This window comes from [Borrelia] tanukii (assembly GCF_030439725.2).
In the GTDB taxonomy this organism is placed as follows: Bacteria; Spirochaetota; Spirochaetia; order Borreliales; family Borreliaceae; genus Borreliella; species Borreliella tanukii.
This window is the reverse complement of sequence record NZ_CP124034.1, coordinates 749,483-807,153: the sequence shown is the minus strand read 5'-3', so window position 1 is coordinate 807,153 and position 57,671 is coordinate 749,483. Positions and strand designations below refer to the sequence as shown.

Annotated in this window: 51 protein-coding genes, 3 tRNA genes, 1 other RNA gene and 1 pseudogene (2 of these 56 running past the window's edge); 27 read left to right on the top strand and 29 right to left on the bottom strand. The window is 28.4% G+C overall.

Annotated features, from left to right (window positions below; all coding sequences use genetic code 11):
• The 3 genes in view from QIA27_RS04385 to QIA27_RS04375 are tightly spaced (at most 2 nt apart) and all read left to right on the top strand, a layout consistent with a single transcriptional unit that may run on beyond the window.
• A protein-coding gene (locus QIA27_RS04385; RefSeq protein WP_301403666.1) for a hypothetical protein crosses the window boundary here: on the top strand, positions 1 to 775 show its 3' portion. The gene continues 272 nt to the left of window position 1, outside the view; only the last 775 of its 1,047 coding nucleotides appear in the window; its start codon lies off the left edge, out of view; its stop codon occupies positions 773 to 775.
• The gene (locus QIA27_RS04380) at positions 772 to 1,920 is read left to right on the top strand and encodes a two-component system sensor histidine kinase NtrB (RefSeq protein WP_301403665.1); all 1,149 of its coding nucleotides are present in this window, start codon (positions 772 to 774) and stop codon (positions 1,918 to 1,920) included. Before QIA27_RS04385 ends, QIA27_RS04380 begins: the two co-directional genes overlap by 4 nt.
• 2 nt (positions 1,921 to 1,922) lie before the next feature.
• A complete protein-coding gene (locus QIA27_RS04375) occupies positions 1,923 to 3,281 on the top strand; it encodes a sigma-54-dependent transcriptional regulator (RefSeq protein WP_301403664.1) in 1,359 nt (452 codons plus the stop codon).
• 256 nt (positions 3,282 to 3,537) lie between these two features.
• Here QIA27_RS04375 and QIA27_RS04370 read toward each other — a convergent pair whose 3' ends face one another.
• Positions 3,538 to 4,425 carry a LysM peptidoglycan-binding domain-containing M23 family metallopeptidase gene (locus QIA27_RS04370; RefSeq protein ID WP_301354169.1) on the bottom strand — a complete coding sequence of 296 codons (888 nt, stop codon included), beginning with the start codon at positions 4,423 to 4,425 and terminating at the stop codon, positions 3,538 to 3,540.
• Between the two features lie 110 nt (positions 4,426 to 4,535).
• Here QIA27_RS04370 and QIA27_RS04365 point away from each other — a divergent pair, with 110 nt between their 5' ends.
• Entirely contained in the window at positions 4,536 to 4,865 is a 330-nt protein-coding gene (locus QIA27_RS04365; RefSeq protein WP_006068843.1) for a nucleoside triphosphate pyrophosphohydrolase family protein, read from the top strand.
• A gap of 39 nt (positions 4,866 to 4,904) precedes the next feature.
• The gene (locus tag QIA27_RS04360; RefSeq protein ID WP_301354167.1) at positions 4,905 to 5,759 is read left to right on the top strand and encodes a DUF368 domain-containing protein; all 855 of its coding nucleotides are present in this window, start codon (positions 4,905 to 4,907) and stop codon (positions 5,757 to 5,759) included.
• Positions 5,760 to 5,775: 16 nt separating this feature from the next.
• On the opposite strand, the gene QIA27_RS04355 is transcribed toward QIA27_RS04360, so the two are convergent.
• The 3 genes from QIA27_RS04355 to QIA27_RS04345 form a co-directional block, all read right to left on the bottom strand.
• Positions 5,776 to 5,859 (bottom strand) — tRNA-Leu (locus tag QIA27_RS04355).
• Between the two features lie 67 nt (positions 5,860 to 5,926).
• Positions 5,927 to 6,586 carry a hypothetical protein gene (locus QIA27_RS04350; protein ID WP_301403716.1) on the bottom strand — a complete coding sequence of 220 codons (660 nt, stop codon included), beginning with the start codon at positions 6,584 to 6,586 and terminating at the stop codon, positions 5,927 to 5,929.
• A 46-nt stretch (positions 6,587 to 6,632) separates the two neighbouring features.
• Positions 6,633 to 7,229 (bottom strand): ATP-dependent Clp protease proteolytic subunit, encoded by a 597-nt coding sequence (locus tag QIA27_RS04345; RefSeq protein WP_301354165.1) that lies wholly within the window; start codon positions 7,227 to 7,229, stop codon positions 6,633 to 6,635.
• A gap of 205 nt (positions 7,230 to 7,434) precedes the next feature.
• On the opposite strand from QIA27_RS04345, the gene QIA27_RS04340 reads away from it, so the two are divergent.
• The 6 genes from QIA27_RS04340 (at position 7,435) to QIA27_RS04315 (ending at position 13,864) form a co-directional block, all read left to right on the top strand.
• Positions 7,435 to 8,502, top strand: coding sequence for an NAD(P)/FAD-dependent oxidoreductase (locus QIA27_RS04340; protein WP_301403663.1), 1,068 nt, complete (start codon positions 7,435 to 7,437; stop codon positions 8,500 to 8,502).
• A 190-nt stretch (positions 8,503 to 8,692) separates the two neighbouring features.
• Positions 8,693 to 9,652, top strand: coding sequence for a ribonuclease Z (locus QIA27_RS04335; protein WP_301354160.1), 960 nt, complete (start codon positions 8,693 to 8,695; stop codon positions 9,650 to 9,652).
• 8 nt (positions 9,653 to 9,660) lie between these two features.
• Complete coding sequence (locus QIA27_RS04330) at positions 9,661 to 10,590, top strand: ABC transporter ATP-binding protein (protein WP_301354157.1); 930 nt, start codon at positions 9,661 to 9,663, stop codon at positions 10,588 to 10,590.
• Positions 10,587 to 11,321 carry an ABC transporter permease gene (locus QIA27_RS04325; protein WP_301386535.1) on the top strand — a complete coding sequence of 245 codons (735 nt, stop codon included), beginning with the start codon at positions 10,587 to 10,589 and terminating at the stop codon, positions 11,319 to 11,321. Before QIA27_RS04330 ends, QIA27_RS04325 begins: the two co-directional genes overlap by 4 nt.
• Positions 11,322 to 11,325: 4 nt before the next feature.
• The gene (locus QIA27_RS04320; protein ID WP_301403662.1) at positions 11,326 to 12,834 is read left to right on the top strand and encodes a GldG family protein; all 1,509 of its coding nucleotides are present in this window, start codon (positions 11,326 to 11,328) and stop codon (positions 12,832 to 12,834) included.
• A gap of 16 nt (positions 12,835 to 12,850) precedes the next feature.
• Entirely contained in the window at positions 12,851 to 13,864 is a 1,014-nt protein-coding gene (locus QIA27_RS04315; RefSeq protein ID WP_301354152.1) for a DUF4340 domain-containing protein, read from the top strand.
• A gap of 234 nt (positions 13,865 to 14,098) precedes the next feature.
• Here QIA27_RS04315 and QIA27_RS04310 read toward each other — a convergent pair whose 3' ends face one another.
• Entirely contained in the window at positions 14,099 to 15,232 is a 1,134-nt protein-coding gene (locus QIA27_RS04310; protein ID WP_301386533.1) for a hypothetical protein, read from the bottom strand.
• Positions 15,233 to 15,334: 102 nt separating this feature from the next.
• Here QIA27_RS04310 and QIA27_RS04305 point away from each other — a divergent pair, with 102 nt between their 5' ends.
• From QIA27_RS04305 to QIA27_RS04295, 3 genes are read left to right on the top strand one after another with little or no spacing between them, the layout of a single operon-like run.
• Positions 15,335 to 15,793, top strand: a complete 459-nt coding sequence (locus QIA27_RS04305) for a septum formation initiator family protein (RefSeq protein WP_301354148.1) — start codon at positions 15,335 to 15,337, stop codon at positions 15,791 to 15,793.
• A 6-nt stretch (positions 15,794 to 15,799) separates the two neighbouring features.
• The gene (locus tag QIA27_RS04300; protein ID WP_301403661.1) at positions 15,800 to 16,780 is read left to right on the top strand and encodes an ABC transporter permease subunit; all 981 of its coding nucleotides are present in this window, start codon (positions 15,800 to 15,802) and stop codon (positions 16,778 to 16,780) included.
• The gene (locus QIA27_RS04295) at positions 16,780 to 17,640 is read left to right on the top strand and encodes an ABC transporter permease subunit (RefSeq protein WP_301403660.1); all 861 of its coding nucleotides are present in this window, start codon (positions 16,780 to 16,782) and stop codon (positions 17,638 to 17,640) included. The genes QIA27_RS04300 and QIA27_RS04295 overlap by 1 nt, the downstream gene beginning before the upstream one ends.
• A gap of 9 nt (positions 17,641 to 17,649) precedes the next feature.
• Here QIA27_RS04295 and QIA27_RS04290 read toward each other — a convergent pair whose 3' ends face one another.
• Positions 17,650 to 18,285, bottom strand: coding sequence for an endonuclease III domain-containing protein (locus tag QIA27_RS04290; protein WP_301354141.1), 636 nt, complete (start codon positions 18,283 to 18,285; stop codon positions 17,650 to 17,652).
• Positions 18,286 to 18,387: 102 nt separating this feature from the next.
• Between QIA27_RS04290 and QIA27_RS04285 the strand changes: the two genes are divergently transcribed.
• Positions 18,388 to 18,461, top strand: a tRNA-Arg gene (locus QIA27_RS04285).
• A gap of 6 nt (positions 18,462 to 18,467) precedes the next feature.
• Positions 18,468 to 18,540 (top strand) — tRNA-Pro (locus QIA27_RS04280).
• 75 nt (positions 18,541 to 18,615) lie between these two features.
• On the opposite strand, the gene QIA27_RS04275 is transcribed toward QIA27_RS04280, so the two are convergent.
• The 3 genes from QIA27_RS04275 to QIA27_RS04265 all read right to left on the bottom strand — a co-directional run bounded on the left by QIA27_RS04275 (position 18,616) and on the right by QIA27_RS04265 (position 24,143).
• On the bottom strand, positions 18,616 to 20,691 hold the full coding sequence (locus tag QIA27_RS04275; protein ID WP_301403659.1) for a P83/100 family protein: 2,076 nt from the start codon (positions 20,689 to 20,691) through the stop codon (positions 18,616 to 18,618).
• A 105-nt stretch (positions 20,692 to 20,796) separates the two neighbouring features.
• Complete coding sequence (locus tag QIA27_RS04270) at positions 20,797 to 22,476, bottom strand: PQQ-binding-like beta-propeller repeat protein (RefSeq protein WP_301403658.1); 1,680 nt, start codon at positions 22,474 to 22,476, stop codon at positions 20,797 to 20,799.
• A gap of 35 nt (positions 22,477 to 22,511) precedes the next feature.
• Positions 22,512 to 24,143, bottom strand: a complete 1,632-nt coding sequence (locus QIA27_RS04265) for an ABC-F family ATP-binding cassette domain-containing protein (protein WP_301354136.1) — start codon at positions 24,141 to 24,143, stop codon at positions 22,512 to 22,514.
• A gap of 143 nt (positions 24,144 to 24,286) precedes the next feature.
• On the opposite strand from QIA27_RS04265, the gene groES reads away from it, so the two are divergent.
• The 4 genes from groES (at position 24,287) to QIA27_RS04245 (ending at position 26,230) form a co-directional block, all read left to right on the top strand.
• Positions 24,287 to 24,559: a co-chaperone GroES gene (gene groES / locus QIA27_RS04260; protein WP_006433722.1), complete on the top strand. Its 273-nt coding sequence runs from the start codon at positions 24,287 to 24,289 to the stop codon at positions 24,557 to 24,559.
• Positions 24,560 to 24,642: 83 nt separating this feature from the next.
• On the top strand, positions 24,643 to 24,813 hold the full coding sequence (locus tag QIA27_RS04255) for a hypothetical protein (protein WP_301354134.1): 171 nt from the start codon (positions 24,643 to 24,645) through the stop codon (positions 24,811 to 24,813).
• Positions 24,814 to 24,871: 58 nt separating this feature from the next.
• On the top strand, positions 24,872 to 25,549 hold the full coding sequence (gene mnmC2, locus QIA27_RS04250; RefSeq protein WP_301403657.1) for a tRNA (5-methylaminomethyl-2-thiouridine)(34)-methyltransferase MnmC2: 678 nt from the start codon (positions 24,872 to 24,874) through the stop codon (positions 25,547 to 25,549).
• 84 nt (positions 25,550 to 25,633) lie between these two features.
• Positions 25,634 to 26,230: a hypothetical protein gene (locus tag QIA27_RS04245; RefSeq protein ID WP_301354131.1), complete on the top strand. Its 597-nt coding sequence runs from the start codon at positions 25,634 to 25,636 to the stop codon at positions 26,228 to 26,230.
• Positions 26,231 to 26,321: 91 nt separating this feature from the next.
• On the opposite strand, the gene valS is transcribed toward QIA27_RS04245, so the two are convergent.
• The 3 genes from valS to QIA27_RS04230 all read right to left on the bottom strand — a co-directional run bounded on the left by valS (position 26,322) and on the right by QIA27_RS04230 (position 30,917).
• Entirely contained in the window at positions 26,322 to 28,949 is a 2,628-nt protein-coding gene (valS, locus tag QIA27_RS04240; protein WP_301403656.1) for a valine--tRNA ligase, read from the bottom strand.
• 4 nt (positions 28,950 to 28,953) lie between these two features.
• Positions 28,954 to 29,943, bottom strand: a complete 990-nt coding sequence (locus QIA27_RS04235) for a tRNA dihydrouridine synthase (protein WP_301386525.1) — start codon at positions 29,941 to 29,943, stop codon at positions 28,954 to 28,956.
• 185 nt (positions 29,944 to 30,128) lie between these two features.
• Positions 30,129 to 30,917 carry a septal ring lytic transglycosylase RlpA family protein gene (locus QIA27_RS04230; protein WP_301354125.1) on the bottom strand — a complete coding sequence of 263 codons (789 nt, stop codon included), beginning with the start codon at positions 30,915 to 30,917 and terminating at the stop codon, positions 30,129 to 30,131.
• A 105-nt stretch (positions 30,918 to 31,022) separates the two neighbouring features.
• Between QIA27_RS04230 and QIA27_RS04225 the strand changes: the two genes are divergently transcribed.
• Entirely contained in the window at positions 31,023 to 32,030 is a 1,008-nt protein-coding gene (locus QIA27_RS04225; protein ID WP_301403655.1) for an L-threonylcarbamoyladenylate synthase, read from the top strand.
• On the opposite strand, the gene plzA is transcribed toward QIA27_RS04225, so the two are convergent.
• Positions 32,023 to 32,808: a c-di-GMP-binding receptor PlzA gene (gene plzA / locus QIA27_RS04220; RefSeq protein ID WP_301354123.1), complete on the bottom strand. Its 786-nt coding sequence runs from the start codon at positions 32,806 to 32,808 to the stop codon at positions 32,023 to 32,025. The two genes, QIA27_RS04225 and plzA, sit on opposite strands and share 8 nt — an antisense overlap.
• Positions 32,809 to 33,121: 313 nt before the next feature.
• Here plzA and QIA27_RS04215 point away from each other — a divergent pair, with 313 nt between their 5' ends.
• The 5 genes from QIA27_RS04215 to QIA27_RS04195 all read left to right on the top strand — a co-directional run bounded on the left by QIA27_RS04215 (position 33,122) and on the right by QIA27_RS04195 (position 40,715).
• The gene (locus QIA27_RS04215) at positions 33,122 to 35,890 is read left to right on the top strand and encodes a penicillin-binding protein 1A (RefSeq protein ID WP_301403654.1); all 2,769 of its coding nucleotides are present in this window, start codon (positions 33,122 to 33,124) and stop codon (positions 35,888 to 35,890) included.
• 6 nt (positions 35,891 to 35,896) lie between these two features.
• Positions 35,897 to 36,289, top strand: a complete 393-nt coding sequence (locus tag QIA27_RS04210; protein WP_301354120.1) for a ParB N-terminal domain-containing protein — start codon at positions 35,897 to 35,899, stop codon at positions 36,287 to 36,289.
• Positions 36,290 to 36,320: 31 nt separating this feature from the next.
• Positions 36,321 to 37,913, top strand: a complete 1,593-nt coding sequence (locus QIA27_RS04205; protein WP_301403653.1) for a glucose-6-phosphate isomerase — start codon at positions 36,321 to 36,323, stop codon at positions 37,911 to 37,913.
• A 64-nt stretch (positions 37,914 to 37,977) separates the two neighbouring features.
• Positions 37,978 to 39,369: a cation:dicarboxylate symporter family transporter gene (locus tag QIA27_RS04200; protein WP_301386521.1), complete on the top strand. Its 1,392-nt coding sequence runs from the start codon at positions 37,978 to 37,980 to the stop codon at positions 39,367 to 39,369.
• 14 nt (positions 39,370 to 39,383) lie between these two features.
• Positions 39,384 to 40,715 carry a CoA-disulfide reductase gene (locus QIA27_RS04195; RefSeq protein ID WP_301354115.1) on the top strand — a complete coding sequence of 444 codons (1,332 nt, stop codon included), beginning with the start codon at positions 39,384 to 39,386 and terminating at the stop codon, positions 40,713 to 40,715.
• 16 nt (positions 40,716 to 40,731) lie between these two features.
• On the opposite strand, the gene QIA27_RS04190 is transcribed toward QIA27_RS04195, so the two are convergent.
• Genes QIA27_RS04190 through QIA27_RS04175 form a run of 4 tightly spaced genes read right to left on the bottom strand, consistent with a single transcriptional unit; the run spans position 40,732 to position 45,197 of the window.
• Complete coding sequence (locus QIA27_RS04190) at positions 40,732 to 42,075, bottom strand: ATP-dependent 6-phosphofructokinase (RefSeq protein ID WP_301354113.1); 1,344 nt, start codon at positions 42,073 to 42,075, stop codon at positions 40,732 to 40,734.
• 30 nt (positions 42,076 to 42,105) lie between these two features.
• Positions 42,106 to 43,077, bottom strand: a complete 972-nt coding sequence (locus tag QIA27_RS04185) for a MinD/ParA family protein (RefSeq protein ID WP_301386520.1) — start codon at positions 43,075 to 43,077, stop codon at positions 42,106 to 42,108.
• A 9-nt stretch (positions 43,078 to 43,086) separates the two neighbouring features.
• Positions 43,087 to 43,869, bottom strand: a complete 783-nt coding sequence (locus tag QIA27_RS04180; RefSeq protein ID WP_301354110.1) for a potassium channel family protein — start codon at positions 43,867 to 43,869, stop codon at positions 43,087 to 43,089.
• A 5-nt stretch (positions 43,870 to 43,874) separates the two neighbouring features.
• Positions 43,875 to 45,197 (bottom strand): TrkH family potassium uptake protein, encoded by a 1,323-nt coding sequence (locus QIA27_RS04175; RefSeq protein ID WP_301403652.1) that lies wholly within the window; start codon positions 45,195 to 45,197, stop codon positions 43,875 to 43,877.
• A gap of 96 nt (positions 45,198 to 45,293) precedes the next feature.
• Here QIA27_RS04175 and cyaB point away from each other — a divergent pair, with 96 nt between their 5' ends.
• Positions 45,294 to 45,827, top strand: a complete 534-nt coding sequence (gene cyaB / locus QIA27_RS04170; RefSeq protein WP_301386519.1) for a class IV adenylate cyclase — start codon at positions 45,294 to 45,296, stop codon at positions 45,825 to 45,827.
• On the opposite strand, the gene QIA27_RS04165 is transcribed toward cyaB, so the two are convergent.
• The 12 genes and pseudogenes from QIA27_RS04165 to rpoD form a co-directional block, all read right to left on the bottom strand.
• Positions 45,801 to 47,246 (bottom strand): hypothetical protein, encoded by a 1,446-nt coding sequence (locus tag QIA27_RS04165; RefSeq protein ID WP_301386518.1) that lies wholly within the window; start codon positions 47,244 to 47,246, stop codon positions 45,801 to 45,803. The genes cyaB and QIA27_RS04165 overlap by 27 nt on opposite strands.
• Positions 47,233 to 47,863: pseudogene (pgsA, locus tag QIA27_RS04160) on the bottom strand (CDP-diacylglycerol--glycerol-3-phosphate 3-phosphatidyltransferase). Before pgsA ends, QIA27_RS04165 begins: the two are co-directional and overlap by 14 nt.
• A 4-nt stretch (positions 47,864 to 47,867) precedes the next feature.
• Positions 47,868 to 49,613, bottom strand: coding sequence for a threonine--tRNA ligase (gene thrS / locus QIA27_RS04155; RefSeq protein WP_301403651.1), 1,746 nt, complete (start codon positions 49,611 to 49,613; stop codon positions 47,868 to 47,870).
• A gap of 165 nt (positions 49,614 to 49,778) precedes the next feature.
• Positions 49,779 to 51,095 (bottom strand): rod shape-determining protein RodA, encoded by a 1,317-nt coding sequence (rodA, locus tag QIA27_RS04150; protein ID WP_301386619.1) that lies wholly within the window; start codon positions 51,093 to 51,095, stop codon positions 49,779 to 49,781.
• A 4-nt stretch (positions 51,096 to 51,099) separates the two neighbouring features.
• Complete coding sequence (gene mrdA / locus QIA27_RS04145; RefSeq protein ID WP_301354100.1) at positions 51,100 to 52,899, bottom strand: penicillin-binding protein 2; 1,800 nt, start codon at positions 52,897 to 52,899, stop codon at positions 51,100 to 51,102.
• Positions 52,899 to 53,381, bottom strand: coding sequence for a rod shape-determining protein MreD (locus QIA27_RS04140; RefSeq protein ID WP_301403650.1), 483 nt, complete (start codon positions 53,379 to 53,381; stop codon positions 52,899 to 52,901). Before QIA27_RS04140 ends, mrdA begins: the two co-directional genes overlap by 1 nt.
• Positions 53,381 to 54,226, bottom strand: coding sequence for a rod shape-determining protein MreC (mreC, locus tag QIA27_RS04135; RefSeq protein ID WP_301354098.1), 846 nt, complete (start codon positions 54,224 to 54,226; stop codon positions 53,381 to 53,383). Before mreC ends, QIA27_RS04140 begins: the two co-directional genes overlap by 1 nt.
• A gap of 3 nt (positions 54,227 to 54,229) precedes the next feature.
• A complete protein-coding gene (locus QIA27_RS04130; RefSeq protein ID WP_002557301.1) occupies positions 54,230 to 55,279 on the bottom strand; it encodes a rod shape-determining protein in 1,050 nt (349 codons plus the stop codon).
• Positions 55,280 to 55,289: 10 nt separating this feature from the next.
• Positions 55,290 to 56,258, bottom strand: coding sequence for a tetratricopeptide repeat protein (locus tag QIA27_RS04125; protein ID WP_301354095.1), 969 nt, complete (start codon positions 56,256 to 56,258; stop codon positions 55,290 to 55,292).
• A gap of 24 nt (positions 56,259 to 56,282) precedes the next feature.
• Positions 56,283 to 56,638: RNase P RNA component class A (gene rnpB / locus QIA27_RS04120), an RNA gene on the bottom strand.
• A gap of 26 nt (positions 56,639 to 56,664) precedes the next feature.
• Positions 56,665 to 57,423, bottom strand: coding sequence for a zinc ribbon domain-containing protein (locus QIA27_RS04115; protein WP_301354093.1), 759 nt, complete (start codon positions 57,421 to 57,423; stop codon positions 56,665 to 56,667).
• Positions 57,424 to 57,437: 14 nt separating this feature from the next.
• Positions 57,438 to 57,671, bottom strand: the 3' end of a protein-coding gene (rpoD, locus tag QIA27_RS04110) for an RNA polymerase sigma factor RpoD (RefSeq protein WP_301403649.1). It continues 1,662 nt past the right edge of the window; only the last 234 of its 1,896 coding nucleotides appear in the window; its start codon lies off the right edge, out of view; the stop codon is at positions 57,438 to 57,440.

Genomic DNA, 57,671 nt, shown 5'->3' with positions numbered 1-57,671 from the left:
TACCAAATGCTATTTCAGTAATGAAAAAAATTTGAAAAAAATAGAGAAAAATATTAACTACATTAATTCTGTTTATTATAAAAAAGAATATAATATAAACATAATAAATGAGATTATAAAAAATATAGAAAACATAAACAAAGAACTAAATCATAGTATCACTGTTTCTGATGTAAAAAAAATTCAAACGTGGATTTTTTCTGAAAAAGAAAAACCAAAGGTAATCTACATAAACGAAATCGAAAATTTATCATTTAATGTACATAACTCACTTTTAAAAATACTAGAAGAGCCTCCTTCAAACATTTACTTTATCTTAGCAGCAAGAAATAAAAACAAAATACCAAAAACAATACTTTCAAGACTTAGAATCTACAATTTCACAAAACCAGATAAAAACTTAGGAATTCAAAGATTCAAAGAAAGCTTTCTAATAGACAAAAATATAACAATTGAGGAATATTTTGCCTCATTTTACAAAGAAGAAAGTAAAAAAATAAAAAAAGAATTGGCAAAAATTTTAAATATAATAAAAGAAAAAAAATCCATATTTAATCTTGAAAAAGTTGATTTTATAAAAGATGATCAAAGCTTTAAAATATTTTTAAACGAACTTACAATTAACATTAGAAAAGATTTTTTAGAAAACAAGATGAATATTAATCAATATCTCAAATATACAGAACATTTGAAAAATATTTACAAATATCGCCCTTATAATCAAAATAAAAAATTAATAATAGAAAATTTGATGCTAAATTACGAGGAGATATGAATAATTTTTTTAAAAAAGCTTTAACAAAACTAAACAAATTGTCTAATGAGCAAAAAACTAAATTTATTGAACAAATTTACAAAAAAATAGAAATATATGACGGAATATTTGCATCAATTAATGAAGGCATAATTGTGCTTGACAAACAAAACAACATAATCTATTCAAACAAGATTTTATACCAAATTTTAGCTTTAACATCTAAATCAAAAATAGAAATTCTTGATGACATTCAAATTCCAATCTTAATAAATTTAATAAAAGAACTAGTTAGAACAGAAGATAGAATAATCGGATTAGAAGTTCCAATCTCAAACAACATATATATTAAAATTTCATTTATGCCTTATGTTAAAGAGAAAAAACTTGAAGGCAACATTATTTTAATAGAAGACATTAAAGAAAAAAAGAAACAAGAAGAACTGTTTAGAAGAGTTGAGGCTTTAGCCTCTTTTACAAGGCATGCAAGAAATATTGCTCATGAAATCAAAAACCCGCTTGGAGCAATCGATATAAATTTACAACTTCTGAAAAAGGAAATTAAAAAACAAAAAATAAAAAACGGTAAAGCTGAAAATTATTTTAAAGTCATAAAAGAAGAAATAAACAGAGTAGATAAAATAGTAACAGAATTTTTATTAACTGTCAGACCAATAAAAATTAATTTACAAGAAAAAGACATTAAACAAGTAATAAACAGTGTATGCGAATTGTTAAATCCTGAATTAGAAAACAAAAACATAAAATTATTGCTTAATTTAAACAAAACAAGCGATATCCTCATTGATGAGAAACTATTAAAACAAGTTATTATAAACATCGTCAAAAACGCAGAAGAAGCACTACTTGAAACAAAAAAAGAAATCAAAAAAATAGAAATTTGCCTTTTTGAAAAAGACAATAAAATACATATCAACATAAAAGATAATGGAAACGGGATAAAAGATGAAGTAAAAGAAGAAATATTTAAACCTCAATTTAGCACAAAAGAAAAAGGAAGTGGAATAGGTCTTACCATCTCTTATAAAATAATAAAAGAGCTTGGGGGTGAAATTTTTATGGAAAGCAAAGAGAATAAAGATACTATTTTTACAATTACACTTCCTAAACTAAATAAAAAAAATATTTTAATTGAAGGGTATTGAAAATGAGCAAAATACTTGTAGCTGATGATGAAAAGAATATTAGAGAAGGAATTGCCACTTATCTTGAAGATGAGGGATATTTTGTTTTCACTGCTAGCGACGGAGAAGAAGCTCTTGAAACAATTGAAAATGAAAATCTTGATGTAATAATATCTGACCTGAGAATGCCTCAGATATCTGGAGAAAAATTGCTCAAAATAGTTAAAGAAAAAAACTTAGAAATACCTTTTATTATTTTAACGGCCCATGGAACAGTTGATTCTGCTGTAGATGCTATGAGAGAAGGTGCTTACGATTTTTTAACAAAACCCTTAGACCTTGAAAGACTTTTGCTAATAATAAAAAGATCATTAAATAAAAAAGAAAATAACGAAGATGAAAATGGCAATTTAGAAAATATACTGATAAAAAAAGATTTAAAATACTATGAAAAAATCATGGGAAAATCGCTACTAATGCAAAAAATTTTTGAACTTGTAATAAAAATAGCAAACTCAAATGCATCTGTTCTTATAACAGGAGAAAGCGGTGTTGGTAAGGAAATAATAGCAGATGCTATTTTTGATCTTTCAAATAGGAATGACAAACCATTTATAAAAGTAAATTGCGCTGCACTTTCTGAAAGCATACTTGAAAGCGAACTTTTCGGCCATGAAAAAGGAGCATTCACTGGTGCAATTTCCCAAAAAAAAGGTAGATTTGAACTTGCAAACAAAGGTACAATTTTTCTTGACGAGATAGCAGAAATTTCACCTGAAATTCAAGTTAAACTTTTAAGAGTACTTCAAAACAAAACCTTTGAACGTGTTGGGGGAGAAACCACAATTAAAGTGGACATTAGACTTTTGGCTGCAACAAACAAAAATATTGAGGAAGAAATTAAAAAGGAAAAATTTAGAGAAGATTTATTTTATAGATTAAATATCATTAATATAAACATACCGCCTTTAAGAGAAAGGAAAGATGACATATCCTATTTAACAAACATTCTAATAAAAGATGTCGCAAAAGAAAACAATAGAGAAGAAAAAACTCTTTCTAATGATGCAATGAAAGCTCTCTATTATTACGATTGGCCAGGAAATATTAGAGAATTAAAAAATGTACTTGAAAGCGCATTAATATTATCAAAAGGTAAGCAAATCACTAAAGAAGATTTACCGGCAAAAATCAAGAATAATGAAAATCTTACATTTAAAATAACACTACCAATAGGAATAAGTCTAAAAGAGGCTGAAAAAGAAATAATAAAACAAACACTTTTTCATTCCAAAAACAATAAAAGCAAATGCGCCGAAATATTAAAAATAGGAAGAAAAACTTTACATAATAAAATAATCGAATATCACATTGATCAATAAGATTTATTTCAAATTATTAAATTATAATCAATACAAAAAAATAATATTGCCTTAAGTTAAATGTATAGTTTTGAAACCAAAAAATTTTTTAATATCAATAATTATATTAAAATGAAACACTTTCTTTAAAAACTTGAGCACAAAAGTGTAAAAATATTTTTATTAGACAAATAATTATACATCATTATTTATTAATAATCAATACAATTTAATAATATTGTATTTAGCTAACTGTAACTTAGCCTTACTTTTAAAATTACTTTAAAACCCTTAAAGGATTAATAGGAATATTTTTTTTTAATATTTCAAAGTGCAAATGAGGCCCTGTTGAACGTCCCGTTTGCCCCACCCTTCCAATAAATTCACCTGATTTAATTAAATCTCCTGTCTTTACAGAATATGAATTTAAATGTCCATAAAGAGATTTGATATTATTTTTGTGACCAACTACAACAAAATTACCATAAAGATCATTGTATCCAACTTCAATAACTATTCCAGAAGAAGAGGAATACACTTCCGTATTCATTGGAGCTGCAAGATCTATTCCCGTATGAAAACTTTTATTACCAGTGAAAGGATCATTTCTAAATCCAAAATCAGAACTAACAATAAATTTTTTTAAAGGAAAAATAAAATTGGAATTCAAAAAAAAAAGTAACTCTGTACCTGAAAAAAGTCCAAAATCTGGATTCTTGGCAAAATCAAAAAAATAAAACTCATAAACTCTGTCGTTTCTTTTGATTTTTACTTTTTCGGCTTTAGTAAGATCTCTTGTTGCTAAAAGCAAATTATTAAACCTATAATCTTTGCTATCAAAAACAAAAACTCCTTTTTTACTAGGAATAAGAATCTCTTGCCCAACACTCACAAAAGGAGAATCCAATAAATTAACAGTAGCAATGCCAGACTGCCATCCATTTATTTTATTAGCAATTTTAAAAAAAGTATCTCCTTTTTTAACTTTATATAAGTAAAAAAACAAAGGAATATGTTCTTTTTTATTATATTTAAAAACTTTACTTTTAAGATCAGAAAAAACAGGATCTTTTCTTGAAAAATTTTTTATTTCTGGATAAGAAAAAACACAAATTATTTTCAAAAAAAAGAAAACTACTTTAAATAACAAAAAAATTTTACTCATACTGCAAATTCTTTTACGCTTAATGAATCAAATATAATAAAAAACATAAAAATAATAAATCATGTTTGGACTTGCAAATAATAACAAACTGTAATAAACTGTCTCTCAACATGGAACTAAACGAATACCAAGAAAAAGCAAAAAAAACTGCTAAGTACAAAAATAAAAAAGAAGAATTAATTTTAACAACACTTGGCCTTGCTGGTGAAACTGGAGAAGTTGTTGAAAAAATAAAAAAATTGGGAAGAGACAAAAATTACATTATTGATGATGAGTATTTGATGTCAATTAAAAAAGAGCTCGGGGACGTTTTATGGTACTTGTCAACTTTAAGCAATAATTTAGGCATTACACTTGAAGATGTTGCCCTTACAAACCTAAAAAAAATAAAAAAGCGACATGAAAATGGAACAATAAATGGTGAAGGTGATGACAGATAAAACATTCAAATCAAAAATACTTAAAGTCTAAGAATAAAAATGCTTAATATTTATATCAAGGGAATTTTACTTGGAATTGCAAACATAATCCCAGGGGTTTCTGGGGCAACGCTGGCTTTAATACTAAAAATTTACTACAAAATAATAAACTCTATTTCAGAAATCTTAAAACTCACAGAAATTAAAAAGAATTTAATGTTTTTAACTATTTTGGCAACAGGAATGTTAACCTCAATATTATTGGCTGCAAAAATATTTAAAGCTTACATCTTTGACAATGGAATAATAGAAGCATTGCTAATAGCGTTTTTTATAGGATTAACATTTGGAAATATGTTGACACTAAAACCAAAAATATACATAAAAGAAATAAATAGTAATACAAAAATATTAAAGCATTTGTTGTTTTTTATTGGCATGGCCATTATTGTACTTTTCTTAATTATCAAAGAATCTAATATACAATTACAAAGCACAATACCTAAAGACAAAAACTCAATAAAATATTACCTATTATTAATATCCTCTGGAACAATTAGCGGAGCATCAATGATCTTGCCAGGAATCTCAGGATCAGCAATGCTTTTGCTGCTTGGTTTTTATAAAGAAATAATACTCATTATATCCGAATTTAACATTGCTCTTATTACAATATTTGCAACAGCTGTAACAATAGGAATAGTTACATCAATATTAATAATAAAGAAAATAATAGATAATCACTTAAATGATTTTATTTATTTATCAAGAGGTCTAATTTTTGGATCAATTTTACAAATGATATTAATAGTATTGAAATTAAATTTTAAAATCAGATTCACATCTTTTGCATCTTTAGGAATATCATTTATGTTAGGAATGCTTATAAGCAAAAAAATAGCTGAAAAATGTTAATGAAAAACTTTGGGAATACCGAAGACCGGACTTGAACCGGTACGGAGTTTCCTCCTCAGGATTTTAAGTCCTGTGTGTCTACCACTTCCACCACTTCGGCATAGAATAATATAATAAATAATAATATATTATGATGTCAAGCTAAACAAGAAAATAAATCCAAAAACTCAATTGATAACTATTTTTTGAGGAAAATTCTCAATAGTATAATTGCTGTGCAAATAATCTGCAATTGCAAACATAAATGAATACAAAGAAACTCTAGCAAAAAAATTAGAAAAAACTCTAAAATCAATTTTATTCGCCAACATTGAAATATTGTTTGAATCATTTATTAAACTAAAAAATCCATTTTTGATTAATAAATCAAAAATAACAAATTCAGATTCATCTAAAATAAACATTAATTTATCTACTTTGGCTTTTAAATATAAAATTTGCTCACTAATTTGCAAACTAATAGTATTGTTAATAAAATTATTGCTTAAATTATAAACAACAATACCATGGCGCTTATCCTTAAATTTAAAATCAACAAGCAATCCTAATTTTAAATCTTCACAATCTTGCATTACACTTAAAACTTTAATATTTATTTTACGTTTAGAAAGAATACTAACAGAAAGTCCTTTCCCTTGATCAATAAAATAAGCATTCTTAAAAGTTCCAAATAAAACTCTATTATTAATTAGATCAAGAACATTTTTATTCTCAAGATTCTTAATAATTATTAAATCAAAACTTTGATCGAGAATATTATAAGCAGAATCCAATAATTCTTGAAAAGAATTATCATTTAAATTAAAATTTGCAACCTTAAGCTCCAAAACACTAAAATCTATATCTATAAAATTACAAGAAACAAATAAAACATTAAGCAGAAATAAACTCTTCAAGTTGACACTTTGTCTCAACAACTTCAAATACAAGTCCATATTTTTTTGCAGCACCACTGTCTAACCAAAAATCCCTATCAGTATCCTTTTCTATTTTAGAAATTTTTTGACCTGTTTCTTTTGAAATAATATTATTAAGCTCTTTTTTAACTTTATTTAACTCATTAGTATAAATCTCAATATCTGTGGCAACTCCTTTAAATCCACTCAAAGGTTGATGCAATAAATACCTGGCAAAAGGCAGTGAAAATCTATTTTCTAATTTTGCAGCCAAAAAAATTAAAGCAGCAGCGCTGGCAACAAGCCCTACTCCAACTGTAAAAACTTTGGGCTTAACAAAACGAATCATATTAAAAATAGCAAATCCAGCATCAATATCGCCTCCTTCTGAATCAATGTACACAAATATAGGCTTTTTAAAATCCAAGGTCTCTAACAATAATATTTTTTCCTGAAAAAGCCGAGAAACATCCTTAGTAATCTCGCCAGCAATCACTATTGATCTGCTCTTTAAAACTAATTTCAATGATTGATCATGCAAAAAACTAGCATTATCATCTTCTTTACCGGTCATAAAACATCCCTTATACAAAAACATAATGATATATTATAATTAAAAATAAAAGGTTTTTAAATGATAAGAAAGCATAAAAACTAAATAATTGCACCTAATTTCTGAAATCTGAAAAGCAAAAACCCAATAAATCTTTAATTAAACTTCATTATAATCAAAAAATACTCTAAATTTATAAATAAGTAAAATCAAAAAGGAGTTAATAATGCATTATGAATTTGCAGTTATTGGAGGAGGAATAGCAGGAAGCACCGTTACTTACGAACTGCTTAAAAGAAATAAAAAAGTAATTCTTTTTGATGATGAAAATACAAAAGCAACAATAGTAGCAGGTGGACTTATTAATCCTATTATGGGTAGAAAAATGAACATTGCCTGGAAAGAATCGCATATTTTTGAATTTGCAAAAAACTACTATCAAGAAATTGAAAAAACAATTAAATCTAATTTTTTTATAGAAAAAAATATCTTTAGACCATTTACTACCGAAAATCAAAAAAATGAACTGATTGATAAACTTGAAAATGATAAAAACATGACAAACTTTATTTTGAAAATAAAAAATGGAAAAATTTATGATTTCTCAAACGACTCTAACGGGGGAATGATAATAAAAGGCGCTAGGATTAATACAAAAATCTATATAAAAAATATTAAAAAATATTTAATCAAAAAAAAATCATACATAAAAAAAAATATCGATGAAAATAAAATTAAAATTGAAGAAAGTTTTTTCAAAATAGAAGATTTCAAATTTGAAAAATTAATATTTGCAAAAGGATATAAAGAAAAACTTAAAGGATTTTTTTCTTACCTCCCATTTGAGCCTGCAAAAGGCGAAATAATTATTCTAGAATGCAAGAAATTAAATTTTAAAGAAGTTTACAATAGACACGTATCTTTAATTCACTTAAAGGATAATAAATTTTACCTTGGGGGTACTTACGAATGGAACACCTGGAATACACTTACAAATGAATGGGCAAAATTAGAATTATTAGAAAAATTTAAAAAAATAACAAATCTAAAATGCAAAGTCATTGGCCAAAAAGCACACATAAGACCTTCAACTCTTGACAGAGAACCTTTCTTGGGAGAACACCCAAAGCATAAAAATATCTTCATATTAAATGGTTTTGGAACAAGGGGTATATCTATGGCACCATACTTATCCAATTTATTAGTTGACAATATTGAAAAAATTAACAAAATTCCAAATCATTATAATATTAAAAGATACGAAAAATATTACAATATTGTGCAACATTCTTAAAATCAAAATTTTTAAATCCATACTGACAAGCGATTTCATATCTTAATATTTCTAAATTCATAAAAAAATAATATAATGTTTAAGTTAAGCTAAAATAATTCTTATCCAAAGAGAAACTAAAAGTGAAGCAAAATTTATCAAAACAATTAAAATTAATTAACATTTTCAAAACAAACCAGGAGAATAATCTTTGGGATTCAACATTAACATTATAGGAACTGGGGGAACAAGACCTCTCCACAATAGATATTTGTCATCCGTACTAATTGAATACAATGGGGACAATTTTTTATTCGATTGTGGAGAAGGAACTCAAATGTCTTTAAGAAAACAAAAAATATCTTGGCAAAAAATAAAAATGATTTGTATTACACATTTACATGCTGATCACATTACAGGACTACTTGGAATAATAATGTTAATGTCACAAAGTGGAGAAACAAGAAAAGACCCATTAATAATAGCTGGACCTGTTGGAATAAAAAACTATGCAAAAACTAATATAGATATGCTTAAAATATATAAAAACTATGAAATAATTTATAAAGAAATAATCATAGATAAAACCGAAAAAATAATATATGAGGATAAAACAAAAAAAATTGAATACACTAGACTAAAACATTCAATAGAATGTGTTGGATATTTATTCATAGAAAAAGATAAACCTGGCAAATTCAACACAGAAAAAGCAGAAGAGTTAAATATCCCTAAAGGACCTATTAGAAAAACCCTGCAAGATGGAAAAGAAATACTAATAAACGGAAAAATTATAAAACCATCAGAAATACTTGGAAAATCTAAAAAAGGATTAAAAGTTGCGTACATTACAGATACTGGTTATTTTAAAGAGCTAATACAGCAAATCAAAAATTTTAACCTTGTAATAATTGAGAGCACATTTAAAAATGAGCTTAAAAAGGAAGCAGATAAAAAACTTCACTTAACAGCTGGTGGAGCTGCAAATATTGTCAAGCAAGCAAAAGTTTTACAAACAGGACTTATTCATTTTAGTGAAAGATATACATTAAGAAAAGATCTTGAAAACTTACTAAAGGAGGCAAAATTGGAATATCCAGATGGAGAAATTTTTTTAACAAAAGATGGGATGAGGCTTGAAGCAAGCAAAAATAATTTTATTATTAAATAGGAGGGTATATGATAAATGTAGAAAAAGTTAGCAAAATGTATGGCTCATTTACTGCGCTATTTAATGTTAGCTTTAAGGTTGAAGAAGGCGAAGTACTTGGCATACTTGGCCCAAACGGAGCCGGAAAGTCCACATTAATTAAAATCTTGACATCATTTCATTATCCAAGCAAAGGTAATGTAAAAATTTTTGAAAAAGATATTGTAGAGCATTCAAAAGAAATACTGCAACAAATAGGATATGTTCCTGAAAAGCTAGCTCTTTACCCAGAACTTTCTGTTAAAGAATATTTAAAGTTTATATCAGAAATAAAAGGTGTTAAAAAATTAAAAAAAGAAATTGACAAGGCAATAAGCATATTCAAATTAACAGAAGTTGAAGATAAACTGATTTCTCAACTTTCAAAAGGATTCAAACAAAGAGTAGGAATAGCTGGTGCTTTAATAAACAATCCTAAACTTGTAATACTTGATGAACCAACAAATGGTCTTGATCCAAATCAAATAATTGAATTTAAAGAATTCTTAAGAGAACTAGCAAAAGAAAGTACAATATTATTCTCTTCGCACATACTAAGCGAAGTAGAATCTATTTGTAAAAGAATAATCATTGTCAACAACGGAGTAATTGTTGCTGATGACACAAAAGAAAACATTATTAAAAATAAACTTAAAGAGATTGAAATAGAATTAATAGTTTCAAAAAACTCCGAAAATGAAAAAAAAATTTTCAATAGCAAAAATGATATTTTTACATTAATACAACTTGAAGAACACGAGAAAGACTTAAACATTTCATTAAAGCTATCTCAAGGCAAAACAGAAGAAGATCTTTTTAGCTACATAGTAAAAAATAATATAATCTTAAAAGCAATGATCCCAAAACATGAAAGCCTTGAAAAGATATTTAGCAAACTAACCAAGGAGAGAAAAAAATGAAAATAGATTTAAAGCAATCTTTATCGCTTTCTAAAAAAGAACTAAAAATATTATTTGGAACCCCAACTGCATACGTTGTGATGCTATTTTTTTTAATATTCATAAACTTTTCATTTATTTTTTTGTCAGGATTTTTCATTAAAGACAATGCATCTCTTACCTCTTATTTTTCTTCAATGCCTATTATTTTGATGTTAGTGCTGCCAGCGCTTAGCATGGGAGTATTCTCAGAAGAACATAAAACAGGGAGCATTGAACTTCTTTATGCCCTGCCGCTAAGCCCTCAAGAGATAGTCTTAGGTAAATTTATTACGCTTAAAATATTTACCTTAATACTATTCTCACTTACCCTACCTCTTACAATAATGACAATTTTCATGGGCGAATTTGATCTTGGAATAATATTGCTTCAATATCTAGGGATAATTCTTTATTCTCTCTCGGTACTAAGCATGGGAACATTTATTTCATCTATTACAAAAAGTCAAATAGTCTCTTACATTCTAACCGTATTTACACTGATATTAATACTATTTTCTGGGAAATTGGTCATGATCTTTGGAAAAGAAAATATAATAGGAGAAATGCTTAATTTTATTTCAATAACTAATCACTTTAGCTATTTTAATATGGGCATACTAAACTTATCAGACTTTATTTATTTTATTACATTCACAATCACGTTTCTAATACTAACCACACACAGCATAACGCTAAAAAAATGGAGATAAAATTATGAAAAATAAAGAAAATGAAGTTTTAAACCTAACTTTAAACCTTACAATAATCTTTTTGATTTTTTGCAATATATCTATTTTCATTTTTAAAATAGACTTTACAAAGCACAAAGCTTTTACAATATCCAAAGTTACAAAAAATTTGTTTTCAAATGCAAATGAAACAATATACATAACATATTACAATTCAGGAAGCCTTGAAAACTATTTTGCTTTTCCAAATCAAATAAAAAATTTTTTAATAAGTTTTTCTGATGCCTCAAAAGGTAAGGTAATTTATAAAGAACTTGATGCTGATAAAATTTCAACACCATTAGAGCACATTGGCATTCCTTCTCAGCAAATCGATTTAAGAGATATTAATCAACTCTCAATACTTAAAATATACTCAGGAATTGAAATTATTTACGAAGGAAAAAGAGAAGTAATACCGATTGTAACAGAAATCAGTAATTTAGAATATGACCTTGCAAATGGACTTGACAAGCTAATAAATAATACAAAAAAAGTTCTAGGACTTGCTTTTGGAGACAGCACTTTAAAAGAAGCACACAAAAACTTTTCCGAAATAATGCAAAAAGCATTTGGCATTGAAATAAAAGAAATAGATTTAAAAACTGAAAAATTAGAAGACATAAGAAAAGAAATAAATGGATTATTCATTATTGGTGCTAAAGAAATTGACAAAGAGATTGTAGAAAAAATTGATGATTTTATTGTTAACGATGGAAAAATATTTATTGCAACAAGCGCAATTGACTACAACCCTCAAAATCCATATGGCATAACTCCTATTAAATCTAAACTATTTGATCTATTTGAAAGTTATGGTATAAAATACAACGATGACATTATTCTTGACAAAAGAGCACCCACAATCTTTTTAGGCGGCAACTTCCAAACTTACTATCCATGGATATTAATAGACAAAAGTAATATTATAAAAAAAGATATGCCATTACTGAAAAATTTTTATAATGCTACAATTCCTTGGAGTAGCTCATTAGAGCTTGTCAAAAAAGATGCAACAGAAGTAAAATTTTTACCTCTCTTTGCAAGCTCTAAACAATCATGGCAAGTTAAAGAACCTAATCTTTCAAGCGTATCTTTAAATGCATTCGAAGTACCAAATAAATTTGATGAGAATAAGCTCAAAATGCTAGGATATGCGATTGAAGGAAAAATTAAAAGTCCTTATAAAGAACAATATTCAAAAAATTCTAAAATAATCCTAACAGGATCAAGTATGATATTTAGTGATTATATGTACAACGGTTCTCCATCAAACTTTGAACTATCAGGAAGAATTTCAGATTATTTAATGCAAAAGGAAGAATTTTTTAATATTAAGTCTAGAGAAGTGCGAGCTAAATTAAAATTTCCAAGCTCCTCAAACGAAATGGTCAATGCAAAGTTTTCATTAATAATTGTTAACTTAATTATTCTTCCAATAATAATATTAATATTTGGACTTGTTAGATTTACTAGAAAAAGAAAAGCAAATTAAGAATAAAGGAGTGTTTATGACAAAATCAAAAATATTCTCAATTAATAAAGAAAAAATAAAAATATTGATAATAATAGTGTTAACATCTACATTCTTATTGGGAATAATTTTTTCAAATGAAAATAAAGTAGCAAGGATTTTGGAAGAAAAATTTTTCAATTTTGACGTAAATTTAATTTCTAAAATTGAAACAGAACTTGAAGGAACGCTAACAAAACTTGGTAAAGATTGGATGCTAACATATAACAAACAAAATATTCCCGTTGACAATAAAAAAGTTAATTCTTTAATCAAAGCATTAGACGAACTTCAAAAAAATAAACTTGTAAGCAGGGATCAAAAAAAACACAAAGAACTTGGAATTGGGGAAAATCCAAGCTTCAAATTATTTGACAATAATAGCAAACTGTTAACAGAGATTTTTGTTGGGAAATCAGGAGAGGGTGATTCAAGATTGGCATACATTAAAGGTAGTGACGAAAACGTTTACTTAACAAAAAATATTTTTTTATCATATAAAGGTAATTCTTATAATACATTTTCAGATACTACATTATTTCAAGAAAAAAACACAAAATTAGAAAATTTATCATTCAAAATAATAAAAAAATTGAACAAAGAAAATGAAAATAATATAAATAATAACTATGAGATTACCGCTAAAGATGGCCTTTATTTTTTAAATAACCAAAAAATGCCAACGGAAAGGCCTTTAAATATTATTGCTGAATTTAAAGCTGATGGACTTGAAATTGATAAATCAAAAATAGACGACTATAAACTTCAATACAAAATTGAAGTCAAATGGAGCAATAAAAGTGTTAACAATATTGAAGTTTATCTTAATAAAAACGAAGAAAATGACAAAGACATATTACTCAAAAAAGATAAAGATGAATATTACTACATGACTAGCAAATGGACTTTTTTTGATGTATTTAACTTAGAAAAAAAATTAATAGAAAAAGATAATATTTCTAGCAATGATAATCAAGAAGATCACCACGAACATCACAACAATACAGATTAATCTTGCTATGTATTTAAAAAAATAAAAAGCAAAACATACAAAAATAAATATAATCAAAATGTAAGCATAAAAGTTAACAACATTTTATCAAAAGATAAGATGTTGTTTCACTTTACCAATAAGTTTATCTTTTAAAATTAACATGTTGGTTCAAATAAAAACATGTAGCTATTAAAAATTAACTTAAAAAGTTTATAGAAGAAAAATAAACTAAAATTTAAACGAATGGATTCTTTAACTTTTAGTAAGTAAAAATTTAACTTTTTTTAAAACTTCATACTCTTGTTTAATTTTAAAAATATTTCTATTAGGATTTAACTCAAGCTCACTTTCTACCCTATCAATGAAATTTATTAATACGGCTTTTTCATCGCTATTTAGCGCAACATTACTTAAAGATTCTTCAGCATTAAACTTGCTCACAACCCTTTCAACATTATTAAAATTAAAATGAGAAAAAGAAGGGTCCTCAGTTATATTTTGAGAACTGGGCTTTTCACAACTAGCAATATCATTACTTTGATCTTGATCTGCTTTATCTCCCAAATTATCATTCAAATTTTTCTCTCCATCATTAGATAAAGAGTCCTCAGCAAATTGAGAACCTAAATCCTCTTTTAAAATATTTTCAAAGTCATCAAATTCTTTCAACTCAAGACGTTCACCAGAACTCTCAAGAATCGTATCATTACCACTGTCCCCACGCTTGATGTTCCCATTCTCATCAATTAAATCTAAATGTTGTTTATTATCTACAAAATTTTCCAATTTTTCATTATGATTATTATTATTATTTAACTCAATCTTTTCTGCGGACACATTATCATTGCCAACATCAATGCCTTCTCTTTTAATAAAATCATTAGAAAAATTATCAGACACTTGTAAATTGCTAGTCAAATTCAAATCTCTATCTCTATCAAATTTAACATCGTGCTGAACTTCTTCACTTTCTTTTGGATAATTGATGCCTTCAAGCAGTGCATCTAATTCTTCTTGACCAATAGAAATATTAGGTAAATTGTCTTCTTTTTTAGAAAATGAGTCGTCAATATCAGACGACTTTTTTTCAAAATCTTTCAAATTGGAAGTACTAAAACCTCTTTGAACAAGCTTAAGCCCACTATCAAGCATTTCTTTTTCAACCCTCTCAACACGAAGCTCAACATCCTTTAAACAATTAATCAACTCCCCATGTCTTTCTTTTAATATGTCATCTAGTTTTAACAGTTTTTCATCTAAAAAATTTTTAAGATTATCTGAGTCCGTAGAAACAACATCAACAGACTCATTTCTTAAAAATACTTTTTCCATATCAAAATCAACTTCTTTGGGACCTTCTTTGATAAAAAAAATACTCTTCTTCACGTCAACCTTGCTCTCCAAACAAAACTATTCAATATAACTACAATCTAAATCAACTTTAACTACTTGTAAATATAGTATATTAAGAATATAATTACAAGTTATATGACCATTTATAAAAAAATTGCAATGTCTTTTTACTCGGGAATACTAAGCTACTTTATAATGGCTCCCATATTTGGAGAAAGAGGATTTGTTAATTATCAAAAATTGGACAACAACTTGACCTTAATAAAAAACCACATCGAAAAACTAAAAGAAATTCAAAAAGAATTAAAAGCAAGATATATTAACTTACAAGTATCTAAATCCGAAATTTTAAAAGAAGCCAACAAATTAGGCTACTACCCAAAAAACTCAACAGTAATAAAAACTAACAATAATAAAGATCAATATAATCAAGGCCAAATATTAACCCTACAAAAACCCCTTTCCAAGAATCAAAATTTTTACTTTATATCAATAGCAATAGGTTTAATTTATTATTTTTTATCAAGTTGCATTATCCAAACCAAAAAAAATACAAAAAGCAATAAACTTGCTTCCAACAACTCTAAGGATTAGTCTTTATTGAAAATATTTATTTTAAAAAATATAATATATTTATTAATTAATTTAATTTGTGCATCATTTTTTTGCGTATCGTTAGTAAATTTTTTTTCAAATGAACACCAGTATACTCCTTTTGTTAAAACAAATATCTTAAAAAGATACTTGCAATACATTGGAATATGCAAAAGTATAGAAAAATATACCTTAATACATGGCTTTAACCCTAAATCAAAATTAGAAAAAAATTGCTTTTTAAAGCATATAGCTGGCAATTCATATATAGTATACAAAACAAAAAATGAAGGAATACTATGGGGTGATTATCGATACTCTCTACTGAGCAAAGGAGCCCCAACCATTAAAATAATTTTTCAAAAAATATTCAATACTTTAAAAGTCTCAATTCCAGGCGCCTTACTCTCTTATATTGCAGCAATAGTCCTTATTGTAATTTGGAAAATTTACATAAAAAACAACCTAATAAATAATCTTTTAGAATATTTAATGCTATTACTACACTCCATGCCAAGAAACTTAACAGTATTTTTAATATTGTCTTTAATATATTACCTTAATTTAAATCCAAAAAATTTAATAATAGGTGGATTTGCATGGTTTTTTTCATTTTTCATATTTAATTCTGTAATTTTCAAACAATCTCTTGACAAAACTTTATCAGAATTTTACATAAAAGCTGCAAAATCAAGAGGAATAAATAAATTACAAATAATTTTAAAACATGCATTAATTCCATCAATAACGCCATTACTTACAAACATGAGACCCATTATCACAACTGCTTTTTTTGGAGCATCAATGATTGAATCAATGTTTGAAATTGATGGAGTTGGAGCCCTATATTTAAATGCTTTAAAATTCAACGATTATGCTATTTCTATAGATTTAATTTTTATTGGTGTTTTCATTATGCTTATTCCAAATATAATAACAGATATATTAATTTACAAAATTAACCCATATAAGGACACGCTAAGCTAATGAAACCAGACACAATAACAAAAAAAATTTATATCGTACTCTTTAGCATATTTATTGTATTGCTAATCATTACTCCAGCACTGATTAATGAAAATTCAAAAATTGCAATCTACAAAAAAGATCCAAATAAAGTTTATTTGAAATCTACCAAAAATATGCCTATGCCACCCACAAAAGATAATCCACTAGGAATTGACAAAAAAGGCAGAGATATTATGGCAAGACTAATAATTGCAACCAGAAATTCTATTCTACTTTCACTAAGCTACGCAACAATTTCCGCAATAATTGGAATCTTCATTGGAACAATAATTGGCATGTTTAGATTTGAAATTTGCATGCTAATTTCAAAACTAATCGAAGCATTACAAACGTTGCCCTTTTTTCATGTTGTATCTCTAGTTTTTTATTACTTTTTAAAACAAAAAACTTACAATATGCTTCAAACAGCAACACTATTGGCATTAATTCATGGATGGATTAGGTTTGCGTTTATTGCAAGAAACAATACATTAATAATAAAAAATTTGGATTATGTTAAAGCCAGCGAAGCTATAGGAGCAAGCAAAATTAGAATAATATTGCGCCACATTTTTCCAGAGGTATTCTCATCAATATCATCCATAATCCCATTACAAATGGCAAGAAGTCTTACCACTTTTGAGGTAGTAAGCTTTTTACAAAAACAAGACAAAAGTCTATACCCCAGTCTTGGAGAATTACTCAACTATATGGAAATGGGTAATAAATACCTGTGGATATGGATCAATCCCCTATTAATATTAATAGGTATAAATATAGTACTAGCAATAATAAATTTACAGCTGAAAAAAAAAATGAAACATTTAATATCATCTTAAATAAAAAAATTAACAAACTCTTGGAGCAAATTTTTCTAAAAAACAATTAGCACAGTTTACATTTCTAGAAGTGCAAATTTCTCTTCCATGCTTATTGATAGCCATAGAAAATCTATACTGCTTGCAAGGCTCTATTCTTCTTTTTAGATCCAGTTCAATCTTAATAGGAGAATTTTCCAAAGAAAGCGCATGCCTTGTAATAACTCTGCTAAAATGAGTATCTACAATAATTGCAGGCTTATTGTAAACAGATCCAAGAATAACATTTGCTGTTTTACGACCTACTCCGGGTAGTTTAACAAGATCAAAAATATTATTTGGAATAACACCATTAAATTTTTCCAAAATATCAATAGAACAATTTACAATATTTTTAGCTTTCCTTGAATAAAAACCGGTCTTATAAATTAATTTTTCAACATCTCTCACATTTGCTCTTGATAAACTTTCAAAATTTCCATACCTTTCAAAAAGGTAAGGAGAAATCTTATTTACCAAATTATCTGTTGTTCTTGCACTTAAAATTACCATTATTAAAAGCTCATAATTATTTTTATAATTTAAAAAAGGTTTAACATCGGGATACCTAAACAAAGTTTCATCAACAATCAAATCAAGATTAATCATAAAAAAATTATAAAACATTATAAACACAAAACAAAAATAAAAAATATACAAAGCAAAGGTGTCTAGACTTTATTGACAAGGATTTTGCAAAATGATATACTCATCATTAGCATTTAAAATGCACCAATAGCTCAATTGGATAGAGCAACAGACTTCTAATCTGTAGGTTTTAGGTTCGAGTCCTAATTGGTGCGCTTCTTCGGGATGTGGCCTAGTGGCTAAGGCACCTGCTTTGGGAGCAGGGGATCGTGAGTTCGAATCCCACCATCCCGAAAAAATATTTTAAAAAGCTAAAAACTTTGTTTTTAGCTTTTTAATAATTAATAAAACTTTAATCGAGCTACAAAATTATTTAACTTTCTTCAAAGTATTTAAATCTAAAGTAACCAGACTTTTAAGCTCATCCTGCAAATAAATAAAATTCTTTCTCACAGAAAAGCTAGTAAAAGGCATAATTTTATTCTCTGAGAGAACAAACTCATCCAAATTTTTAGGAGAAAATTTAGCCAATCTCCAAGCATTACTACTATCCTTAACAACTACTAAAATCATTTTAGAGTCAACATAAAGAGATGAATTCTTATTAATCTCAAAATTAGACTCTGATATCACTTTTAAATTCTCAAGTTTATCAAGTATTTGAAGTTTAGCTTTTCCTGAATCCATTTTAATAACAACTAAATCTTTTTCACGCTCATAAATTCCATACCGATGGATGCCTTGCTGAGTACTTTCTTTAAGTCTAACACCAGTATTTAAATCAATAAGTTGAAGCGTGCCTAAATTTGTAATTGGATCGATAACCTCTAAAAATACAGGATTACTGGAATCCGCAGACATAGTAGCTAACTCTTCATTTTCATTCAAAGAAGTAGGTTGAATTTTAACTTGAGGCTTGGCTTTTTGCAAATCAACATCTTTGTTATTTACACTCTCTTTTGAATCACCGTCACTATAAGAAGGCTTATCTAATGATGATGGCTCATCAGCCCCATTGTTATTAGACTTGGAAATTTTATCTACTTTTTCAACCTCAGAAACAGGTTTTGATGTTTTTTCGCTATCTAATCTTTTATCCTCAGATAATTTTTGATCTTCAGGCATCATACGGTTTTCGTCATTATTTAAATCCCCTAAACTTGCCTTCGAATTTTCCTTGATTATTTCTTCTTTCTTTTCTTTACTAGAAGCTTTAGAATTTAACTCTCGATTAAGATCTATTGCTTTATGATCTTCACTTTTTAAAAGTTTTTCATCATTTTTTTTGATTTCAATCTGCTTTTCAATTTCTTTTTTTTGATTTTCATCAACAGTTTCTTTAAGCTGCTCCTGCAAATCTTCTAGGCTCTCTTTTATCTGTAGCTGCTTATCAACTTTAGGAGAACTTACATCACCAGGTTTTGGCAAATTCTTTTCTTTATTAATCTCGTTAATATCCTCTTGAATCTTTTCTCTAACAGTATCTCTTTGAACATCTAATTTATCTTCAGCAAAATCTAATTTTTGTTGAGCTTTCTCAAGATTAACTACCTTTTCATCTAACTCTTCTTTCTGTTTCTTTTTAGCATCTACCTGACTTTCAATTTCCTTTCTATGCTCTTCATCTGTAGCCTTTTCAAGCTGATCCCTTAAATTCTCAATAGTTTCTGTTATATTAGAATCACTTTCATTAACATTATCTAATTCAACATCAATTTTATCTTGATCTGCTTTATGGGTTTCGCCTTGAATGTCTGTAATATCTCTTGCAAAGTTAACACCCGCTTCATTCTCACTCAAAAGAACTGCCACAACCTTATCTGTAACCAAACTGTCAATATCAATATCAGACTCAATATTTCCAGATAAAATATTCTTTTTAAGAGGAATAAATATTTGTGTCTTCCCAGCCCATTGACTGTATACTCTAGAAAGACCTGCATTTTCTTTGGTTAAAGACTTCAAAGCAGACTCAATATAAAACCCTTTATAATAATCCAAATCTCCTCTATAAACAGCATTATATATTGTAATAACCTTAGCAATTAATTCCGCACTAGACCTTTCATAATCGAAAGCCTTTATTAAATACCCTGTAAGAATTCTTCTTAGATTCAATATGCTATCAAGCTCTGACCTACCACCAATAGAAAAAACATCAACACTTGCTTTTTTATCTTGATCGTCAATAAATCTATTAATAAAATATTTACCATAATAACTTGAGCTGCTATTGGAATTGATCAACGGTCTTGCTAAAAACTCCCCAATACCCACTATTTGTTCATATGTATTTGTAGAATCATAAGGACCTTTATAATTTACAAACTCAAGATCCATATTTACAAAGTCTTTTAATTTTTCCTTATCAACTTCCCTTGCATTAAGAGGAAATCCATTCAAAAAAATAAGAAAAAAACTAAAGATTAGTAACATTTTTTTCATAAAAGAAATTCTCCTATAAATTTAATTATAATCTACCTTACCAACTAAATTCACTAATTTAAACCTAATTTTAACATAATCAGATTTATATGCAAAACAGATAATTCAATCTTGAATGCTTGAAATAATTTCATTAATGTGCTTGTTAATATTTTCAGAAAAATTTTGCCGTCTCATAAACATTAATAAATTTATATACTTATTCTTACAAAGTTTAAGAAGTTTGTCTGTCGAATTTAAAATTATATTTCTCAAATTTAAAATCACAGAATAAGCTATTTCCAAATTGCCTTGATAATTTAACACTATATGTTGGATGTAATTATATATACTACAATCTTGCCCATAATAACTTTCAAATTTGGTAATAGTTTGCACTATGGTAATTATATTATTAATGTCTCTTTCTCTAATTGCTAAATTAATAAAACTCTTAATTGAAGCTTCATCATTAACACATGCAAAATATCTATAAAGCTTACCCCTTGAAACAATCCTATTAAATCCCTTTTCCGGCAAAAGCCAAACATTAAAAGCTTTTTCATATAAGTTTAAATATTTTTTGGGGAAATTTCCATGTTTAATTGCAAGAGAATCCAAAATTCCTAAAAATTTATCATAAGCAGCATCACTATAACTAGAATTAAGAATCTCATCGAGAAGGAAATAATTTTTATCATAATCTACAAAACCTTTCTCTTTTAAACCTATTCTACCTTGATTGTATTTATTACCTCTAAAATGATTCCAAACATTAACATCAAGATCTTTGTCATATTCGTAATAATAAGTACTAAGAACCCAATCACCTCCCCCTAAAACAATAATACCTGAATTAGCACTAAGTCCTGACAAATCCTTAAGTTTAGCATCTACAAAAGATATACTAAAATCTTCTTCAAAAGATAAAATTCCATTTGATTTGGTTGAAATTAAAAGATTTCTATTATTATAAAGAACAGCTTTTTCAATCTCAAAGTTCATCTTTTTTTTGAATTTAAGCTTAAAGTTTCTATTCAAATCAAAAAACATGCCAACACTTGAAATTGCTACATATTGACCATTAAACTTTTCAAACAAAAAATTAATAGGAAAGTTTAATTTAATAGAGCCAACAACCTCCCCAAAATCTCTCTCATAAGCAACAATATGTCCTGACTTATGCCCAACAACTACTTCCTTTTTTGTATTTATCATCAACAAAAAAGGGAAAGCAACCAATCTGGAAAACCATTTCTTATTACCCAAAGAATCAAACAAAAATATTTCATCATTTTCACTTGCAATGCAAAAATCACCATTATCAAAAACTACAGGAGAAGTAGCGGGCCTGCCACCTATGTTGACCTCAAACATTTTTTTTCCACTATTTAAATCAATAGAAACAACCCTTTCATTAACAAGGGGAATTAAAATGCTAACATTCCCTATGGCAGGAGCACTCAAAGGTGAAAAATCAAGTTTACACTTCCAAACAAGCTTTCCTCTCTTGATCTTTTGAACTTCATTTCTAACTGTAATAACATAATATCCATTATCAAAATCTTTCAAAAGAAAAGGATATGGAATTCTATTCAACCTATAAGAATATTTCTTCTCAAATGACATTGTGTAAGTAGTCAGCCATCTATCTTTTGTTAAAACCGTAATAGTATCACGTTTTTCATCAATAATTGGATTGCCTGCAACTTTACCAGTTAATGCCTTTTGAAAATATAAATTGATACTAGAATAAAGCTTTAAAAAAGAAGCTGAAAACACAAATATAAAAAGTATGCCCCTCAAAACAAAAAACCTTTTGAGCTTTTAAAAAACTGTTACTAAAGCCTAAAACTAGCATTATCACCATAAAGGTTATTTCTCAAATCCCTAATCTTAGTATCATCAATATACTCAGAAAAAGTCATATATCGATCAATTATTCCGTTAGGAGTAAACTCAATAATTCTATTGGCAACAGTATCTATAAATTGATGATCATGTGATGTAAAAAGAACAACTCCTTTAAATTCTTTAAGTCCAGCATTTAAAGATGTAATTGCTTCAAGATCTAAGTGGTTTGTAGGCTGATCTAGAATTAAAACATTTGCTCCACTAAGCATAGCCTTGGCAAGCATACATCTTACTTTTTCTCCTCCTGAGAGAACATTTACCTTCTTTAAAGCCTCGTCTTGGCTGAAAAGCATTCGCCCTAAAAACCCTCTAATATAAGTTTCATCTTGTTCTTTTGAATACTGACGTAACCAATCAACTAAATTTAAATCTGAATCAAAATATTTTCCATTATCCTTATTAAAATATGAAAAATTAACAGTAGATCCCCATTCATAATGACCTTTATAATTTTTATCTTCGTTTGTAATAATATCGAACAAAAAAGTTGCAAACATGGGATTTCCCAAAAAAACAATCTTTTGCTGGGGTTCAATAATACTGCTAAATTTATTTAAAATTAAATTTCCTTCAAATTCTTTTGTCAAATTTTTAATTGTAAGAACATTTTTACCAAGTTCTCTTTCGCTTTTGAAATTAACATAAGGAAACTTCCTTGAAGAAGGCTTTAAATCTTCAACTTTTATTTTTTCAATCAACTTTTTCCTTGATGTTGCTTGCCTGGACTTAGATGCATTACTGGAAAATCTTTGAATAAATGTCTTAAGTTCAGCAATTTTATCCTCAGACCGCTTTTTGGCATCTTTTAGTTGCTTGTTTAAAATCTGACTTGTTTCATACCAGAAATCATAATTTCCAACATAAACTTGAATCTTTCCATAATCAATGTCAACAATATGAGTGCAAACTTGATTTAAAAAATGTCTATCGTGAGATACAACAATAACTGTATTTTCAAAATTAATTAAAAATTCTTCTAGCCATCTAACAGATTGTAGATCAAGGTTATTGGTAGGCTCATCAAGAAGCAATATATCAGGCTCACCAAAAAGAGCTTGAGCCAAAAGAACTCTAACCTTTAAAGCTCCTTCAATATCACTCATTAAATTATTATGAATTGACTCATCTATTCCAAGACCCTTAAGAAGAACTGCCGCATCCGATTCAGCCTCGTAGCCTCCAAGCTCTGAAAATTCTGCTTCAAGCTCCCCAGCTCTAATTCCATCTTCATCACTAAAATCAAGTTTATTATAGATTTCATCTTTTTCTTTTTGAACAGAATAAAGTCTTTTGTGACCCATAATAACAGTATCGATAACCTTATACGCATCATAAGCAAATTGATCTTGCTCAAGAGCCGCTACTCTTTGATTTTTAGGAATAAATATTTCACCCTTAGTAGATTCAATCATTCCGCCTAGTACTTTTAAAAAAGTGCTTTTCCCTGCCCCATTAGCACCAATTATTCCATAACAATTTCCAGAAGAAAATTTAATATTTACATCTTTGAATAGAACCCTCTCTCCAAATGCAACTTCCAAATTATTTACAGTTATCAAACCACTACCCTGCCTAAAATTGATATTCTAATAACAAAATTATCTTGAAAATTAATTTAATTTTCAAGCACTATATAAATATATTGACTCAACTCTCAATTTTTTCGTATATTTAATATTATTAACATAAGGAGATGTTTGAAATGAAAAATATTAAGCCTTTAGCTGATAGAGTTTTAATAAAAATCAAAGAAGCCGAGAGTAAAACAATCTCAGGACTTTACATACCAGAAAATGCAAAAGAAAAAACAAATATTGGAACAGTTGTAGCCATTGGCTCTAACAAAGAAGAGATCACTGTAAAAGTTGGCGACACTGTGCTTTACGAAAAATATGCAGGAGCTGCTGTAAAAATTGAGAATAAAGAACATTTAATACTAAAAGCAAAAGAAATAGTTGCAATAATAGAAGAGTAAAAAGCTAAGTTTAGCTACTTAGCTTTAATCTTTGTAAAAGATTTTTTATAAAGATTATTGAAAAATAAGGTTCTAGTTTTAGTATGAATAAAAAGTGCTCATGGTCTAAAGAGAAAGTAGAAATGGTAGAGAGTTTCGTATTTCTAAAAGAAGAATTACTAAAACTTGCAAATATTTATAAGTCAAAAATTTTTATTAAAACTTATAATCTTCAACAAAAATTAAAAGTTTATCATAAAAACTTATTATTCTGATCAATCAAATTAAAAATTTCAAGCTTACAGATTTGTAAGCTTGAAAAAATGAAATTAAATGAAAAATCTAATTTTTAAAGAGCGAACCATATATTCAAGCAAATTCGATGACATCTATTACAACCCAAAGTATGGAATTGAAGAGAGTTTTTATACATTTATTAAAGGCTGCAATCTGGATTTAGAATTAAAAACAAAAAAAAGTCTTTTAATAGCAGAGCTAGGATTTGGAACAGGATTAAACTTTATATGTCTTTTAAAATTCATAAAAGAAAACAACATAACCTCAAAGATTAATTATTATTCTGTAGAAAAATTTCCACTCAAAAAAAACACAATAATGCAAATTTCAAAGCTCTTCGCTAAAGAAAATGCTTATTTCAAATTAATGCTAAAACATTATCCTAAAATTCCAAAAAAAAATTTAAAACTAAAAATAACAGAAAATGTTAATTTAAAAATTTTAATTGGAAACGCTAAAACAAAAATTAAAGAAATCCCAAAAAATGTAGAATACTGGTTTTTAGATGGATTTAATCCTAAAAAAAATCCCGAAATGTGGAACAATGAAATATTTAATTTAATTTCTGAAAAAAGCAGCCCGGGATGTAAGCTTTCAACATTTTCCTCTGCAAGAATTGTAAAAGATGGCTTAAAACTTGCTAATTTTAAATACATTCACATAGAAAAAGGGTTTGGGAATAAAAGACATATGATAACAGCTCAAAAAAATTAAAAAATTACTTTTAACATAAGTAATTGAAAAAACCCAATTTCAACAAATATGATATACTATCAAATAGAGAAAAGGAGAATGTTAATGTCGAAAAAAATATTTATTATAACCTTAATCTTTTTAATATCTAATAATTATATTTTTGCAAAAGACACAATCAAAGATTTATTCTTTATACAAGATATATTAATAAAAAAAGAAAAATACTCTGAAGTTCTAAACAATGCAAGCCTTGAAGGCATTATTGAAATTGAACATAACGGATCATACATTAAAGATCACGATTCAGAAGTTAAACTTATCCTAAAAGAAAACGGATATAGAAGAAATTTCGACTTTTTTAATCTTTTAAATACTAGCAATATAATCAAAAGTTTAAGCTTATTTGATAGCAGACCAAAAAACATTAAAGAAAATGAAATAATATTATTAGGCACAAAAATGATTAAAGAAAATCCCAATAAACGATCCAAAGACGATGATGACTTTGAATTAAAATTAAGCGTAACTCGCAAAAGTAATCAAATTTATTTAATTCTTGATTTTGATTTTATCTTTGATCAAAGAAAAACGTTCCCATCAATTTACATAAAAGAAGAAGACGTACCAACAATAATAAACAGCTTCATGAAACTACAAGATTCCAACTTTTTATCTCCTCAAACATTACGTAACAATTAAGAGTACAAAATGCTATTTTTAATAGCAAACACACCTTTTGCCAAAAAGCTAACCATAGCAAATTCAATTTCATAATAATTTTTAAACTTTTTTATAGATTTTTTAAATTAACAATATAACTATTTATCTTATTAATTAAAGAAGAAAATTCTACAAATTTTAATTTTTCAGATTCAATAATTTCCTTAGGAGCATTCATTAAAAAATTTTCATTTTCAAGTTTCTTTGAAATAGCAATTTTAAGCATTTTATACCTTTCAAGCTGCTTTTCAAGCCTTATTAGCTCCTTAGCTTTATCTATTAACGCCTTAACATCTACATAAATTTCAAAACCAACTACAGCCACACCAAGCATGCCATCATAATTTTTATTGTAAAATATATTTTTAAAATTAATCATTCTTTTTGCAATGCTTTCATTGGTCTTAAAGTATCCCTCATATTTAAAGTCAGCATCAAACTTCAAAGCAACATCAATCTCAATGCTAGAAGATATATTAAATTCACTCTTAAGCGTTCTAACAGCTACAATGAAAGTTTTAAATACTTTAAAACTTTCAAATTCTTCTTGAAAATTATTGGCAATATCAAAACTTGGATATTCATTTAAAGCTAAAATATCTCCCTTTTCTGAAAATTCAGAATAAATTTTTTCTGTAACAAAAGGAATAAACGGGTGCAAAATTAACAATGCTTTTTTAAGAAAAAATAGCAACTTAGAAATAGCCATATTCTGAATATCAATATTTTCACTATTTAGATCAATTTTACTAATTTCAATATACCAATCACAAAAATCATTCCAAAAAAACTCATAAACGAATTTTGAAGCTTCATTGTATTTATAATTTGCAAAAGAAGATTCTACACCAAAAATAGTTGAATTTAAGCTTGTAAGCAACCATTTGTCAATGTCGTTAAATTTCAAATCATTTAATATTTCTCTATTTTTTAAATTTAAAAGAATAAATTTGGAAGCATTAAAAACTTTATTTGCAAACTTAGCTCCAAACATGAAATCCTTGGTATCAATATTTAAATCTTGACCTTGAACAGACAAAAAGGATAAAGTAAACCGCAAAGAATCACTTCCATACTCGCGAATAATATCAAGAGGGTCTATTCCATTGCCCAAAGACTTTGACATTTTTTTACCTTGCTTATCACGCAAAAGAGGTGTGATATAAACATCTTTAAAAGGAACTTGCCCTGTAAATTCTAATCCCGCCATTACCATTCTTGCAACCCAAAAAAATATTATATCGTAAGCTGTAATTAAAGTATTTGTTGGATAATAATTTTTAAAATCAACAGTAACACTAGGCCATCCAAGAGAAGAAAAAGGCCATAGCCAAGAAGAAAACCAAGTATCAAGAACATCTGGATCTTGAACAAACCTCTTCCCTATATTCTTTTCATCTAAAGAAGGATCAGTATCACTAACAATAAGTTCGGATGTTTCAATATTGTACCAAGCCGGTATTCTATGCCCCCAAACAAGCTGCCTTGATATACACCAATCTTTAATATTTGATAACCAATATTTATATGTATTTTCCCACTTTTTAGGGTAAAATCTTAATTCGCCATTCTCCAAAGCCTTTAAAGCTTTGACTGCTAAAGGCTTCATACTCACAAACCACTGAGTAGACAAATAAGGTTCAACAACCTCACCCGATCGATAACAATGCCCAATCTGTTGTCTATGTTTTTCAACTCCTTGCAAAAACCCTTTTTCCATTAATTCTGTCTCTATTTTAGATCTTGCATCCTTCATTCTTAATCCTTGATATTGTAAAGGCACATTTTTATTAAGTTTTCCATCTGGAGTTAAAATATTGACCTTAGGAATATTATGCCTTTTTGAAATTTCAAAATCATTAGGATCGTGCGCAGGAGTAACTTTTAAAGCCCCAGTACCAAAAGCACTCTCAACATAAAAATCTGCAATGATTTTTATCTTTTTAGTTGTCAAAGGAATTGTAACCTCTTTACCAACTAAAGATTTATATCTCTCATCATTGGGATTAACAGCAATAGCAGTATCCCCAAACATAGTCTCGGGCCTAGTTGTTGCAATCTCAATAAAAGAAGAATCATCAAGAAAATACTTAACAAAATAAAGCTTACCATCAACCTCTTTATATTCAATCTCCTCATCACTAACAACACTCCCAGATCCAGGATCAAGATTAACAAGATATTCGCCCCTATAAATCAACCCTTTAGAATATAAATCTTTAAAAACCTTGTTAACAGCCTTACAACAGTCCTCATCAAGAGTAAACCTTTCTCTTGAATAATCATAAGACGCCCCAAGTTTTTTTATCTGCTTAACAATTACATCTCTATGCTTATCTTTTAATTTAAAAATTTCTTGAATAAGTTCTTCTCTTTCAAAATCATCCTTACTTTTACCAACGCTTTTAAGATGTCTTTCAAAAACAGCCTGTGTTGCTATCCCAGCATGATCTGTGCCAAAAAGCCACAACGTATTGTGCTTCTTCATTCTTTTATACCTTACAAGAATATCTTGCAAAACAAAATTAAGAGCATGCCCCATGTGCAACACACCAGTAACATTGGGGGGAGGCGCAACCATACTAAATTTTTCAAATAAAGAATTATTTGGCAAAAAAACATTATTTTTAAGCCACTTGTCGTAAATTTCGTCTTCAAATGCCTTAGGATCATATTTTTCAAGAGGTCTACAATTCATTGTTTTAAAAATCTCCTACCATATCAATAACGTTTAAATTTTCAAAAAGCTCTTCATAAGTTTTTGAATTTATAAGATTTGAGAAATATTTACTCTGTCTTTCCTTCTCAGTAAAATATATCTTAAAATATTTTTTAAGTTTATTAAAATCTTTTTCAAGCCCCCAAGTAGCATAAAAATCCTTTATATGGAATTTTAATATATTTAACCTAAAATTTAAATTACTATCCAAAAAGTGTTTTGAAGACAATTTAAATAAATTTAAATTTTTGAAAATTCCACGACCAAACATAATCCCATCAATTAAATATTTATCAACATAATATCTAGCATCCTTGATACTCAAAACATCCCCATTGCCAATAATCAACGTAGAGGGGCTAAGATTATTTCGCAATTTAACAAGTTCATGAAAAATATCAAAATTAACAGGGCCATTGCTCTGATTAACAGCAAGCCTTGGATAAACCGTTAACATGTCAATTCCAAATCCCAACAAAAACCCCAACCAATCATCAATTTCTGGATATGAAAATCCATGCCTGGTCTTAACGCTAAGAGGTAAATTAAATCTTGCACAAGCTTCTTTGCTTGCAAGAATTATTTCTTTAGCCAAAGATTTATTATTAATTAAAGCTGAACAAACTCCCTTTTTAATTATTTTATTCTTAGGACAACCCATATTAATATCAATTCCCCAAAACCCCATGCCTCCTAATATTTCTATTGCTCTATAAAATTGCTCAGGAACATTGCCCCAAATTTGAGCAATTAAAGGCCGATTGAGTTCATTGGGTTTTAAAAAAACATGCTGGAGAGATTGTTTTGATCCGTTTAAAATTCCCTTTGCAGAAATAAATTCAGTAAAATAAATATGGGGCTCTCCTTCTTTAGACCCTATTAAATGAATTAAATTTCTAAAAACAGTATCAGTAACGTCCTCCATTGGAGCTAAAATCATAATTGGAGGGGGAATATCAAATAAAAACTTCATAAAATGACTATATAATAATAAAATACAACTTTAAGCCAAAACAGTTGCTTAATAGATTTGGATTTTTACAAATAATATTGTAATTTTTAGAACAAAAAACTACTACAAAAGGACTAGCAATAAATGACATAATCATAAATTTTAAAAAACCAATAAACAATCTTGATAAAAAATAATTTAAAAAATTAATCCATAATAAGACTCTCGCCTGGAACCTTAGTTTTTCTTACTAAAGTATCTTTATATCCAGCAGATTTAATTAGCTCAATGTTTTTTTGAACATCGTCAGCATTGGTAGGAATAAAAACAGTATAAAACGGCCCATGAGAATTTACTACAACAAAAAGACCCGCTTTTTTTAATATCCTATAAGCCCTATCGGCATAATCTTTTTTTCTATAAGATCCAACTTGTATGTAAAAATCTGTTTCTTTGTCTGAAGATATTGAATAATCTGCTAATAAACTTGAAGATTTATTTTCAACAGAAATATTTTCCTCTGATTGCTTGATTTTCTTTTCTTTTTCAATCTCAGGAGTATTAAATGCTTTTTTAAGGTCACTAGATTTTGATACAGATGGTCTTTTTTCATTCACACTTTCAATTACTTCAATTTTTACAGGAGCAACTCCTATTCCTAAAAAATCAAGCTTCTCAGCGGCATGTTTTGACAAATCGATTATTCTATCCTTCCTAAAAGGACCTCTATCATTAATTCTTACAACAACTGATCTATTATTCAAAAGATTTGTAACCTTTACAGCGGTATTAAAAGGCAATTCTTTGTGAGCAGCAGTAAGAGCCATCATATCAAATTTTTCGCCATTAGCAGTAATTTTGCCGTGAAAAGCTTCGCCATACCATGAAGCAAGACCTACTGTAGCAGAATTTACATGAGAAGCAACAAAAAAAAATACAAAGAGAAAAACAAAGTTTCTATTATCTCTTACGATGGCACCAATTAAATTTCTCATAATGTTTATTATAATATAAAAACATATTTCAATAAACAATTGATCTCACAAATTGCTTATTTACATTCTTTTTGATTTAATTATAAAAAGAAAAAAGTCTAAAAAATGATATTAACAGAAATAATTCGCAGTAACCAAATACAAAAAGCAGCAAAACTTATCAAAAAGGGAGAGCTTGTTGTATTTCCAACAGAAACAGTTTACGGAATTGGTGCAAATGCTTACGATGAAGATGCCGTAAAAATGATTTTTTTAGTAAAAAAAAGGCCTATTAACAATCCCTTAATAGTTCACGTTGACACAGTAAAAAAATTAAAAGAATTATCAGAATATATTCCCAAAAGTGCTCTAATGCTAATCAAAAAGTTTAGTCCAGGGCCTTTAACTTATGTTCTTAAAAAATCAATAAAGATATCCAGATTTGTAAGTGGAAACCTAGACACAGTAGCAATAAGAATTCCCGCAAATAAAATAGCTTTAAACTTAATCAAAGCATCTAAAGTTCCCATAGTAGCACCATCTGCAAATATATCAACAAGACCAAGCTCAACAAACTTCGAAATGGCCTTAAAAGAATTAAATGGACTTGTAGGGGGGATAATAAAAACAAAAGAAAACAAAGACTTTAATATTGGAATTGAATCGACTGTGATCGGATTTGACCTAAAAGATAACGTACTAATATTAAGACCAGGTGCAATAACAAAAAAAATGATAGAAAAAGAGCTTCAAGGAAAATATACAGTAAGTTACGCAGAAACAAAAATAGAGTTAGAAAAATCGCCTGGTAACATAATAGAGCATTACAAACCAAAAATTCCTGTTTATTTATTTAAAAGTCAAGACAATATAAGAAAATATTTAAACAAAGATACAAAAATACTTATCACAAAATCTACTCTAAAATCCTACTTATTTAATTTTTTGTGGGATAAAAAAAACATTACAATATTTAATACTCTTGAAGAATATGCACAAAATCTCTACAAAGAACTAGTCAATTCTGAAAATAACTACAAACAAATTCTTAGTGAATTCGTAAAAGATGAAGAACTTGGATACTCAATAAACAATAGAATCAGAAAAGCCAGTTCAAATAGGTTCATTAATTAAAATAATCATGGATTAGCATAGTATACTCAAGTGGTATTTTCTCCTCATCAAAAGCAATGCCAAGCGCAAAAAACTTTCCATTGGGCGTCTGAATAACGCTTAAACTTTTTGATTTACCTTCAATAAAAATCTCTTTATCCATAAATTCAAAACTAAAAATCAAATCAATTGCATCTTCATTAACATCCCCATAATCAAAAGAAGAAATTACTAAAGCACCCCCATAAGATAAATCTTTTATTAAGCATTTATGTTTTAACCCATTAAACTTAATAAAAGCTTTATCAGAATCAATTTTTAGCTTTCTAATAGAATCTTTATCAACAATAATTCTTTCATGAATTCTTTGATTTTGCCCAAGTTTTAAATCAAGAAGCTTTCCAACTTTAATAGCAATCTCTTCTGGCACAGGAGATAAAAATTCCAATGTTAATAAATTGTATTCTTTATCTTGAGAAGAATAGGCAGAAGCACTTAACAGTTTAACAGACAAAAAGGGGAAAAAAGCCGCGCTACTCTTAGGATCTGAATTTTTCTTAAGTTGAATAGAACCTAAATTTTTATTTTTAGCCAAAGCGGGCAATACTGTATCTTCTTGAAAAATAAGCTTAAGAGAATCCATAGAAATAGAATAAATTACTCCAAGCACAGAATAAGTACCTATCCTCATCTCAATAGTATTGCGAAGATTTAAAAAACTATTTATCTCTGTACTCATTTTAATTTCTTTACCCCTATACTTAGCGCCATAATCTCTTATTTTTCTCGACAAAAGCATAAACCTCTCCTTTCTCCTTTTTTTGAATATAAAAAATAACAATACCAAACAACATTTAAAACTGTTTCAAACAGTTTTACACCAATAAAGTTTAAAACAAAAAAGCTATAAACAAGATTAATCAACAATCAACAAATCTACTCTTAAAATCAAAAATATACCACCACCCAACTCTCATAACATCTATTTAATTAACAAAACTTAAAAAATGCTGTTTACATAGTGTAAAATTATAACAATAATTTTACACTATAACAATCAACTCACAACATTATTAATTCTTATGCACTTATAGTATACTTTAGTAAAAAGTATGAACTTAAATAGCTTTAATTTGAAAAAAATAAATAAGCATAAGCTACTTATTTATTTAACATATTTCACAGTTAGCTTTTCTATTATCACGCTGTCATTAGCAATATCTAAGACTATAAACATACAAAAAGATAAAAATTTTGGATATATAAACCCAGCAATTCCTTCAAGACTTTTAGATGTTAATGGAAAGCAAATAACTCAATTTATATCTGATGAAAATAGAGAATTAATGCCCTTAAGAAAAATGCCTGACAATCTTATTAATACACTTTTAATACGAGAAGACATTGGTTTTTTTTCTCATCGAGGTTTTTCATTGATAGGAATTTTTAGAGCCGCATTTAATATTGTTCTTGGTAGATATTTTTCAGGCGGAAGCACATTAACCCAACAACTTGCAAAGCTTCTCTACACAAATCAAGCAAGAAGATCTATTTTAAGGAAATTACATGAAATATGGTGGGCAATTCAACTTGAAAAAAAACTCTCAAAATACGAAATACTAGAGAAATACCTTAATAAAGTTTATTTTGGGAACGGAAACTATGGAATAGTTGCAGCATCAAAATTCTTTTTTGGCAAAAGTGTAAATAAAATCAATACAGCAGAATCCGTGATGATGATAATTCAACTCCCAAATGCAAAACTTTATTCGCCTCTTTACAATCCAGAATTTTCAAAAAAAATACAACGCGCAGTTTTAAATCAAGTTGTATCAAATGGAATAGTAAAAGCCGAAATTGCTGAAAAAGAATTTAATGAATATTGGCAAAACTACGATTGGACTAGAATGGCTGATACATCTGCAATTTCAAGCAAAAAAGACCAAGCCCCTTATTTCTCTGAATACATAAGGCAAAAAATATTAAAATATTTACCAGATGATGCAAACATATATAAAGATGGGTACTCGATATATTCAACTCTTGACCTTGAAGCTCAAAAACATGCAGATAAAGTTACAAACGATATGATTAATAAAGCAAGAACAATGCACAATTTAAACAGATCCTCTGAAACAATAATTATTAATTCAGAAATTGTCCCTGTAGTAGATGCAATATCAGATTTATTAGGAATTAAAAATTTAAGAATAAATGGAAGGCAATATAAAAAACTAAGAAAAAGAAAATTTTACGAAGACAATATTGATCTGATTGCAAGCTTTGGGGCTATACTTGGAATTGATAAAATAGATAAGGCAACAAAAGAATATATTATCAAAAATAAATTAACACCAAAACTCATTGCGCAGCCTGAAGGAGCAATGATAGCAATAGACACAACGAGCGGAGCAATAAGAGCCATGGTTGGGGGAAGCGGACATGCTAAAGACAATGAATTTAATCGCGCCACACAAGCAAAAGTCCAACCTGGAAGTGCATTTAAAACATTGTATTTTGCAGCAGCAATTGATCTAAAAAAAATAACAGCTGCAACAATGTTTTCAGACTCTCCGGTAGCATTTTTAGATAAAAACGGAGAAATTTATGCCCCAGGAAATTATGGTGGCAAATGGAGGGGCAATGTTTTAACACGCCAAGCATTAGCTTTGTCTTTAAATATTCCAGCATTAAGAATATTAGAAAAACTAGGTTTTGACGCTGCAATTAGCTACTCCTCAAAATTATTAGGCATAACAGATCCAAAAGAAATAGAAAAAACATTTCCAAAAGTTTATCCACTAGCACTAGGCGTAATATCGGTGTCTCCAATCCAAATGGCAAGAGCATTTGCAATTTTGGGAAATAGTGGCAACGAAATCGAACCTTACGGGATAAGATACATTGAAGACAGAGCCGGAAGAATAATAGCAAATAAAGAAGCAAGCATATTAGCCAAAATAAAAAGCAAAGAACATCAAACTCAAATAGTGTCTCCTCAAACTGCTTATATCATTACAGATATGATGAAATCAACAATTCAATATGGAACCTTAGCAAATCAAAGATATACAAATCTCAAAAATTTTAAATCTGACATTGCTGGAAAATCAGGTACAACGCAAAATTGGGCAGACGGATGGGCAATAGGATACTCTCCTTATATAACAACAGCATTTTGGGTTGGATTTGACAAAAAAGGATATTCACTAGGAATATCCGGAACAGGAACAGGATTGGCGGGACCTAGCTGGGGAGAATTCATGGCAGAATATCACAAAAACTTACCTAAAAAAGTTTTTGTAAAACCTGCAGGAATAATTAGCGTACCCGTACAAGCAGAAACAGGATTATTACCAGAAGAAATTGCTGACGAGAAAATAATAAATGAACTATTTATTTCTGGCACCCAGCCAATTGAAAAATCAAAATACTATGAAAATAAACTGGAATTTAAAAATACAATAGAATTTAACATATATGGAATTGATGAAATTAACAATAGCGATGAAATAAATTTTGACACTCCTGAATTTGAATATCTTGATAATAATCTTGAAAGCCTAAAAAATAATAACAACAATAACAACGATCTTGAAAGTGTTAACAATAATGAAAATAAAAATGAAGATCAAATAGAGATGAACATTCAAGAACCCATAAATGAAATAGAAAATGAAAACTCACAACAAGATTCAATAAATAACGACAACAATAACGAAGAAATGCTTTTCAAAAATACCAAAGACATTAAAGACGAAGTCATTGTTAATCAAACAAACAAAGAAGAACAAAGCATAAAAGAATTAAATTCAAATACCAATGAAAATGAAAAAATTAACAATAAAGACGTCAACGGAGAAGACATCCAATTGGATTAAAACAATATGTTAATAGATATCGATCAAATAAAAATAAAAAAAAGAATTAGAAAAAATGTAGGAGATCTTGAAACCCTTAAAAACAGTATTATAAAACATGGGTTAATTTACCCAATAATAATAGATAAAAATAAAAATTTGATAGCAGGATTTAGAAGATATCAAGCCTTAAAAGAAATCGGCTATAAAGAAGCTGAGGTAAAAGTAATCTCAATTGAAAACAAAAAAACTTTACTTGAAATTGAACTTGATGAAAATAATGTTAGAAAATCATTTACAAAAAGTGAAGCAAGCTCGGGTGAAGATTACTTAAAAATTTACTCTGAAAGCAATATAATAATAAGATTTCTTAAATTTATTATCTTAAAAATTAAAAACATGTGGAAAAAGAAAAAATAAAAAAATTAAACCATAGCAAAGGGGTGTGTTTATGATAAATTACAAAAATCTTAATGAACTTGAAAATTTTAAAATCCTTGAAGGAATTGCTCCAGAAGTGCTCAAAACTGCACTAACTGGAAAAAGAATAAAAGAGTACGACATTACAATAGAAGGAGATAGCATACATTATAATTATGCTTCAAAGCAAATTAATGAAAATCATCTTAAAATTTTTCAAGACTTAAGCGATGAAGCAAATTTAATAGAAAAATATAAAGAAGTACTTGATGGAGAAAAGATAAATATTAGTGAAAATAGAAAAGTCCTACATCACCTTACAAGAGGACAAATTGGCAAGGATGTAATAGAGGACAATAAAGAAAATATGAGGGTGTTTTTCCAATCAGAACTTGAAAAAATATATAACCTTGCAAAGCAAATCCATTCTGGAAATATTAAAAGCGCAAATGGTAAAAAGTTTAAAAATGTAGTTCAAATAGGAATTGGTGGATCTAGTCTAGGACCAAAAGCTCTTTATAGCTCAATAAAAAATTATGCAAAAAAACATAATCTAGCCTTAATGAATGGTTATTTTATTTCAAACATTGATCCAGACGAATCGGAAGAAGTGTTAAGTAGCATTAATGTTGATGAAACACTTTTTATTATTGTCTCAAAAAGTGGTAACACATTGGAAACCAAAGCTAATATGCAATTCTTAATAAACAAATTAAAATTAAATGGTATAAGAGAATATAAAAAACAAATAGTAATTATAACATTAAAAGACAGCTTATTAGCCATAGAAGAAAAAGGATATCTTGAATATTTCTTCATGCATGATTCAATAGGCGGGAGGTTTTCTCCAACATCAGCAGTTGGACTTGCACTACTCACTCTTTGCTTTACAGAAAAAATTGTAAAAGAAATTATAAAAGGAGCCAATAAAGCTGACAAAAAAGCATTAAATAAAAACGTAAAAGACAATGCGCCTCTATTAGCAGCACTAATTAGTATATATGAAAGAAATGTTCTCAACTACAGCAGTAACTGCATCATTGCTTATTCTAAAGCAATGGAAAATTTTTATCTCCATTTACAACAACTTGAAATGGAAAGTAATGGGAAAAGTGTAAACAGATTTAACGAAACAATAAACTACAAAACCGTAAGAATAATTTGGGGAGGCATTGGAACAGATGTTCAACACTCATTCTTTCAAATGCTTCATCAAGGAACAGACATAGTTCCAATGGATTTCATAGGTTTCAATGAAACACAACTTAAAGAAGATATAATATCTGATAATAGCTCAAGCAATGACAAATTAAAAGCAAATTTAATAGCCCAAATAATAGCATTTTCAAAAGGCAAAGAAAACAGTAATAAAAATAAAAATTTCAAAGGCGAGAGACCTTCTGCACTAATATATTCAAAAGAATTAACACCTTATGCAATAGGGTCAATACTCTCCCATTATGAGAATAAAGTAATGTTTGAGGGATTTTTATTAAATATAAACTCATTCGACCAAGAAGGGGTTCAGCTGGGAAAAATTCTTGCAAATCAAATTTTAAAAAATGACAATTTTGAAGATGAAGTAATAGAATCTTATTCTAAAAAAATATTAAAACAAAATTAATTAATCTTGAATATATACCCTTAAGTTTAAAAAAGAATGCACTAAGCTTATACAAGAGGTAATAATGGATAAGATAAGTATATTATATACATTAATCAATATTATAATAATGCTTATTCTAATAAGCATAGTTTATCTTTGCAAAAGAAAAAATGTTTCTTTTACAAAAAGAGTGTTTATATCGTTGGGACTAGGAATAGCGTTTGGAACGACTATTCAATATTTTCATGGCACAAATTCATCTATAACAAACGAAAGTATCAATTGGATAAATATTTTGGGGGAAGGATACGTAAGACTTCTTAAAATGGTTATAATCCCCTTAATAATAACATCAATAATCTCTGCAATAATAAAATTAACCAACAGTCAAGACGTTGGAAAAATGAGTCTATTAGTAATATTAACACTAGTATTCACAGCAGGCATTGCTGCTATAATTGGTATTTTCACTGCTTTAATGTTAGGATTAACAGCTGAAGGACTGCAAGCAGAAGCCAGCGAAATTTTACAAGGTGAAAAATTGCAAAAAGGCCTTGAAATATTAAATCAAACACCAATCACGCAAAAAATTGCAGAACTTATTCCACAAAATATATTTGAAGATTTGGCAGGACTTAGAAAAAATTCAACAATTGGGGTTGTAATATTTTCAGCTATCGTAGGAATAGCCGCCCTTAAAATATCTATCAAAAAACCAGAATCAATAGAATTTTTCAAAAAAATAATATTAACACTTCAAGACATAATATTGGGAATAGTAACTTTAATTTTAAAACTAACGCCTTATGCTATATTGGCTTTAATGACAAAAATTACAGCAATCAGCGAAGCCAAAAGCATAATAAAGCTTGGAGAATTTGTAATTGCCTCCTACATTGCCATAGGTATTACACTCCTTATGCATATGACATTAATTGCAATAAACAAATTAAACCCAATTACTTTTTTAAAAAAAATATCTCCAGCACTAACATTTGCATTCATATCCAGATCTAGTGCTGCAACCATACCTATTAATATAGAAATTCAAACTAAAAACCTTGGGGTAAGCGAAGGAATAGCAAATTTATCAAGCTCCTTTGGAACATCAATTGGGCAAAATGGTTGTGCAGCACTACATCCCGCTATGCTTGCGGTAATGATAGCACCAACTCAAGGGATAAACCCTACAGATACTTCATTTATACTCACACTCCTTGGATTAATAATAATAACTTCGTTTGGGGCTGCAGGCGCTGGAGGAGGCGCAACAACAGCTTCATTAATGGTGCTCTCAGCAATGAACTTTCCAGTAGGATTGGTCGGGCTTGTAATATCTGTTGAACCTTTAATTGACATGGGAAGAACAGCTGTTAATGTGGGCGGTTCAATGCTTGCTGGCGTTATATCTGCAAAACAACTTAAACAATTCGACCATAATATATACAACAAAAAAGAGCTCATAAGTAAATAAATGGAAAAACAATCATGAAAATAATAATTATTGGGGGCACATCAGCAGGAACTAGTGCCGCAGCTAAAGCAAAGCGCTTAAACAAAAATCTAGACATTACTATCTATGAAAAAACAAATATTGTATCTTTTGGAACTTGTGGTCTACCTTACTTTATAGGAGGATTTTTTGACAATCCAAATATAATGATTTCAAGAACACAAGAAGAATTCGAAAAAACTGGAATCTCTGTTAAAACCAACCACGAAGTGATCAAAGTAGATGCAAAAAATAATACAATTGTAATAAAAAATCAAAAAACGGGAAACATTTTTAGCAATACTTACGACAAACTCATGATAGCAACTGGTGCAAAACCTATTATCCCAGCAATCAATAATATCGATCTAAAAAATTTTTATACGCTGAGAGATTTAGAAGATGGTCAAAAAATAAAAAATTTAATGGATAACGAAGAGATTAAAAATATAGTGATAATTGGTGCTGGATATATTGGAATTGAAATGATAGAAGCAGCAAAAAATAAAAGAAAAAATGTAAGATTAATTCAGCTAGACAAACACATCCTTACAGATTCCTTTGACGAAGAAATAGTTCAAATAATGGAAGAAGAATTAATAAAAAAAGAAGTTGATCTTCATACAAATGAGTTTGTAAAAAGTTTAATAGGAGAAAAAAAAGTAGAAGGGGTTGTAACAAACAAAAATACTTATCAAGCTGACGTTGTTATACTTGCTACTGGAATAAAACCTGCTACTGAATTTTTGGAAAATCAGCTTAAAACTACTTCAAATGGAGCAATAATTGTAAATGAGTACGGCGAAACTAGTATAAAAAATATTTTTTCTGCAGGTGATTGCGCAACTATTTATAATATAGTAAGCAAAAAAAATGAATATATACCCCTGGCAACAACAGCTAACAAACTTGGAAGAATAGTCGGTGAAAATTTAGCTGGGAATCATGTTCCATTTAAAGGCACATTGGGCTCAGCTTCAATTAAAGTACTATCTTTAGAAGCTGCAAGAACAGGACTTACAGAAAAAGATGCAAAAAAGCTTCAAATAAAATATAAAACGATTTTTGTAAAGGATAAAAATCATACAAATTATTATCCGGGCCAAGAAGATCTTTATATTAAGCTAATTTATGAGGAGAATACCAAAATAATCCTTGGAGCACAAGCAATAGGAAAAAATGGAGCAGTAATAAGAATTCATGCTTTATCAATTGCAATCTATTCAAAACTTACAACAAAAGAATTGGGAATGATGGATTTTTCATATTCTCCACCATTCTCAAGAACCTGGGATGTATTAAACATTGCTGGAAATGCCGCTAAATAGAAAGAATTTAATTAATTTAATTCTTCATGCTAATCGGCTGTCCCGTGCTTGAAAGAACATCTCTCCAAAAAGAACCATTTGGATTAACCTTATTTCTGTCAATTACTGCCATCTTAATCGGTATATGCACAAATTTTGTACTCCACAAACTAATCAACATTTTTGTCTTGCCAGACATTGCAGCATGCACAGCATTCGACCCAAGCCTAGCACAATAAAGAGAATCACTAGCATTAGCAGGTGAACTTCGAATAATGTAACTAGGATCAATGTATTTAAGAGTAAATTGTATATTTTTTGCTTTAAAATATTCTGTAATTTTATCTTTAATATAAAGCCCAATATCTTCATAAAGCAAATTTCCAGAATCGTCTTTCTTTCGGGGAAAATTGTCAAAATACTTTTGACCTGCTCCTTCTGCTATCAATATTACTGCATGAGGAATTTCTTCTAAACTTTCTTTCTCTAAAAGTCGTCTTTCAAGATGAACAAGAAATCCATTAGGACCTTCTATGTCAAAATCAAGCTCTGGAATTAAACAAAAATTAACATCATTGGAAGAAAGCGCAGTATGAGCGGCAATAAAGCCAGAATCCCGTCCCATAACCTTAACAAGTCCAATGCCATTATAAGCACTATTAGCTTCAAAATGAGCACCAGCAACAGCTGCAACCGCTTGCTCTACAGCAGTTTCAAATCCAAAAGATTTTTGAACAAACATAAAATCATTGTCTACAGTTTTAGGGATACCCACAACTGCTATTTTTAAATTTCTTTTTTCTATCTCCTCAGCAATAAGAAGAGACCCTTTTTGAGTACCATCTCCACCAATGTTAAAAATCATATTAATGTTCATTCTCTCTAAAGTGTCAACTATTTCCACAGGTTTAATACCGCCCCTTGAAGAGCCGAGAATAGTACCCCCAAATTTATTAATATCATCAACAACATCTGGATTAAGATTAATAAAAGGTGAATTTGACTCAGGAAGAAGACCTTGATATCCAAATTTTACCCCATAAATATTGCGAACCCCATAAATTTTCCATAAAGTTCGCACAATAGAACGAATAACGTCGTTAAAGCCAGGACAAAGTCCACCACAAGTAGTAATAGCCGCTTTAACATGTCTGGGCACAAAATAAATTTTTTCTCTAGGTCCAGCTTTTTCTAAAAGAACATCTTCATACTTATCCCCAGTATCCTCATTTCTATATACACTAAACTTAATTTTATTTTTTTCATTAACAAAATGTGAAGAACCCTCGCTAGCATAAAAATCAATCAAAGGATTATTTTGCTTGCATTCTCCTAAACTATCTATTTTAAAATCTAAATTTTCATTTTTAATTCTATACACCCAATACTCCTTTATAGCATTATAGCCTAATTACTTTCTAATAAATTGACTTTGATCTTTAATCATATCGTATATGTCATCATAAATATAAGGGGACCCTTCAATAGGCGATTTGATTAAATTGCCAGCTATAAATTCAAAATATTTATTCAACTTTGAATTCTTCTCAAAATCAATAAATGGCACCCTATTATTAATAGCCTCTCTAAAACTTTTTGCAAAAGGCACAAAGCCTATAAACTCTATTGGTATACTAATATTATTCTTAACAACATTGATCAAATTTTCACACATAGCAATCTCTTCACTAGTTTCTATTCTATTCAAAACCACTCTAGGATAAAAATTATTCATCATCTTTTTAACTTTCAAAGAAGAACTCAAAGAAATAAGTTCAATCCCAACAACCAAATCTTTAAATCCAAGCTTTGTCCCTTCAATCTTATCTTTGAAAAAATTACCAATATAATCGCGCTCAGGGCTTTTTTGCGGAAATCCTAAATATAAAAGACGATAAAGAGCATTCTTTAAAAAAGAATAAGCATTAAGTATAGAGGGAGTTTCTGGCACTGTAACAATTATACCACTATAAGATGCTAAATAAAAATCTATTGTATTATAAGAAGTTCCAGATCCTAAATCTAAAAAAATAAAATCAGCAATAAGATCTTTTTGAATGGATTCTATAATCTTTTTCTTAATAGAAAAAGAAAGATTGGCTGTTCCCGTATAAAGAGCATCACCTGGGATAAGGTAAAGTTTATCATAAGATGTTTTGCATACTAAATCTGAAAAATTCTTATCCTTTTTATTAATAAAAGAACCAATACCCACACCCTTATTTTTAACACCCAAACAAGTATGCAGATTAGAACCCCCAAGATCAAGGTCAACAAGTATTACAGTTTTACCCAAACTAGAAAGCTTATAACCAACATTTGCAACAAAAGATGTTTTTCCAACACCACCTTTACCACTTGCTACAGGAATAATTTTAGTCATTCTTGAACCCTAATTATCCTTACGATCTTTTTGAAAAATCTTCATAAAATTAAAAATCCCTACAAATCTCGATTTTTTTTCAGCATCTTTATTTAAATTTTCATCCTCTTTAGAAACCGAAATTAAATCTTTAATTAAATCTTTATTGTTTGTAAAATTTTCAATACTATCTGGTTTCCCACAAATTACAATTTTATCATCTTTTAGAAAAAAATAATCGCCATCAACAAATTCATATCTAGAATTACTTAAGTTCCTAACAGCAATAACTGTAATCCCGCATTTTCTTCTAAGATCAGCTTCATAAAGAGTTTTTCCAACATATTCTTTGGGAATAACAGTTTCAGCTACAATAATATCATACCCAATAATATTATAAGTTGAAAGATTAGGAGATACTAATAATGGGGTTAATCTTCTTGCAGCATCTTTACTTGGAAATATAATTTTTGTTGCACCAAGAGTTTTTAATATTTCAGCATCATCCCTATTTTCTGTCTTAACACATATTTCTTTCAAGCCTAAAAGATTACAATAATGGGTTACAAGAGCACTTTTGCCAAGATCATCATCAAAGTCAATCACAACAGCATCTGTATCTACAGGAATTATTCTTTTCAAAGCATTTTTAGTAAATTGTTCAACAACAAAGCTTTCTGTAGATATCACATCATATTCTTCAATAAGCTCTTTAGATGTATCTATAATAATAATTTGACAATCAAGTCTGCTTAAATCTTCAAGCAAATGTATTCCTAAATTACTAAGTCCAATAATAACAAATGTTTTCATATGTTTCACCCAACCAAAATGTCTTGCCTTGGCCTTGTAAATTCTTCAAAACGCACCTTTCTTGAAACAAAAACAGCCATCGAAAAAAGACCTATTCGTCCTGCAAACATAGTAAAAATTATAATGACTTTACCCCAAAATGACAAATCATGAGTTACTCCAACCGAAAGACCAACTGTTCCAAAAGCAGAAAATACTTCATAACCCAAATCAATAACTTTCCAATTGCCAGACCCCCCTTCAAAAAAAAGAAGCATAAAAAAAGAAAAACTTACAATAAAAATAGCTCTTGCAAAAAATAAAAGTGCAAATCTTATGCTATCTATTGAAACCTTATAAGATCCAATAATGTATCCATTGCCATTTTGATTTTTAACAACAGCTAATACAATTAAAAAAAATGTTGTAATTTTAATTCCCCCCGCAGTTGATCCAGGCGCCCCGCCAATAAACATAAACGGCAAAGAAACTATTTGGGTTCTTCCACTTATCAAAGAATTATCAAGATAATTAAAACCAGCTGTTCTAGTACTAATCGAATAAAAAATTGAATTAAATATTAGAGTACCTATTGAATAACCATCTTTTAATTTATGCATCTCTGTGAAAAAAAATAAAATTGCGCCAATTATGATTAAAACAAAACTTAAAGAAAAAACTATTTTAGCATGAAGTGATAGTTTTTTTCTGTTCTTAATAGTATTCTTTACATCTCTATAGACCATAAACCCAAGCCCACCACAAATTATTAAAATAGAAACCACAACTATAGCCTCAGGAACATCTCGCCACGCATAAATACTCTCAGAATGCATGGAAAAACCCGCATTACAAAAAGCAGAAATTGTCGTAAATAAAGCCTCTAAGAATGAAATATTAACTCCCCTAAGTTTAAAACAAATAAGTATTAATATTAAACCTATCATTTCAATTGAAAAAGTTATAAATAATATGCTTTTTAAAATTCTAATAGGATTATATTCTATATTTGAAAGAGAATACTGCTTTATTATTCTTGCATCCGTTAAATTCATTTTCTTTTTAGGTATAAGCAAATAAAAAGTAGTAATACTTATAAATCCAAGCCCTCCAAGCTGGATTAGCAACATTATTAAAATAAATCCAAAAGTAGAAAAGCTTTCTACCTCAACCGTTATAAGACCCGTAATGCTTACAGCAGAAACAGCGGTAAAAAGAGCATCAATGTATGCTAATTTGCCATCACCTTGCCAAGAAATAGGCAACATTAACAAAAGAGAGCCTATAAACATAATTAAAACAAAATAACTAAAAAGTAAAAACCTGTCGCTAAATTCAAATTTCAACATATGATACAAAAAGTTGTTTAAATTATCAAAAATTTATCTTACATAGCATAATATTTTAACATTGAAATATTATCATAATTACATTATTTTTAATATATGTTTGAAGTAGAATCAAAAGTATTTATTCCTCCAAAAGAATTGAAAAGAATTATTAAGTTAGCAAATAAAAAATTCAAATTTATTAAAGAAGAAATAAAAACTGACATCTATTACTCAAACCAAAAAAAAATTATAAGAATAAGAAAATTAAATACTCTAGAAAAAATTGTCACATTTAAAAAAAAAATATTAGACAACAACAATACTATAGAAATTAATAAAGAGATAGAATTCAAAATAGACAGCATTAACAATTTTTTAATCCTTATGAAAGAGCTTAAATTTAAAAAGCTATACAAAAAGATAAAAAAAAGTTTAATTTATCAAACTAATAATTTAAATGTAGAGATAAACGAAATAAAAAATCTTGGATTTTTTCTAGAAATAGAAAAAATAATTAACGATCAAAATGATATAGATTTAGCAAAAAAAGAAATTGGCAGCATAATCAATCAATTTGGATTAAAAGAAAATATTGAAACTAGATCCTACTTTGAATTACTTTCATTGGCGAACCAAAGTAAAAAATAATTCATTGGAATTATAGCTTAAAGTAGAAACTACAAACCCTTGATTGCCATAAATTCCAATCTGGGGGCTAGTAACATTGCTCTTAAAATGCTCCAACTTATTTAAAAAATACCAATTTTTATTCTTAAGATAAATCAATCTCACATTATTATTGTCTTCAAAAGCTAAAAACAAATTATTTTTATAAAGCCCAATATCAATACTTGAGCCTTCCATTTCGACATTAGGGCTTATATTGATCCATTTATTGCTTTTCAAAGGGCAAATGCTTACAATAGGTCTATTTTCAGAAACCAAACTCATAATTATTTGATTAAAATTAGAATCAAAAAAACCTTTAATAAAATTAGCCATATAAACAGAAGGAATATTTGCATTTACCCAAGCACTTTCATTGTTTACAATAAATTCAGATTTAATCTCATCATTTGACTTATAATTATAAAAAATACCCAAAAAAGGTTCAGATATTAACCCAATGTTTGATGAATTAACATTAGAATCACCTTTACTTAAATAAGAATGTATTACGTCAGCCCAAATACTTCCGTAACCCATATTTGAGATTAAATTTATTTTATATTCATCTCCAATTTTCCTTAAATATGTCAAATACAACCTATCCTTTAAATCAATGCTAATATTTAATAAAGATCCAAAATTTTCCATGTACCCAGGACTAATATCAATCCATTTTCTACTATTAAATTTTTTAACTACAAGCTCACTAGTAAAATCAGACCCTGATTTCGTAACAAAAGCAATATATAAATTTCCTTTTGAATTAATTGAAAAATCAAAATTAACTATATTAACAATATTTCCATTAACAGATGAATCAAGATTAAACCAACCAACATTCTCAATAAACTCAGCAACCTTAATGTCTTCGCTATTTTCTAACTGATAAGCAATATAAATATTGCTTTTATAAGTCCTTAATACATATTTTTTAAGCTTGTCAGTTAAATTTAAAACGGGTAGCTCTTTTAAAGTAAAAAATAAATCTTCTTTTTCAATCTTAGATGTTTTAGCTTTCAGAAAATTGCTATTCAAAATTGAAAAATCTAAATCTGTAAGCGAAAACTTTATGTTTTCATTTTTAGTGCCAACGTATATTATTGCGTAAAGAGAATTTTTATCTAACCTTATTTTAAAATCACTTTTTTTTATTTTATCAGTTATGTACTTTTTATTAGAAATATCATAAATTTTAAAAACAAAATCGGAATTTGAATTCTTATCTAAAGTCAAAATATAATCAGAAGATTTGCTGACTTTTAAATAAACACTTCCCTTTCCACTTCTATTTAGAATACTCAGCGGACTAATTTCCGTTAATATTTGATTTACTTGAGCTTGAATGGAAGAAAGTTTTGCAAATAAAAATATCAAAATTAATGTCTTATTTATTTTCATATTTTTTTTACATTCAAAAATATTAAGGCATAGTCTAAAAATGATAAAATTGCAAAAAGAGCAGCACAAACATACGTTGCTTGAACAATAAATAAGAATTTGAATTCAAAATTTAAAATGTAGCTAATAAAATTTTGAATTGATTCTGTAAAGTTAAGTTGATTTAAAGTATAAAGCAAAAGACTTGCAAAAGTACAAACAGCATAAAGAAGCGACTTTAATTTTCCCAAAAAATTGGCTTGTTGAACTATATTAAACTGAATAATTAAATTTCTAACAAAACCAATAGAAATTTCACGATAAATAAATATTACAAAAAAATAATAAGGGGTTATTCCTTTGTAAAAGAAAAAAACAAAATATGTTAAATGCTGCAAAACATCCGCATAAGGATCTAAAATTTTACCTACATTGCTAACAAGACCATATTTTCTTGCAATATACCCATCAATAAAGTCAGTAAATTCATTAAAAATGATTAAAAACCAAATAATTCCAAAAAACAAATATGGAAAAAATATATTTTCCAAAAAAAACAAAATTAATATAATAAAGGAAAGTATAATCCTAGCTAATGTTATCTTATTAGGAGTAATAACCTTGATTAAATTATTCAATTTATCAAATCTCCTTATCTTTTACTTTTAATAAAATAAACTTAAGAGCTTCATTAAGTTCAATTCCATTTATTTGCTCATTTGTTCTTGTTCTAATAGATATTCTTTCTTCTGCTACTTCTCTCTCTCCAATTATAAACATATAAGGTATTTTTTTAGCCTGATATTCCCTAATCTTAGCATTCATTCTTGAAGAGCTATTATCAAGTTTTATTCTAATCCCCTCATTTTTAAATTTATTAAAAACCTTAATAGCATAATCTTCTACAATATTGTTAACAGGAATGATTACTGCTTGAACAGGAGATAACCATAAAGGAAACGCTCCGCCATAGTGCTCTACAAGAATTCCAAAAAATCTTTCAATAGATCCCAACAAAGCTCGATGAATCATAAATGGTCTTTTTTCTTTACCATCCTCAGCAGTATAAGTCATATTAAATCTCTCGGGTAGATTAAAATCAAATTGAATTGTGCTCATCTGCCACTCTCTTTCAAGTGAATCAACTATCTTAAGGTCAATTTTAGGCCCATAAAAAGCACCTCCCCCTTTATCAATTTCATAAGGAACTTTAAAATCACTTAAAGCCTCTTCAAGAACTTTTAAAGACATTTCCCAATCAGCATCATTCCCAACAGACTTGTCAGGCTTTGTAGAAAGATATGCCTTTAAGTTGTTAAAGCCAAATTTATTCCACATATAAATAGCAAATCTAAGAACTTCTTTAATCTCATCTACAACTTGAGAATGGGTACATATAATGTGAGCATCATCCTGAGTGAAGCCTCTGGCTCTCATTATGCCGTGCAAAGCACCTATCTTTTCATAACGATATACAGTGCCAAGTTCGGCCCATCTAAATGGTAAATCTCTATAAGAATGTCTACCTGTATTGTAAATTGCAATATGAAAAGGACAATTCATGGGTTTAAGATAATAATCACTTTTATCCATTTCTATTTTTTCAAACATGCTGTCCTTATAAAAGTCTAAATGGCCAGAAGTTTGCCAAAGCCAAGATTTACCAACATGGGGTGTAAAAAGAATATCATACCCATTTTTAGAGTGCTCTTCTCTCCAAAAATCCTCTATTAAAGCTCTTATTTTGGCTCCATTGGGATGAAAAAAAACAAGTCCTGGTCCAATCTCTTCATGAATAGAAAATAAATCAAGTTCTTTTCCAAGCTTTCTATGGTCTCTTTTTTTTATTTCCTCTCTCAAGTTAAGATAAGATCTTAGCTCTTTTTCATTGTTCCACAAAGTTCCATAAATTCTGGTAAGCATTGTATTTTTTTCATTACCTCGCCAATAAGCTCCAGCAATACTAGTAAGCTTAAATGCCTTTGGATCAATTTTATTCATATTATCAACATGAGGACCCCTGCAAAGATCAACAAACTTATGGCTCTTATAAATAGAAATTTCATTTTGTAAATCAAAATTTTTAATCAAATCAATCTTATAAGGCTCATCTTTAAAAATTTCAAGAGCCTGTTCTACGCTTATTATCTCTTTTTCAAAAGAACTCCCGGTCTTTAAAATCTCTCTCATTCTATTTTCTATGTCCAAAAGAGAATCTTCTGTAATTTGCTTTTTAAATTCAAAATCATAATAAAAACCATCTTTAATAGGGGGACCTATTGCAATTTTGGTATTTGGAAATAAATCACGCACAGCTTCTGCCATAACATGAGCTATTGAATGTCTTTTTTTGTAAAGAATATCTTCTTTATTTAAATCTTTACTCACAATAATACCCTTAATCTTTTGATTTTTATTAAAAAATTAAAATTTATATTCATCACCTTTACGCAAAAATACGTGCCTCAAATATTTATAATTACTAAGTTAAAATATACAAAAAAATTTTCTAAAAAAATAGAGATAAGAAAACAAAAAAATGAAAATAAATTCTCAATCCATAGCAACTATTGATTCAATATTAAAATAAAAAGACATTGCTAAAAAAAATGTAATAGTAGAAGAACCCCCATAAGAGAGAAAGGGAAAAGGAATCCCAGTAATAGGAAGAACTCCCAAAGACATTCCAACATTAAAAGAAGTATGAAAAAACAAAAGTCCCAAAATTCCAGATATTACTAAAGCCATATATCTATCTTGACTTTTATTCATTATTATCAAAAATTTAAAAAAAAGGAAAAAAAATAATATTAAAATCGTACTAACACCTAAAAATCCAAACTCTTCAGCAAGAATAGAAAAAATGAAATCTGTGCTCTGAGATGGCACATAATTAGCATGGGTATAAGGTCCTTTTAAAAATCCTTTGCCCAAAAGACCCCCAGAACCAATTGCTATCTTAACCTGATTTAAATTCCAACCAGCGCCCTTAGCATCAATAGCCGGATCTAAAAATACTAAAAACCGCTTAATCTGATAAGTCTTCATTAACTTTGAAAGGACTTTTGAAAACACTATTGAAACCAATAAAATAGAACTTGCAAAAAATACATAAAAATAAATTATTTTAATACTCAAACCATATTTAGCAATAAAAAATCCTATAACAGAAATCAAAAGTATTAAAAGCAACACCCCCATTACTACTCTAAAATAAAAAGGATTTGAAAAAATAAGATAAAATACATTACCCATATTTACTTTATATTCATACCAAACCGGTAAAATTGCAAAAACAAAAGATAAAAACCCTGTCAATGCAAATGCTAAAACATAATGTAAGTCTATTCCTGCAAAAAAAGAAATAAATATAAAAATGGTTAAATATACTATCGCTGTACCAAAATCAGGTTGCAATAATATAAGAATTACAGATGGAAAAATTAACAAAAATGCAGCAATAAAAATAAAAAATTCATTATAACCTTTTTTTTCAGCATAAAATTTTGAAAGTGTTAAAATAATAATAACTTTACCAAATTCAGAAGGCTGCCCTCCAAACTTCCATATACCAATCCAAGACCTTGCTCCGTTTACAGTCATTCCAAAAAATGCAGTAAAAATTAAAGCTAATATTAATAAAAAATATAAAGGATATACCATGCTATAAACAAATTTTAAATCATATTTACCCACTATAAAAATCAAAAAAAATCCAATAATTACCCAAAAGGTTTGTTTTATATATTCATTCTTAGTTAAAGACCCACTAATATTATAATCGCTAGAATAAATCAACAATATACCAACAAAAGAAACTATAAATAAGCTTATTAAAGCTAAATAATCATAATTTTTCCTAAAAACCATTAATCTACCTAATATACCAAGGCCTATAGCCTTTAAGAATATCTTCATAACTTTGATTTGCAAAAATACCTTGCATTATTAAATCTGTAGATTTTGCAGGCCACCAATCTACATTGCTTTTTGCCTCAACCAAACTAAAAACAATAATTTGATTATCAGCTGAGCCATTATAAGGAGCAAGTCCAATAAAAGAACTATTTTCAAAACCATCTATACCAGTTTGACCAGTACCTGTTTTGCCTCCAACCTTAACAGCTTTCGTAATAACTGCATATTTTGCTGTACCATAAGTTACAACACTCCTCATATATTTTTTTAGAAGCTTAAATGTGTTCTTACTAATAAGATTTGTCTTTTTTAGTATTTCTGGCTTATTCTCAAGAATAATTTCATTCGTACCGCCCTTTAAAATTTTATTTACAACTCTAGGCTTATATACAACACCTTCATTTGCAATCATAGCAACCATATTAACAATCTGAATAGGGGTAGCATTCAAAAATCCTTGACCTATTGAAAAATTTACAGTATCTCCTCCTACCCAAGATTGATTAAAAGTTTTTTCTTTCCACTCGGGACTAGGAAGTAGACCAGATACTTCATTTGGCAAATCAATTCCTGTTTTTTCTCCAAACCCAAATTCTTTTGCATATTTTCTAATTTTATCAACCCCAAGATACTTAAGTCCAAGTGTATAAAAATAAACATTAGAAGAATGTGCAATCGCCTCTTCTAAATTAACATACCCATGACCACCGGGCTTCCAACAATGAAAAATTCTATTTCCAACTTTAAAATATCCAGGACAATAAATTTTACGATCTTTATCTATAACTCTCTCCTCAAGAATAGCAGCAGCAACAACTAACTTAAAAATAGACGCCGGTGGATAAACAGATTGAATAGCTTTGTTTAAAAAAGAGTAATCTTCCTTATTATGTTTATTGTAAACATCTCTCATAGAATAGTAAGGATAGTTGTGAAGAGAAAGAACAGCACCTGTTGATGGTTTTAATACAACAATAGAGCCATGCCTTTTGCCCAAAGCATTCTTAGCAAGATCTTGAATATCTTTATTAATATTAAGTACAACATCATTACCTGGAACCATATTCTTTATGATAGAACCGTCATCTATTTTTCTTTCCTTAGAATCCACTTTGTATTTAATTAATCCCTCTTGCCCTCTAATATAATTATCATAAACTTGTTCAATACCCAACTTTCCAATCGTAGAAGTATTGTCATAACCACTAACATTATAAAACGTTCTAAGCTCTCTTTGATTTATTTGCCCAACATAACCGATTGAATGTGAATATGAATCATCAACTAAATAGTTGCGCTTAAAAGAATAAGTCCATAAAAGAGCAGGATAATCAAACTTTTTTTCAGAAATTCTAAACAACATTTTTGGAGTAAGTTCCATTATTTCAACATCTTTAAGATATCCACCAGGCTCTTGCAGCTTAGACAAAATAATAGATTTATCAATATCTAGAGTGCTTGACAAAAAGTCTACCATCTCAATTCTAGTAGCAACGGGCATATTATAATATTGTTGCAAACTTATCTTTAAAACAAACATGGTTAAATTATTTGCCAAAATATTGGAATTAGAATCTAAGATCTCACCCCTTGAGGCATTGATTTTTTCCAATCTCGATAAAAAAACATTGGCCTCCCTATCGTAAAACAAATGCTTACCAATTTGCATTTTAAATAAAATCGCTAGATAAAACAGCATAATTACTATTAAGAAAAATATTCCAAATTTGTATCTAAAATTTGTTATAACACCCACTAATAATCCTCTTTAAAAGAATAAAAATTTCTAGTAAAATAATTTTGAATTGGATACAAAAAGTTAATAAACATTATATTTACAACAAGGTCAAGGTTAAAAATTGAATAATTAAAAGATTTTAAATCTATAAAATCATAAAATACAATAGCCAAAAACCATAACATAACTTTTGAAAAGATAAAAAATATTGTCATGCTAAGCATATTCTTAGGCATCAATAACTTTATTTTATTGTTAAAATAAAATATTAATGTATACCCAAAAACAAAAAATCCAAGTGGCAGTCCTGTAAAATAATCCATAAGAAGACCATATAAAATGCTAGATAATAATCCCACATTAAAAATAAAATTCAAAGAATTAAAAACTAGAAAAATTAAAAAAATATCTATTGAAAAATAAAAATAAGTTGCAAAATAGTGTTGAAAAATTTTACCTAAAAATGCACTAGAAATAAAATATGTTAAAAATGCTGCCATTATTTACCAATCTCTTTGTTGTTTTTAACAAGAAAAACATACTCAAGCTTATCTAAAACTATTGCTGGTTCTACTTCTATTTTTAAAAGAGAATTGTAATCAAGAATATGAAAATTTGTAATCTTTCCAATATAAATGCCAACTGGATATTCACTAAACCCAGCAGTAACAATAGAATCACCTATCTTCAAATCTTTTTCAGCAAGTTTATTAACATAATTCATTTCAAGTTTTTTGCCATAACCATTACCTTCTACAAGACCTATAAACCTGCTACTTTGAATCCTTGCAGACACAAAATTTTCATAATTGGTCAAAGGCAAAATTTTAGCAGTATTAGAATAAACCTTTACAACTTTGCCTACAAGACCACTAAAGCCGTCTTGATAAGCAACTGCTATCATATCCTTTTCTATCCCATCATTGAATCCTTTGTTAATAGCCATTAAAGTCGATATATTTGAATAATTTAAATATATAATCTCTGCTGAAATAAAATCGCTAGAACTTGATGAATAAAAATTTAATTGCTCTTTAAGACGAACATTCTCTTGCCTTAGTGACTGTATATTCTGAGTTACTATTTCAAGCTGTTGTATCCTTTTTTTATAAAATTCTATCTTGTCCTTATAATTTTTATATTCATTTACGGTTTCAAAAACATTGGAAATAAAACTAAAAACCTCATGCATTCTACTTTGAATATAAGAATTAAGAGTAAAAAACAAAAAATTATCAGTTTTTTTTCTTTGAACACTGCTTGAATCATAAATCATAAAAACAAGAGAAACTATCAATACTAAAAGCACTTTGATAAAATTCTTGAATTTGACAAGAAAATTCATAACTTATTCATTGATAAAACTGTAAATATTTTTACTAATATCTATTCTATTAGCGTAATCATAAAATAATCCAGCACCAACAGCTACAGAGAGAAGCGGATTATCTGCAACGTAAACAGGAACTCCGGTCTCTTTTGAAAGAAGCCTATTTAAACCCTTAAGAAGAGCTCCTCCTCCTGTTAAAATGATGCCGCGTTCAACAATGTCTGTGGCAAGCTCTGGGGGTGTTGCACCAAGAGTACGCTTAACTTCATCAACAACAACATTAATAGGCTCTTGTAAAGACTCCCTTACTTCCATAGAATCAACAAGTTGCTTTCTAGGAAGACCAGTTACAGCATCTGTACCCTTAATATCTATTTTTTCTACCCTCAAATTTTGAATATCAGGATATACATTTCCTATCTTAATTTTCAATTTTTCTGCTGTCTGTTGACCAATTATAATATTATGAGAATTTCTCATGTACTTTATTATGCTCTCATCAAATTCATCACCACCGGTTCTAATCGCCCTACTTACAACCATGCCGCCAAGAGAAATAACCGATATTTCTGTAGTTCCACCCCCAATGTCACACACCATGTGGCCTGTAGGTTCAAAAATAGGAATATCAGATCCAATAGCAGCTGCAAGAGATTCTTCTATTACCTTAACTTCTCTTGCACCAGCATTCATTGCACTCTCTTTTACAGCTCTTCGCTCAACCTCTGTAATGCAAGTTGGAACACCTATTACCATTCTTGGCTTAAAAAACAATTTCTTACGAGAAAAAATTTGATTAATAAAATATTTAATCATCTTCTCTGTATTCTCAATATCAGCAATAACTCCGTCTCTGAGTGGACGCACAGCTTTAATATTTTCTGGAGTTTTCCAAAGCATTTTTTTAGCATTTCGACCAACCGCAACGACTTTATTACCTTTAGTAATATCTATTGCAACAACAGAAGGCTCACTCATAACCACACCATAATCTTTAATATAAACCAACGTATTACATGTTCCAAGATCAATACCAATATCTATCAAAAAAGACTTAAACAAATTCAAATCAACCTCCCTAAAAATCTTCCAAAGTAATTCCAAGCCTCTCTCTTGCTGCTTCTAAATAAGGATTAAGATTGAGAGCTTCTCTCCAGTATTTTCTAGCTTTAGGATAATCTTTATCTCTCTTCCTATATATATCTCCTATTTTAACATAAACGCTAGAATTTGAACTATTAATTTCTAGAACTTTATTATAGTAATTAAAAGCACCATCATAGTCTCCCTTATCCAATAGAATGTCCCCATAAAGCAAATATACCTTTTGAATTAAATTTTCGTCCGTTCTCTCACCCTTTGACAATTTTACTTTTTCTTCTTCTATTATTTTTTTTATATACTCTACACTTTTATTTATATCATTCAGCTTGTAATTAACATAAGCCAAACTCCAAAGCACTAAATCAGATTTATTTTCATTGTAGGCTTTTTCAAAAAACTTTAAACTAGACTTGTAATCTCTTAAAAGCTGATACGAATACCCCAAATACTCAAAAACATCTTCTTTAATGTTCATGAAATCAAAACCACCAACACTTAAAGCCTTCTTCAAAAATTTTACAGCAAGTTCGCTATAAAACTCTCCTTTATGAGAATATGCTTTTCCCAATATATAATACAAAGGGCCTATAGAGACTCCATCATTTATAGAGATTAAAAATCTTAATCTTTCTATAGATTTATCTAAAAATTCTCCTTTCAAATATTCTTCATTTACTATTAAAGAATAATAAAAGTATGAAAATCCCAAAAGTAAATTTAAATTAAAATCAAATCTATGATTTTTAATGTCATTCTCAGCATAATCTATTATTTCTTTATATTCTTTTTTATCCCACAACGAAAGCAAATCAACTTCTGTTGGTCCTGCTTTCAAATAAGAATTAGAAAAAGATTTGAAATATAATAAAATATAATAAATTAAAAAAATAAAAATGAAAATCATAAATGAATAAAAAACATATCTTAAATATCTTATTTCCATTTAAAACTCTCTTTTAGACTTATGAAATTAAGCTGACACCCATAAGCCGAGTTCTGTACTATGCCATCATCTCTCTTGTTTTTTTATCGCTAAAAAAATCGTGCGATCTACCCGTAAGCATATCCTCAAGAACAAAGGAAGCTTACATACTTGATCTTGCTCCTAATGAGGTTTATCTTGCCTGTATTTATTGCTAAATAAGCGGTGAGCTCTTACCTCACCTTTTCACCCTTACCTTTTATGGCGGTAATTTTCTGCGACACTTTCTTAGGTTTAAAAAACCCCTAGGCATTACCTAGCATTATGTTCTTATTGGAGCTCGGACTTTCCTCTTAAGCTTTAATTATTATAAAACTAAGCGATGGCTGACTGCCAGCTTAAATAAAAAATATCAAATTAACAAATTTTATTCAATAAGATCTGCTAAACTACCAGGAATTATTTCATCACTTATTCGAATTTTATCCTGATAATAAAGTATTCTACTACAATAAGGACAAAATTTAATATCGTTGGGCTCACGTCTTACTTTATTTGCAAATTCAACAGGAAGTATCATATGACAGCCTTTACAAACATTATTAATCAAAGGCACAACTCCGTTTGATTTATTTCTTATTATCCTTTGAAATTTAAATAAAAAATCTTCATTCATTTTAGAAGCACAATTTGACTCTTCACTCTCTATTTCTAAAAGTTTCTTTTCAATTTCTAAAAGCTCTAACTCTAAACTATTGCTTTCAGCCCTAAAACATTCTTCTTCTTTGCCATGTTTCTCGGTAACATCTAACATTTCCTTTTCTATTTTAGTTTTAAGTCCATTAACATGTGTCATCTTTTTTCTAATTGTAACTTCATCGTCAATAATAACCTGAAGCTCTTTTTCAAGGGCTTCATATTCTCTTTGTGTTTTAATGCTATCAATTTTTTCTTCTGCCTTACTCTTTCTTGAATTAATATCTAAAATATCTAACTTTAAAGCAGAGTCTTCTCTTTGATATTCCTTAAACTTTTGTTGCAAATCAATAAGAACTTTCGATAATTCTTCAATCTGAATTTTTTTCATCTCCAAATATTTGGGAATACTTTTTCGTCTTTCTTCAAGCTCAAACTTAGACTTATATATAACTTCAAGTTTTTTTAATGTATCAATATTATTATCCATCAACCCTCCCATGTTTAATTTAAATCTTCAAGATAATCTTTTAATTTTTGAGTTTTTTTGGGATTTTTAAGCCGCCTTAATGCCTTAGATTCAATTTGCCTAATTCTTTCTCTTGTAACATTAAAATGAAGTCCAACCTCTTCAAGAGTTAAAGAATAGCCATCTTCAAGCCCAAATCTCATTTTGACAACTTCTTGTTCTCTTTCAGGAAGAGTTCCAAGAATTGCTCTTATTTGATCTTGCAAAAC

Coding starts and splice junctions, on each gene's coding strand:
- QIA27_RS04290 (WP_301354141.1), bottom strand. CDS start 18,285: ATGTTTTATAATTTTTTTATGATTAATCTTGATTTGATTGTTGATGAA.
- cyaB (WP_301386519.1), top strand. CDS start 45,294: ATGTTTGAAGTAGAATCAAAAGTATTTATTCCTCCAAAAGAATTGAAA.
- QIA27_RS04380 (WP_301403665.1), top strand. CDS start 772: ATGAATAATTTTTTTAAAAAAGCTTTAACAAAACTAAACAAATTGTCT.
- QIA27_RS04115 (WP_301354093.1), bottom strand. CDS start 57,423: ATGGATAATAATATTGATACATTAAAAAAACTTGAAGTTATATATAAG.
- plzA (WP_301354123.1), bottom strand. CDS start 32,808: ATGCTTTTGTCGAGAAAAATAAGAGATTATGGCGCTAAGTATAGGGGT.
- QIA27_RS04195 (WP_301354115.1), top strand. CDS start 39,384: ATGAAAATAATAATTATTGGGGGCACATCAGCAGGAACTAGTGCCGCA.
- QIA27_RS04360 (WP_301354167.1), top strand. CDS start 4,905: ATGCTTAATATTTATATCAAGGGAATTTTACTTGGAATTGCAAACATA.
- QIA27_RS04320 (WP_301403662.1), top strand. CDS start 11,326: ATGAAAAATAAAGAAAATGAAGTTTTAAACCTAACTTTAAACCTTACA.
- mreC (WP_301354098.1), bottom strand. CDS start 54,226: ATGAATTTTCTTGTCAAATTCAAGAATTTTATCAAAGTGCTTTTAGTA.
- QIA27_RS04255 (WP_301354134.1), top strand. CDS start 24,643: ATGAATAAAAAGTGCTCATGGTCTAAAGAGAAAGTAGAAATGGTAGAG.
- QIA27_RS04125 (WP_301354095.1), bottom strand. CDS start 56,258: ATGGAAATAAGATATTTAAGATATGTTTTTTATTCATTTATGATTTTC.
- QIA27_RS04165 (WP_301386518.1), bottom strand. CDS start 47,246: ATGAAAATAAATAAGACATTAATTTTGATATTTTTATTTGCAAAACTT.
- QIA27_RS04345 (WP_301354165.1), bottom strand. CDS start 7,229: ATGACCGGTAAAGAAGATGATAATGCTAGTTTTTTGCATGATCAATCA.
- QIA27_RS04275 (WP_301403659.1), bottom strand. CDS start 20,691: ATGAAAAAAATGTTACTAATCTTTAGTTTTTTTCTTATTTTTTTGAAT.
- QIA27_RS04375 (WP_301403664.1), top strand. CDS start 1,923: ATGAGCAAAATACTTGTAGCTGATGATGAAAAGAATATTAGAGAAGGA.
- QIA27_RS04140 (WP_301403650.1), bottom strand. CDS start 53,381: ATGGCAGCATTTTTAACATATTTTATTTCTAGTGCATTTTTAGGTAAA.
- QIA27_RS04205 (WP_301403653.1), top strand. CDS start 36,321: ATGATAAATTACAAAAATCTTAATGAACTTGAAAATTTTAAAATCCTT.
- QIA27_RS04330 (WP_301354157.1), top strand. CDS start 9,661: ATGATAAATGTAGAAAAAGTTAGCAAAATGTATGGCTCATTTACTGCG.
- valS (WP_301403656.1), bottom strand. CDS start 28,949: ATGAATTGTAGACCTCTTGAAAAATATGATCCTAAGGCATTTGAAGAC.
- QIA27_RS04325 (WP_301386535.1), top strand. CDS start 10,587: ATGAAAATAGATTTAAAGCAATCTTTATCGCTTTCTAAAAAAGAACTA.
- QIA27_RS04230 (WP_301354125.1), bottom strand. CDS start 30,917: ATGAGAAATTTAATTGGTGCCATCGTAAGAGATAATAGAAACTTTGTT.
- QIA27_RS04370 (WP_301354169.1), bottom strand. CDS start 4,425: ATGAGTAAAATTTTTTTGTTATTTAAAGTAGTTTTCTTTTTTTTGAAA.
- QIA27_RS04215 (WP_301403654.1), top strand. CDS start 33,122: ATGAACTTAAATAGCTTTAATTTGAAAAAAATAAATAAGCATAAGCTA.
- QIA27_RS04210 (WP_301354120.1), top strand. CDS start 35,897: ATGTTAATAGATATCGATCAAATAAAAATAAAAAAAAGAATTAGAAAA.
- QIA27_RS04200 (WP_301386521.1), top strand. CDS start 37,978: ATGGATAAGATAAGTATATTATATACATTAATCAATATTATAATAATG.
- QIA27_RS04340 (WP_301403663.1), top strand. CDS start 7,435: ATGCATTATGAATTTGCAGTTATTGGAGGAGGAATAGCAGGAAGCACC.
- QIA27_RS04295 (WP_301403660.1), top strand. CDS start 16,780: ATGAAACCAGACACAATAACAAAAAAAATTTATATCGTACTCTTTAGC.
- mnmC2 (WP_301403657.1), top strand. CDS start 24,872: ATGAAAAATCTAATTTTTAAAGAGCGAACCATATATTCAAGCAAATTC.
- QIA27_RS04180 (WP_301354110.1), bottom strand. CDS start 43,869: ATGAAAACATTTGTTATTATTGGACTTAGTAATTTAGGAATACATTTG.
- QIA27_RS04305 (WP_301354148.1), top strand. CDS start 15,335: ATGACCATTTATAAAAAAATTGCAATGTCTTTTTACTCGGGAATACTA.
- QIA27_RS04315 (WP_301354152.1), top strand. CDS start 12,851: ATGACAAAATCAAAAATATTCTCAATTAATAAAGAAAAAATAAAAATA.
- QIA27_RS04365 (WP_006068843.1), top strand. CDS start 4,536: ATGGAACTAAACGAATACCAAGAAAAAGCAAAAAAAACTGCTAAGTAC.
- groES (WP_006433722.1), top strand. CDS start 24,287: ATGAAAAATATTAAGCCTTTAGCTGATAGAGTTTTAATAAAAATCAAA.
- QIA27_RS04175 (WP_301403652.1), bottom strand. CDS start 45,197: ATGTTGAAATTTGAATTTAGCGACAGGTTTTTACTTTTTAGTTATTTT.
- rodA (WP_301386619.1), bottom strand. CDS start 51,095: ATGGTTTTTAGGAAAAATTATGATTATTTAGCTTTAATAAGCTTATTT.
- QIA27_RS04235 (WP_301386525.1), bottom strand. CDS start 29,943: ATGAAGTTTTTATTTGATATTCCCCCTCCAATTATGATTTTAGCTCCA.
- QIA27_RS04185 (WP_301386520.1), bottom strand. CDS start 43,077: ATGACTAAAATTATTCCTGTAGCAAGTGGTAAAGGTGGTGTTGGAAAA.
- QIA27_RS04245 (WP_301354131.1), top strand. CDS start 25,634: ATGTCGAAAAAAATATTTATTATAACCTTAATCTTTTTAATATCTAAT.
- QIA27_RS04225 (WP_301403655.1), top strand. CDS start 31,023: ATGATATTAACAGAAATAATTCGCAGTAACCAAATACAAAAAGCAGCA.